We start from the raw sequence: 57,671 nt of genomic DNA, 5'->3' as shown, positions 1-57,671 counted from the left end.
GGAATAGAGCATCACCGGGTTGTCGAACTCGGCAGCCACCTCACGAATGATGTGAATGCTCTCGGCTTCAAGCTGTTTCAGATGTGTTAAGCGATGTTGCGACAGCGGCTTCATGTTAAGACTCTTTTCAAGCTGGTGATCGGGTATCGGGACGAATTGCATTCATCCTTATATAGATGATGGGATTATCCGCGATGTTGTATAAAATAAAAAAGAATAAATAGAAATTTATTATAGCATTTTAGAATATAGACCGGCAGTAGCAGCATGTGACTGTTTAGATATGATTTAGCTATATTAAAATGAGTAATTATTATTTTATGTTATATTGAAATGTCGGTATGATGCTTCGCATAAAGCTGTTAATGGGTTCTGCTCGGCTGCGATTCATCTTGTGCAAGCAGCATATGATATGATGTACGGCACAATAAAGGTAGCGGCCAAGTAGGATCGTCTGATAAAGAGTTAACGTTTAAACCTGTCGCCAAATAATTTAAAGAAGTCATTATGTATCAATACAATGAAGTCGATCAGCGCATCGTAAACGAGCGCGTTGAGCAGTTCCGGGATCAGACCCGACGCTTTCTGGCTGGCGAACTGCCGGAAGAGGAGTTCCAGGTATTGCGCCTGATGAACGGGCTCTATATTCAGCGTCAGGCACCCATGCTGAGGGTGGCCATCCCTTACGGTCTGCTGTCATCCGAGCAGTTGCGCAAGCTGGCACATATTGCCCGTGTCTACGATCATGGCTATGCCCATTTCACGACGCGTACGAATATTCAGTACAACTGGCCCAAGCTGGAGCAGGTACCGGATATTCTGGCAGAGCTGGCTGAAGTGCAGATGCATGCGATTCAGACATCAGGCAACTGTATTCGTAACACGACGACCAGTCACTTTGCCGGTATTGATGATACAGAGATCGAAGACCCGCGCCCCTGGTGTGAAATTATCCGCCAGTGGTCCACGCTGCATCCTGAATTTGCCTACCTGCCACGCAAATTCAAGATAGCCGTGACCGGTGGTCCGAATGATCGTGCAGCCAGTCAGGTGCATGATATCGGTCTGCATCTGGTGCGTAACGATCAAGGTGAAGTTGGCTTCGAAGTATTGGTTGGTGGCGGCCTCGGGCGCACTCCCTTTATTGGCAAGGTGATCCGTAACTTCCTGCCCAAGCAGGATCTGATCTCCTATCTGGAAGCGATTCTGCGTGTTTACAACCTGAAAGGGCGTCGTGACAACAAGTACAAGGCGCGTATCAAGATTCTGGTGGACGCGATGGGTGCTGAAGCCTTCGGCGAGCTGGTTGAAGCCGAGTGGGCGCATATCCGTGATTCCGAACTGCGCCTGACTGATGCTGAAGTGGAGCGCGTGAAAGGCTTCTTCGCTCCTTATTCATATGATGCGGCTGCAGCTGAAGATGGATCACTGAACCAGCGTCTGGCTGAAGATCAGGATTTCCGTGTCTGGTATGAGCGCAATACGCGTGTACACAAGGTTCCGGGCTATCGCATCGTGACCGTGTCGCTGAAGCCGCATCTTGGTGCGCCCGGCGATGCCACTGATCTGCAGATGGACGTGGTAGCTGATCTGGCCGCGCAATACAGCTTCAATGAAATACGTGTCACGCACGATCAGAACCTGGTGCTGGGTGAAGTGAAGCAGTCTGATCTGTACAGCGTGTGGCAGACACTGCTCGAGCATAATATGGCGCGCGCGAATATCGGTACCCTGACCGATATGATCTGCTGCCCCGGTTTTGATTTCTGTTCTCTGGCCAACGCCAAAACCCTGAATATTGCCGATGACATCAATGCAGCATTTGATGATCTGGATTACCTCTATGATCTGGGTGAGATCCGCCTGAACATGTCCGGCTGCATCAATGCCTGCGGGCATCACCATGTCGGTCATATCGGTATTCTGGGTGTCGATAAAAAGGGTGAGGATTGGTATCAGATCACACTGGGTGGTTCCAGTCGTGAAGATGCCTCTCTGGGTAAAGTGCTGGGTAAATCAGTGGCTGCCGATGAAGTTCCTGAAACGCTGCGCAGAATTCTGCTGACCTATGTTGAGCAGCGTATTGAGGATGAACGCTTTTTGGATACCGTTCGTCGTATCGGTATGGAACCATTCAAGGAGAAAGTCTATGCCACTGCTGCTTGATCGACAGATCGCTGACAATACCTGGCAGTTTGTAGAAGAGTCGCTGCCGGCTGACACAGGTAATACCGATCTGGTAGTGCCGTTTGCACTGCTGTCACAACTGCTGGATCAGCATCAGGGTCGCTGCGGTGTGCGCGTACCTGGCGAGCATTCACATGAAGAGTTGCTGCCTTTTCTGGATCGTCTGGCACTGATTGAGATTGAGTTCCCCATTTTCCGGGATGGGCGTGGCTTCAGTCTGGCACGCCTGTTGCGTCGTGCCGGCTTTACCGGTGAAGTGCGTGCAGTTGGCGATGTCAGCCGTGATCGTCTTGGTTATATGGAGCGCTGTGGTTTTAACGCCTGCGTGATTCCGGATGAGCGTTTCTCCGAATCGGATCTGCAGGCTTTTGCCGAGATCAGTGTGCGCTATCAGGCGGGTGCTGACGATCCGCGTCCGATCTATCGCCAACAGTAAGCTATCGTCGGTTATAAACGATTGCCAGCAGAAACTATGCAGAGGAAGAGTATGAGTATTGATCTGACTGCAGCCAATGCAGCGCTTGCCGGTAAGTCCGCTCAGGAAATTGTTGCCTGGGCCATTGCGCAGGCTGAAAATCCGCTGATCACGACCAACTTCAGGCCTTACGAGTCGGTGATTCTGCACATGGCGACTCAGGTAAAACCTGATATCCGTGTGCTCTGGGTCGATTCCGGTTACAACACTTCGGCGACTTATCGTTTTGCCGAGAAGCTGATCCAGGATCTTAACCTGAATATCGTGACCTACATCCCAGAGATGACAGCGGCGCGTCGTAACGTGCTGATGAAAGGGATCCCGGATGTTGATGAGCCTCTGCATGAGGAGTTCACGCGTCAGGTTAAACTGGAGCCTTTTCAGCGTGCGCTGGCAGAACTGAAACCTGACCTGTGGCTGAATGCAATCCGCCGTGAGCAGACAGAGTTTCGTCAGACGCTCGATGTCGTGACGGCGAGCAAGGATGGTGTCATCAAGGTGGCTCCTCTGTTCGACTGGACAACCGAGCAGCTCGAAGCCTATCTGGCTGAATATGACCTGCCGAACGAACATGATTATTTTGATCCGACCAAAGCGGCAGAAACCCGTGAGTGCGGGCTGCATACTCAACTATAATCAGTTCAGGCTGCCACGGTGGTAGCCCTTACCAGAGGTCTGGGTTGTGGATTATCTGCCACTGTTTTTCGATCTGAAGGGTCGGCAGGTACTGCTTGTCGGCGGCGGAGATGTCGCGCTGCGCAAAGCGCGACTGCTGGCACGTGCCGGCGCTCTCATATCGGTTGTTGCCCACGAGGTGGATCCTGAGCTGCGTGAGCTGCTCGAGAACCACCATGGGCAGATCATCATCGGTGGATATCACAGCGTCTTGCTGGACGATAAGGTACTGGTGATCGCAGCTACCGATGATGAGCGCGTGAATGAATCGGTTCACTATGATGCTGTGGCGCGTGCGCTACCGGTCAATGTGGTCGATAACCCCCCTCTGTGTACTTTCGTTTTTCCTGCTATCGTCGATCGCTCACCCATTGTGATAGGTATCAGCTCCGGTGGTCAGTCTCCTGTGCTGGCGCGCCTGCTTCGTGCTCGGCTCGAAACGCTTATTCCCAGTGGCTATAGCCGACTCGGCCAGTTGGTCGGTCGCTTCCGCGATCAGGTGAAGGCGCGCCTTGGCAGCGTTGGTGAGCGCCGTGTTTTCTGGGAGAAGGTATTGCAGGGGCAGGTGGCCGAACGTGTCTTTGCCGGCCAGGATGAAGCGGCCGAACGCTTGCTCGAAGAGCAGATTCAGGCAGGTAATGCCGGTCATCAGGTGGGTGAAGTCTATCTGGTGGGGGCGGGACCGGGCGATCCAGAGTTGCTGACCTTCAAAGCACTGCGACTGATGCAGCAAGCAGATATCGTCTTTTATGATCGCCTGGTATCGGCCGAAGTGCTGGACCTGTGCCGTCGTGATGCGGATCTGGTCTATGTCGGTAAGCAGCGCGACAATCATGCTGTACCCCAGGAGGGGATCAATCAGCTGTTGATTGATCATGCACGAGCCGGTAAACGGGTTGTGCGTCTCAAAGGGGGTGATCCCTTTATCTTTGGGCGTGGTGGCGAGGAGCTGGAGCAGCTCAAAGAGGCCGGTATACCTTTTCAGGTGGTACCTGGCATTACTGCTGCCAGCGCCTGTTCAACCTACAGCGGGATTCCACTGACACATCGTCAGTATGCCCAGTCAGTGCGTTTTGTCACCGGCCAACTGAAAAACCGTGGCAGTGAACTGAACTATGCCGAGCTGGTCCATCCGAATCAGACCATTGTCTTCTATATGGGGCTGCATACTCTGAGGACTCTGTGTAACGGCCTGGTGGCCCATGGTAAGTCAGATACCACACCCGTCGCGATCGTTTCCAAAGGCACCTCTGCCGAGCAGCAGATACTGATCGGCACACTGGCGGATATTGCCGATAAGCAGGATCAGGCACAGCTTCCGGCACCGGCGATGATTATTGTCGGAGAAGTGGTGGAGCTACAGTCTAAGCTGGCCTGGTTTGGTGATGGTGCTGCTGCTCCGAGAATGAACCTGGCGCAGCAGACCAGGGCTTATGACGAACAGCTGTAATAAGACACCCCTCCGAGCTCAAAGAGCTCCGGGGGTTTAAGCCTGTAATACTTTTCATCTATATCTTTTGCTTGGTCGGCGTAGGGTAGCGTCATGACATCCTGCAGTTCTCGAAGTAGAGAATAGTTACCCGTACTCGCTTGCTGATAAGCTGGAACAACCAACCATTCCCGCAAAATGTATTTTGGATTTACGCGTTTCATCTGTCTGGAAAGCGCTTCACGAGATCGGGTCGGGCTGTCTATGCTGATGAGTGCCTTCCATGTCATAAGCCATTGTGACCAGCGCCTGTCCATCTCTTCGGTGTCTGTTTCAGGCGTCCATTTCATGGACACTCCGGAAGGGCTCGATTCTGTATAAAAGCTTTTTTTCAGTGGACCAATATCATCAGGTATCGTCGAAAGCTCGCGGAAGAAAAGCGTGTAATCAACCGGCGTTTGCGTCATCAGCATCATCAACTGGTTAAACAACTCTGTATTAAAGACCTCCAGTCCAAGTTTGGTAGCCCACATTCTCTCCATTTCAGCTTGCATCACTTTTGGAAAGTCACGTTGAATCTCATCCAGCAGGGATAAAGCGTCAGGGGAGGTCGTCAGCAACGGGCGCATGGCTGAACAGAACATCTGGAAATTGCGCTCTGCAGCCACGGGTTGGTTCAGGAAGGCGAAGTGGTGCCCGCCACCCGTCCATGGCTGAAAGTGTGGGGAGAACAGATCGCAGAAGCCGTATGGGCCGTAGTCAAGTGTGAAGCCACCGGCCGCGCAGTTGTCACTGTTGAAGTTACCCTGGCAATACCCGACACGGATCCAGTTCGCAACGAGCGATACAAGGCGGCTGCGGAATTCACGGGCAAGCAACACCACCTTTTTTTCGACCTCCAGCTTAGGGGCGATCGCTTCACCGTACTCTCGATCAATTAGATGCAGTACAATTTTCTTGAGTTCCTCCATCGCTTGCGGGTGTTCTTTTTTTCTGGCACGGCGGCCAAAGAGCTCAAGTTGACCTACCCGGATGAACGAAGGTGCAACCCGTGTCGAGATGGCGACTGGCTCTGATATAAGTCTGTCTGGATCCGGAGAAGGGGTGCCATCCGAGTACCACGGGCGCTTGACCTTCTCTGTTTTCGAAACATACAAGCTCAGAGAGCGTGATGTCGGTACACCGAGCGCGTGCATATGCTCTTGTGCCAGGAATTCCCGAACACTGGAGCGCAAAACTGCTCTGCCATCTGCGCCACGGCAGTATGGCGTCCTGCCGCCACCTTTTAACTGCATTTCCCAGCGTTTACCATTGATGACGGCCTCAAGCACCGACACCGCGCGACCGTCTCCGTAGCCATTACCTGTCTGGAAAGGGCACTGCCGGGTGTATTCAGTACCGAAGATGGATAGTGCGTAGCCACATGCCCAGCCGTACTTGCGCATCGGCTCTGGAGCCTCTGTAAGATCACCGGAGAACACGCGAACGAAATCGGCCGTCTGCGCCAGGTTGTCGTCGAAGCCCAATTCACGAAAGAGGCTCTTACTATGAGCGATATACTCGGGCGCTTCGATCGGGGTGGGCTTGACGGGGACATAGTGACCTGTAAAGACCTGCCGAGGCTCATGGTCGGCTCCATCCAAAGTCGCGTCAGGATCACAGTTGAGCGATTCCATGAGCGAGTAATCTGCCAGCCTTGCAAGGTCGTCGAGGGTAGAAACGTCAGGAGAGGTTTCTCTGGGTGGTGGCTGTATCATACGGCTCCTTATGGCTTTGAAAACCGCTTTCACGTTCATGCCTCAGCCGATAGAGGTCAATCGTTTTGAGTACGGTGACGCTGTTACTGAGTGATCCCGCAACCGCGCAATACCAGTTGAGTCAGCGTGGCGGCGGCAGCTTCATAATCTTCGTCGCTCATCTCCTGTTTGCCGCTCACTGTCGAGATCTGCCAGCCGAAATCGGCATAGGTCTGGGTGGAGGCCCAGATGCTGAACAGTAGGTGCTGTGGATCGATGTCAGGTGAGATCAGGCCGCGATCTATCCAGCTTTGCAGCCGTGCAATGATATAGCGAGCCTTGTTGTGCAGCTCCTCAGCCATCTCTGGTGACAAGTGGGGCGCGCCATGCATGATTTCGCTGGCAAATACCTTGGAGGCATGGGGCAGGGTGCGGGATATCTCGAGCTTGGAGCGGATGTAGGCGCGCAATACCGGAGCGGGATGGTCATCATCCTCTTCAAAGGGTATGTAGGCTTCCATCAGAGGTTCAATGATGCTTTCGAGCACCGATTGATAGAGGTTTTTTTTGCTCTGGAAGTAATAGTAGACGTTGGCTTTGGGAAGCCCTGCCTTGTCTGCTATATCACTGGTTTTAGCGCCAGCGTAGCCTTTTTCAGCAAAGACTTCGCTGGCAGCGGTGAGAATCAGGTCCTGATTTTTTTCTCGAATCCTGCTCATGGAATCCTTCTGGTCGGTCGTTTCCTGTATTGGAAACGACTCTACATCCTGAACAGGTTTCAGACAAGTGCTTAATCCAGCTTGCTTCCAGCTGCGATCCAGGCACCCACTACATCACGCTCTTCCTGCGTCATGCCGGTCATATTACCCAATGGCATGGTTTGGGTAGCGACGCTTTGTGCATAGATTCTGGCAGCATTTGTTTTGATCTGCTCAGGTGTTTCGATAATGAAGCCAGCCGGCGGTGATGCAAACATCGGGCTGCTCGGAGAAGCTGCATGACAGCTCACACAATGCTGCTGCATGATCGTCTCAACCTGGCTGAAGCTGGGTGCAGCACTGAATTGTGCAGCGGATGCATCCGGCATTCTGTAGTTGGGTGCGGTGACATAAGCCAGGCAGATCATACCCAGCGCTGCAGCAGGCAGTGTCCATACGTATTTGTTGGACTCATGTCGGGTGTTGAAATAATGGCGAACCAGAACCGCCAGTACCGCGATGCCAGCCAGGATCAGCCAGTTGTACTCGCTACCATAGGTGCTCGGATAATGGTTGCTGATCATGATGAAGAGCACGGGCAGGGTAAAGTAGTTGTTGTGGCGCGAGCGCAGCAACGCCTTGCCGGGCAGTACTGGATCCGGTGTGCGGCCCTCTTCGATAGCGCTGACCAACGCACGCTGCCCCGGCATGATGGTGCGGAATACGTTACCGACCATGATCGTGCCGATGATGGCGCCCACGTGGATATAAGCTCCACGACCGGTGAATACCATAGTCAGGGCCCAGGCAGCCGCCACCAGCAGCAGGAAGATCACAACACCAAGTAGTGCGGGTTTCTTACCCAGCGCGGATTCGCACAGGAAGTCATACACAAACCAACCGACGATCAGTGAGCCGATACCGATGGCTACGGCAGTCAGTGGTGTCAGGTTGCTACCGGGTGCGATCAGATGTAGTGCCGGATTCAGATAATAAACGACCAGCAGCAGCGCAACACCAGACAGCCAGGTGGCATAGGCTTCCCACTTGAACCAGTGCAGGTTCTCGGGCATTTTCGGTGGGGCAAGCTTGTATTTTTCCAGGTGGTAGATACCACCGCCGTGAATCGCCCAGAGGTCACCGGAGAGTCCATCTCGTGGGTTCTTGCGCTCCAGATTGTTTTCCAGCCAGACGAAATAGAAGGATGCGCCTATCCAGGCGATACCAGTGATCATATGAATCCAGCGCAAGCCCAGGTTGAGCCAGTCAATGAGATGTGCTTCCACGTTGTTTACCTCTTTTCAGCCAACTGATTAACGCTGTATCAGTGGCCTTTTGCGTTTATAAAATTTATTGGTGCAAATCAGCGGTTGGGTTCCAGAGTGATAAGCATATCGTCCGGAAAAAAGTGTTCGTCGCAGTTGTGCAGCTCGCCAGCTCGGTCCACGATCAAAAAGTCATCCTCGGGGAAGAGGGCGATGACCGGGTGGTGCCAGACACCGCTGTGATAATTGACACCCTGACGACCATGGGTGATGAACGCACGGATATCCTCAGGGTTGATCTCATCACCTTTGGGTGCAACCACCACCAGAAAGGGGCGGCCGAGCAGGGGGATGAATGCCTGGCTGCCATGGGGGTGACGCTCCAGCATGCGGATGCGCAGTGGCATCTCCAGCCCCTGAGCTCTGAAAATGCTGATAATCGCCTGCCCATCGGATGGGCCGGTTTCCACTTCGGCAAGACGGTGGTAACGGCGTGTCGAACCGTTGTTGATCATGAAGAATTCACGATCATCGGTATCGATCACATCACCAAACTCTGCAAAGGCGGCTGGCGTCAGGGGTTCTGGTTTCAGTAGGATATTCATCGCGTCTGCCTCACTATGCCGGGAAATCGTCTATTTAACTTATGTATCAAGCTTATGTTTCAAGTGCATGCTGCAACTTATGCTTCAAAGGCATGCATCATCTATGCCTGATCCTTCAGAGCTGCTGCAGTCTGAACAGGGCGATCTTGTTGATCTCGCTTAAAGCCTGCTTGAATTCATCCTGCTCTGAGTGATGGATGCGTTTTTCAAAGGCTTCCAGTATCTGATAACGGTTGCTGCCCTTGACTGCCATGATGAAGGGAAAACCGAATTTCGCCTTGTAAGCATCGTTGAGCTCACTGAAGCGTTTGAACTCCTCTTCATTGCAGGCGTGGATACCTGCACCTGCCTGCTCGTCGGTGCTCGATTGCGTGAGCTCCCCGCGAATAGCGGCCTTACCGGCCAGATCAGGGTGGGCATTGATCAGTGCCAGTTGTGCTTCATGGCTGGCGCTCAGCAGTACGCTGGACATCTGCTGGTGCAGTGTGTCGATGTCGTCCAGATCTGATTCAGTGCTCTGGTTTGCCAGATCATGGACTTGGTCATACACGGTTTCGGCAACCCAGGGCGAGTGTTCATAGATATCAGCGAAGACACCGACAAATTCGTCGCGGCTGAGCTGAGATGGCTTGATGGTCTTAAACTGACTCACAAAGAGGGCTCCTTATAGGGGTGTTGTTCATGCCAGTGGCGGGCAATATCTATCCGACGGGTGCACCAGACCTGATCATGGCTTGTAACATAGCGAAGGAAGCGTTCCAGTGCTGCGATTCTGCCGGGGCGGCCAATCAGTCGACAGTGGAGGCCGATAGAGAGCATCTTTGGTGCTTCTGCCCCCTCCTCATACAGAACGTCGAACGCATCCTTAAGATAGTTGAAAAACTGCTCACCGGAATTGAAGCCCTGAGCCTGGGTGAAGCGCATGTCATTGGTGTCCAGCGTGTAGGGGATGACAAGATGGGGCTTCTGCTCACCCTTGACCCAGTAGGGCAGGTCATCGTCATAGCTGTCGGAATCGTACAGAAAACCACCTTCCTCCATGACCAGGCGACGGGTATTCGGGCTGTTGCGTCCGGTATACCAGCCCAGCGGGCGCTCGCCGGTGATCTCGGTCAGAATATCGATGGCCTTGTGCAGGTGCTCGCGCTCGGTGGCTTCATCACTATACTGATAGTCGATCCAGCGATAACCATGGCTGCAGATCTCATGGCCGGCATCTACCATGGCGCGGATCACATCCGGATGGCGTTGTGCCGCCATCGCAACTGCAAAGATGGTCAGTGGAATGTCATGTTTCCTGAACAGTTTCAGCAGGCGCCACACGCCACTGCGACTGCCGTATTCATAGAGTGATTCCATACTCATATTGCGCACACCCTGCAGCGGCTGCGCGGAGACCATTTCCGACAGGAAGGCTTCTGATTCCTTGTCACCATGCAGTATGGAGCGTTCGCCGCCCTCCTCATAGTTCAGCACAAAGGAGAGGGCGACGCGTGCATTGCCGGGCCAGTGAGGATGAGGGGGCTGGTTGCCGTAACCTATCAGGTCTCTGGGATAATCTGCACTCACAGGATGTTCCTTTATCAGTTTTCGTTCAGCGTTGTTACAGATTGTTGTTACAAGCCGTTGTTACAAGCTGTTATAGGCTGCCGTTGCATGCTGCTGTTATGTGCTGCTGCATGCATGACACTCCGAATTTGTAATATGTATACAATACATGATTTAAATTGTAAAACATAAATTCAATAAATTGTTCTTTTTTTTGCTCCTGTTCCAGCGATGAATGGTACTTAAAGTGTAGATCATCCGGGCTGGAAGCCTTTAGTTGCAAGGTGAAAGGCTGATATTTATAGATTGTGTACAATTTTTAACTAAAATATAGTACAAAAAAAGAAATGATGGTATGTTTGTTTCTGCACCCTTCAATAACTGACTCAGAGGAGGCGAGGTGTCTGCCGCAGGTGGATCTCGAAAAAGAATGGGAAGACTGACAACGCATGTACTTGATTCTGCTCATGGATGCCCAGGGCACGGGATCAAGATTGAACTGTTTCGTGTGGGTGAGCAGAACGAATTGATCCCCCTGACAACGACGATAACCAATGATGATGGTCGTTGCGACAACCCGGTGCTTGAAGGTGAAGCGCTGACCAGCGGCGTTTATCAGCTGGTATTTCATGCCGGTGATTACTACAGACAGCGCGGAACCGACCTGCCGACACCGGCGTTTCTGGATCAGGTCGTATTGCGCTTCGGTGTTGCCAATGCGGATGAACACTATCATGTACCACTGCTGATCTCACCTTACAGCTACTCAACCTACCGTGGTAGCTGACAGGGTTTGAGTCCCGGCGGCCCTGTTGTATTGTATGCAGGAATGATACTATTTGTTTTTTTGCAATTGGCTTATATGAAAGAGCTTATATGAAAAATAAGTCTTCACTGCAGGGCAGTTTATCCAGCAAAGACAAAGAGAGTGTCTCCAGCACACAAGATGACAGAGTGTATGCGCATATCTTCGAAGCGATTCTGGAGCAACGTCTGGCCCCGGGTGTTCGCTTGAGTGAAGAGACTCTGGGCGAGATTTTTGATGTCAGCCGCACCACGATCAGGCGTGCTTTGACACGCTTATCGCATGAACAGGTAGTGTTGTTACGTCCTAATCGAGGTGCAGTTGTGTCCAGTCCGAGTCTGGATGAGGCGCAGCAGATCTTTTTTGCACGCCGCATGGTGGAGAAAGCGATAACCGAACTGGCGGTTGAAAAAGCCACCAGTGCCGAAATCGCAGATCTGCGCGCGATGGTCGCAGAGGAGCGGGCCTGCTTTGCCCGTAACGACGTCGGGGCGGGGATACGCCTTTCTGGAGAGTTTCACCTGCGTCTGGCAGATATTGCCGGTAACGCACCGCTGAGCGTTTTTCAGCGCAGTCTGGTGTCACAAAGCTCACTGGTGATTGCGCTATATGATGTCGGCAGCAAATCTCATTGCTCATTTGATGAGCATAAAGAGATCATTGATGCGATTGAGCAGAAGGACACGGCGCGAGCGGTGGATCTGATGATGCATCATATGGATCATATCGATGCGAAGCTCAATTTGAGTACGAAAAACACCTCAGATAATCTGCATGAAGTGTTTTCACACCTGGCTGTATCTGGCAAGAAAACACCCCGTAAGCGCGCCTGAGTTGATTGCCTGCACCAGTCACTCAGTCACTACACACCTGCTTAACACCCCAAACCGCTTTCCTGAAATCCTGAAAACGCTGGTAAACCCAGCGTCTCTCAGGCGTGTTCGAGCACTTCAGATTTGTGTCGGGTTTTCTGCTTGTGCAGATCGGATTCGGCGTTGTAGGTGGCGATGATTTCACCGGCAATCGAGATGGCTATCTCTGCCGGTAACTTGCCTTTCACCTGCTCAATACCCATCGGGCAGCGCATTTTTTGTGTGACCTCCCGACTGATCCCAGCCTTGTGCAGGCGATGTTCAAAGCGATTGCGCTTGGTTTGCGAACCGATCAAGCCGAAATAGGCGAAATCATCACGTCGCAGTATCTGTTCGGTGATCTCCATATCAAGCTGATGATTGTGGGTCATCACGATATAGTAACTACCCGGAGGCATTTTACTGACTTCTGCCACAGGGTCTTCTGTCAGGATGCAGTTGATCCCTTCAGCCGTCTGCTCGGGAAACTCCTGTTCACGCGAATCTATCCAGTGGATCTGGCAGGGCAGGGTAGCCAGCAGGGGTGTCAGGGCGCGGCCGACATGGCCGGCCCCGAATACTGCGACCTGAACCATCGTATGGCCCAGAGGCTCGAACAGCAGTACAGCAGCACCGCCACAACACTGCCCCAGACTGGCGCCCAGCACAAACCGTTCCATACGGGTTTCAGTCGCTTTGCTCTGCAGCATCTCACGTGCAATCTTCATCGCTTTGTATTCAAGGTGCCCGCCACCGATGGTGTCATGAATAGTATCCAGCGTGACCACCATCTTGGAACCGCTATTGCGAGGTGTTGAGTCGTGATGCTCAATAATAGTCACCAGAATGCAGGGTTGCCCGGTGTCATTCAGTGTCTTGATGGCATCTATCCAGTTATTGTTTTTCATATGAGTCTTTATCTGATCGCTGTTGTGTGTCGGGCCTTGATCAATTCGAACTATTTCACAGTCATTGTCTGAATTTAGACCAAACCTGACCGTAAAGTCAATTAATCTGTTCTGAAGCGCCCCAGTCTTGCTTTGAGCTCTTCAGCCAGATCACGCATCTGTTCACAGGCCTGACTGCATCGGTTCAGGTCTTCAGCGGCCTGGCGTGCAACATCGGCAATACCTTGCACATTCTGATTCACATCATCGGTCACAGCGCTTTGCTCCTCAGTTGCGGTGGCAATCAGGTGATTCATATCCACGATGCGTGTCAGCTGTTCCGATATGGACTTCAGGCTGTCCCGTGTTTCATGTGCAGACTCAACAGCAGTGACTGTCGCTGTCAGGGTTTCCTGCATGGAGGATACGGCTTGTGATGTACCACTCTGTAACTGATCCATGCGTGCCTGTATCTCTTCGGTCGAGCTGAGAGTTCTGCTGGCCAGCGTGCGCACTTCATCTGCAACTACGGCGAAACCGCGTCCACTTTCACCGGCACGAGCCGCCTCGATGGCAGCATTCAGGGCCAGCAGGTTGGTCTGATCCGATATGTCACGGATAACGCTGATTACTTTAACGATGTTGTCGACATCAGTCGCCAGTGAGGTTAACGAAGTGGAGGCAGCATCAATCTGGTTGCGCATCCCCTCAGTATTTTTCAGGCTGGAAGCGACGATCTTGTCAGCGGCTTCAGCCGAATGAGCCGCCTGCTGCGAATAGTTAGCCGTATCAGTGGCGTTGTGAGTGATTTCGCCAACGGTTGTACTCATTTCGTGCATGGCGGTGGCAACGGAATCAGTCATGCGGTTCTGCTCCAATGCACAGTTCTGAGTATCCTTTACTGTCCCCACCACCTGAGTGATCATGCCATGCAACTGCTCATTACTGCTGCGTACATCCCGGATCAATACCGACAGCGTGCTGACAAAACTGTTGAAGTTGCGTGCCAGATCACCTATCTCATCACCACGGCTTTCATCCAGTCGGCGCGTAAGGTCACCTTCACCGCTGCTGATATCCTTCAGTGCCAGGCTGATCACCTGAACCGGCTGCATCAGCCGCTTGGCAATATAGCCGGTAACGAGCAGTGCGATCAGTAATATTACCACTCCGAAAATACTGGCCATGAGCAGTGCCTGACGCGATTCTGCATACACCTCAGAGGCTGGGATCTCAACAATCAGACGCCAGTTCAGGCTTTCGATAGGCAGTGAAGCGGTCAGCCACTCTTCACCCTTACGGGTGAGTGAGCGCAGAGTCAGACTGCTGTCGTTCAGCATCTGCTCACTCAAAGCGCCGCTGGTATGCTGCGCCAGTGTAGTGTTCTGACTGACCAGGCTGATATCTTCATGTATTCGTAGCAGGCCAGAAGGGTCAACCAGATAGGCGCGACCCTTTTCGCCGATCCGATAGCTCTGGATCAGACGTGAAGCCTCTTCCATGCTGATACCCAAGCCTGCGATACCAATGTTCTGACCGCTGCTGTTCTTAACCTTATAGTTGAAGAACAGCGTCAATGTACCGGTCGAGACATCCACGTCGGCACTGAGTTCGGGATTGGTGGGGTTGGCAAGACTGTTCCAGAACCAGCCATCGCGCTCCTGTGAACGGTTCAGCGTCCGATTCATGCCCTCATGGGTCCAGTAGGCGCCACTGCTGGCTGATACTGCAAAAGTGGTGAAAGCGTTCGCAGACTGGCGTTTACGTTGCAGCATGTCTGTTATCTGTTGGCCCTCTGTCTCCGCTTCACCCTGTTCCAGCCACTGGAGGAGAAACTGGTCCTCTGCGATGGCGCGCGCATGAGTAGATGGGCCGATAATGGCACTTTCCAGCGCATTGCGGATCGATTCGGTCTGGGCAGGAATGGCTGTACCGAGAAGGAGCCGGTTAGCCTGGTTGGAGATCATTCGGGTGTAAAACAGACTACTGGTACCCAGAGCAATGATCAGTGCTGCTCCCATGGCCAGAACCAGTTTGCGTCTGATGCTGAGTCGTTTGAACATACCAGTATCCTCGGATTGGTCAGCCTCATGCTTGAGAGGTCAGACATCCTTGTCCTGGTGATAATGTCCTGATAAGCAAGGCTGAAAAGTTATCTATTAAGACAGTCTAGCCTGTATGCCTGAAATTCATAATTTAGTTACTCCGTGCAACCACCCGAATGCACGAGTGTATCCAGATGGTTGCAGAGGGAGCCTTACAGGAAGATGTACTTGGCAATAAACAGGGCGCTCAGTACATAAAGAGCTACTGAAACCTGCTTGTGTTGTCCGGTCAGCACTTTCAGCAGGGTGTAGCTCAGGAAGCCCATCGCGATCCCTTCTGCAATTGAGAAGGTCAGCGGCATCATCACGACTGTGACGATCGCCGGGATACTATCGGTCAGCTCTTCCCAATCGATACCGGCAATACCGGTCATCATCAGCATGGCAACATAGATCAGTGCACCAGCGGTGGCATAGGCAGGGATCATGCCCGCCAGCGGTGCAAAGAAGAGTGCCAGCAGGAACAGAGCACCGATAGTAACGGCAGTCAGGCCGGTACGACCTCCGGCAGCAACGCCTGACGCGCTTTCAACATAGCTGGTGACAGGAGGACAGCCGATCAGTGAACCGGCAACGGCAGAGGTGCTATCTGCTTTCAGAGCGCGTGACAGGTTCTCGATCCTGCCATCTTCCTTGATCAAATTGGCGCGATGCGCAACACCCATCAGGGTGCCAGCGGTATCGAACAGGTTCACAAACAGGAAGGCGAGAATGACGCTGATCATCGCAACATCGAATGCGCCACGAATATCCAGAGCAAACAGTGTTGGGGCAAGGCTGGGTGGCATTGACATCATACCGCTGTAGTTGACCAGGCCCAGCATCATGCCAGCCCCTGTAACCACGAAAATACTGATCAGAATCGCACCAAATACGCGATAGTAAGAGAGCACGGCGATCATGATAAAGCAGATGGCGGCAAGCAGAGCGGAAGGATCACGGAAAGAACCAAACGTAACCATGGTGGCTGGGCTGGGTACGACAATGCCGGCTGTTTTCAGGCCGATGATACCAAGGAATAATCCGACCCCGGCACCCATGGCGAACCTGAGACTGTTGGGAATGCTGTTCAGTATCCATTCGCGGATCTGTGTGAAGCTGAGAATCATGAAGAGCACGCCAGACAGGAAAACCGCGCCGAGTGCGACCTCCCAGCTGTAGCCCATATCACCGACAACCGTGTAGGTGAAGAAGGCGTTGAGGCCCATTCCGGGTGCAAGCCCCACCGGCCAGTTGGCCAGCAGCCCCATCAGGAAGCAGGCCAGTGCAGCACCCAGGCAGGTAGCGACAAATGCCGCACCATGGTCAAGTCCTGCGGCTGCCATGATCTGCGGATTGACGAAGATGATGTAAGCCATGGTGAAGAAGGTGGTTATGCCAGCCATCAGCTCAGTGCGGATGCTGGTATTGTGTTCGCTCAGCTTGAAAAACCGATCGAGAAAACCTGGGCCTGAAGCGGTCCCTGGCATGGGAGTGGCGGTTTGTTCTTGGTTGGCGTTCGTCACAGCGGGTAACTCCTCATTATTATTTTAGTGTTCCTGAACTCTGGCTGAGGACCCTGAGTATCGGGAGTAACGGGCATATCGTAATTTGCTGACTCACAAGTCAATAAATTACGATAAACCCGATTATCCACTTGTTTACAAAAAAATCAAACAATGTATTCAATATTTATGCTGAATAATATTCACTCAGAAGTTGAAAACGGATGCATGGGCTGCAACGACTCAATCCAGACAGCTTCCTTAATCAGGAAGTGATTGAACTGCTCAATGATATCGGGGTGATGTATGGAAGACAGCGCATAGTGGCTGCTTGTATGAGGGAGGCTGGGGTCAAAGATCAGGCTGCGTGGCTGTTGGATTCTCTCTTCAAGAAACCAGGTGGCAACAGCTATATTAAAATAGGTGCCATCAACACGGTTATAAAGTGCTTGTAAAACAACGCTATCAAGACTGGATGTTTCCTCTATCTGGATTAATCCCTGCTCTTCCATTTGTGCAAAAACTGGCGGGCTGAAGCCACGTACGGTACCCAGTGTTTTGAACTGATCAACGCTACGCTCAAGGTGTTCGGGTAGTACCATGACGCCATCTGTGTAGTGGAAAATCGGTGAGCTGTAGTGAATCTCAAGGTTGGTTTTAGCGGTCTGGGCCCAGTCGGGATGGTCGGGGAATTTGAAATCGACGTTGCCGTCAACGAACATCTGAGTCAGGCGCGCAACAGGAACCGGCGTGTATACAAACTCATACTGATGTTGTGCGGCAAATCTATCCAGTACCTGCCGGGAGGGGCTCTGTACAAACTCGCCCTGATCACTGCTGTAGTAGGGGAGGTAGTCAAGATCCTCTACGCCAACGACATATGTCTGAGCCAGCACTGGGGCTGTCAGCAGCAAAAAAAGCATGCAAAACCCGAACTGCCTTGGTTTCATCATCACCTCGATTATGGAGCAGGGCAGTCCATTTGCCGATAAGACGCTGATCTGATCTGAAGAGGGCGGATCAGCGTCTTTGTTGCTATTCAGCGTAGCAGTGATCAGGAAACAACCGGTGTGGAGTCGCGCAGATGGACTGACTGTCCTGCTGCCCAGGTTTCCCGGATAGTGCGATCATCGCCCAGTGTCATGAGCACAAAGAGGGTCTCTTCCAGGCTGCGAGACTGCTGCAAGCGCCAGGAGAGCAGTGGTGTGGCGTGGTAATCCAGCACGACAAAATCGGCTTCGTTACCCTTGGCAAAGCTGCCGACTCTGTCTCCAAGACGCAGTGCACGGGCGCCGCCTAAAGTTGCCAGATACAGCGATTTGAAGGGGTGCAGCTTGGTTCCCTGCATCTGCATCACTTTGTAGGCTTCATTCAGGGTCTGCAGGATGGAGAAGCTGGTGCCGGCACCGACATCGGTACCCAGGCCGACATTCACCTTGTGCTCCTCAGCCTTGGCCAGGTTGAAGAAGCCACTGCCGAGGAAAAGGTTGGAGGTTGGGCAGAAAGCGATGGCAGAACCAGTCTCGGCCAGGCGTTGATACTCCTGATCACACAGGTGGATACCGTGCGCAAACACTGAGCGCTCGCTCAGCAGTTGGTGCTGGTCGTACACATCCAGATAGTTCTTGCACTCAGGGAAGAGCTCAAGCACCCATTCGCACTCCTTTTTATTCTCCGACAGGTGTGTATGCATATAGAGGCCGGGATACTCCTTGAGCAGGCGTGCGGCTGCGTGCAGCTGCTCGGAGGTGCTGGTCGGTGCAAAGCGTGGCGTCACGGCATAATCCAGACGCCCCTTGCCGTGCCAGCGCTCGATCAGCTCCTTGCTGTCGGTATAAGCCGACTCGGCGGTATCGGTGAGGAAGTCCGGCGCGTTACGATCCATCAGCACCTTGCCGCAGATCATGCGCAGGTTGCGCTGCTCGGCTGCACTGAAGAAGGCATCCACCGACTCCTTATGCACCGTGCCAAACACCAGCGCGGTGGTGGTGCCGTTACGCAGCAGCTCACGGATGAAAATATCCGCCACCTTGTCGGCATGCGCTTTGTCGGCAAAGCGCTTCTCGGCCGGGAAGGTGTAGTTGTTCAGCCAGTCCAGCAACTGCTCGCCATAGGAGGCGATCATATCGGTCTGCGGGAAATGGATATGGGTATCGATATAACCCGGTGTGATCAGGCTGTCCTTATAGATGGTCAGCTCGGCATCTGCCGGCAGAGTGGGCAGCAGATCGTCGGCGTTGCCGAGGGCTACGACACGGTCGCATTCCACCACCAGTAACCCATCTTCGAAATACTCGTAGGATGACTCAATGCCGACCTCGGCAGGATCAGCCACGCTGTGCAATATGGCTGAACGCCAGGCTTTAATTGTTTTACTCATCTGTCAGTGACTCTTGGAATTTTGATCTTGAGTACTCAGGTACGTTTCTATCCAGGCACGTTTCAATCTGAGGCACGCGCTGTCTCAGGCACTCGTCTGGCTCAGGCATGCGATTGCTTCAGGGCCGCGCGGATCTGTTGCGCACCTTTCAATACACGCTCCGGGGTTGCCGGTGCGTCTATTTGCGGTTGAATGCGGTAGTCGCCAAGGCTTGCCACGGCATCCTTGATTGCGCACCAGGCACCGATGCCGAGCATGAAGGGCGGTTCACCCACTGCTTTGGAGTGGAATACCGTGTCTTCGGGGTTCTTGCGGTTCTCCACCAGCTTGACCCTGAAATCGATCGGCATGTCCGCCACGGCCGGGATCTTGTAACTGGCCGGGCCGCTTGTCATCAGGCGCCCCTTGTCGTTCCAGACCAGCTCCTCGGTGGTGAGCCAGCCCATACCCTGCACAAACGCTCCCTCAACCTGGCCGATATCCACGGCTGGGTTCAGTGATGCGCCAACATCGTGCAGGATATCGGTGCGCAGGAACTTGTATTCACCGGTCAGCGTGTCGACCAGCACTTCGCAGCAGGCCAGACCAAACGCGTAATAGTAGAAGGGGCGTCCGGCTGCTTTGTCACGATCATAGAAGATCTTGGGTGTACGATAGAAACCGGCACAGGAGAGCGACACCTGGTTGAAGTAAGCCAGTTCGATCAGCGCTTCAAACGCCAGGTATTGATCCCGCACACGCACCTGACCGTTATGGAACTCGACATCCTCCTCGGTCACATTGAAGTGGCGCGCAGCAAATTCCACCAGACGCTGCTTGATCGTCATTGCGGCATTGAAGGCCGCCTTACCATTCAAATCGGCACCGGAGGAAGCGGCCGTCGGCGAGGTGTTAGGCACCTTGTCGGTATTGGTCGCTGTGATCTGGATGCGGTCGGTTTCCACCTGGAACACTTCTGCCACTACCTGCTGTACCTTGGTATTGAGCCCCTGGCCCATCTCGGTACCGCCATGGTTGAGATGGATACTGCCATCGGTGTAGACATGGATCAGCGCACCGGCCTGGTTCAGAAAGGTCGCAGTGAAGGAGATACCGAACTTGACCGGCGTCAGGGCCAGACCCTTTTTCAGTACCGGACTGTTGCGGTTGAACTCAATCACCTCGGCACGGCGGCGGGCATACTCACAACTGCCCTCCAGCTCCTCGGTCATCTCCTGCATCAGGTTATGTTCAACGGTCTGATAGTAGTGGGTGACGTTGCGCTCATCCTTACCATAGTAGTTGAGCTTACGTACCTCCAGCGGGTCCTTGCCCAGCGTGCGTGCGATATGATCCATGATCTCCTCGATCGCCATCATCCCCTGCGGGCCACCAAAGCCGCGGTAAGCGGTGTTGGAAGCGGTGTGCGTCTTGCAGCGGTAGCCGGTGATCAGAGCATCACCCAGATAGTAGGCGTTGTCGGCATGGAACATTGCACGATCGACAATGGAGCCGGACAGGTCGGGTGAGTAACCACAGTTACCGGCCAGATCGATCTTGACCCCCTGCAAACGCCCGGCATCATCAAAACCGATATCATAGCGGGCAAAGAAAGGGTGTCGCTTGCCGGTCACCAGCATATCTTCCATGCGCGGCAGGCGCATCTTCGTCGGGCGTCCGGTCAGGCGGGCAATCACGGCACACAGGCAGGCAGGTCCTGCCGCCTGAGTCTCCTTGCCACCGAAACCACCGCCCATGCGGCGCATATCGATCACTATCTTGTGCATCGGTACGTCCAGTACACTGGCGACCAGCTTCTGCACTTCGGTCGGGTTCTGACTGGAGGTGAACACCAGCATGCCACCATCTTCGGTCGGCATCACCGAGGAGATCTGAGTCTCCAGATAGAAATGCTCCTGACCACCGATATGCAGCTTGCCCTGAATACGATTGGGGGCCTTGGCCAATGCCGCTTCGGCATCGCCGCGCTTGTGCTGATGAGGATCCAGCACATAAAACTCTTTCTCCAGCGCTTCTTCCACATCCAGAATCGGTTCCAGATCCTCATACTCGATGATCGCCGCCATCGCAGCCTTGCGTGCTGTCTCCAGGCTGTCGGCAGCCACGGCAATCACCGGCTGGCCGTAATACTCAACCAGACCCTCTGCCAGCAGCGGATCACCGGCCACGACAGGGCCGATATCCAGCTCACCCGGTACATCTTTGCTGGTGATCGCAATCGCCACCCCATCGAATGCATAGCAGGGTGAGGTATCAATGCTGATAATGCGGGCGTGGGCCCGGTCACTCATGCGTGCATACACATGCAACTGATTGGGAAACTCCAGACGGTCATCAATATAGATCGCTTCGCCCGTGGTGTGCTTATCACCGCTTTCGTGTTTGATGGGGCGACCAACACCGGTTTTGAGATCCTGGCGGAACAGTGCCTCCAGCTCAGCCTGAGTTCTGGTTTCAACGTAGTGGTTAGACATATGCAGTTACCCGGGTTTCAGTGGTTGGCGATTGCAGCTCCAGAAAATATTTGCGCAGCAGGTTCTGTGCAGTACTCATGCGGTACTCCTTGCTGGCGCGAAAATCCGTCAGAGGGGAGAAGTCCTGAGCCAGCGCAGCGCAGGCGCTTTCAATAGCGGCATCATTCCAGTCTGCGCCGATCAGTACTTGCTCGCAGGCACTCGCACGCTTGGGAATTGCCGCCATACCGCCAAATGCGATGCGCGCATCTTTCACAATACCGCCATCGATATGCAGATTGATCGCCGCACAGACCGCTGAAATATCATCATCCAGGCGTTTCGAGATCTTGTAGGCGCGGAACTGATATTTGCCTGCACGTGGAACGATCACCTTCTCGATGAACTCACTTGGCTGACGATCGGTTTTCTTATAGTCGAGGAAAAAATCTTCCAGTGGCAGAGTGCGAGTCTGATCACCCTTGCGCAGAACGATGCTGGCATTCAGTGCAATCAAAAGAGGTGGGGAGTCGCCGATAGGAGAGGCGTTACCGATATTGCCACCGAGTGTGCCCTGATTGCGGATCTGCAAGGAGGCAAAGCGGTGCAGCAGCTCACCGAAGTCGGGGAATTCGCGGGCCAGTGCGTCGTAGCAATCGGTCAGGGAGGTGGCCGAGCCGATCTCAATCCGATCATCAAACTCTTCGATGCGCTGCATCTCTTTGACATGACCGACATAGATCATCACCGGCAATTCACGGTGGAACTGGGTGACTTCGAGCGCCAGATCGGTACCACCGGCCAGCAGATGGGCGTCGGGACTGGCTGAGTAGGCTTCGGCCAGCTCGCCGATGGTCTGTGGAATCATACAGCGTTTATTGCCATCGCTAAGCTCAGCTACTTTACTGGGTGCGATAGCCTGCAGGCGCTCGATGGTCTGGGCTTCAGCGGCATCAAACTGATCGGGTGTCCGGTTTTCGCATACCTGAACGGCGGCATCGATGATCGGGCGGTAGCCGGTGCAGCGGCAGAGATTGCCAGCCAGTGCTTCCAGCGTCTCTTCCTTATCATAGCCGCTGCTGTTTTTCTGCAACGCAAACAGAGACATCACGAAGCCGGGGGTACAGAAACCGCATTGTGAGCCATGGCAGTCGGCCAGTGCCTGTTGTACTGAGTGCAACTGATCACCGCTCTTCAGATCATCCACGGCGATAAGCTGTTTTCCATGCAGAGCAGAGACAAAAGTCAGGCAGGAATTGAGTGTACGGTAACGGAGTTGTCCATCTTCAAGCTCGCCGACCACAACGGTACAAGCACCACAGTCACCCGAGGCGCATCCCTCTTTGGTGCCGGTTTTATGAACAACCGTGCGCAGATAGTTCAGCACGGTCATATTGGGATCGAGATGCTGTTCAGTGCGCAGCGACTCATTCAGTAAGAACTGTATCAAGATGGTCCTCCCGGCGCTTTTTTTATAGATCACACAGCGCTCATTCAAGTTGGTAGACTAACTTTAGAGCAAAGTTGACTTTTTAGTCAATAAAAAATTAACCGCTAAGTCAGAAAATACCAGCATCACCTGACATTAATATAGTAAGGGCTGAAGAGTTTGGCCGCCTCGGGGGTGTGAAAAGGGTGCGGGTTATAGAGCGTGAAATATGATTCGGATGCAGGTTGCTGCTTCTGTGGCTGCTTATATGACTGGTTTTTTGTCAGTTGCAGCAACTGCCTGTGCGGCTGATCGGAAGGGCTATTGCGCACCCAGAGCCTGTATGTCGGGTGAAGGTCGTGAGCCGTTGCTGCTTCTGCCATCTGCTGGGCTTCGGGCACGGGGAGCAGAAACCAGGCGGATCCATCTTGCTGTAAAAGACGACTCGTTGCCTGCAGCAGATCGGTCAGGGGCAGAGCACTGTTATGTCGTGCGGTGGCAAGGCGTTGGCAGGGGTTGTGAGTCGAATCACTGAAGAAGGGCGGGTTGCACAGGATCAGATCATAACCCGCAACGTTCAGGTCGGCGTGGTCACGAATATCAACCTGAATAACACACAGCCGATCCGGCCAGGGGCTGGCCGCAAAATTATCTGTTGCCTGCTGCGCGGCTTCCGGCTCAATCTCGACAGCATCAATCATGGCCTGGCTGCGCTGCGCGGCAAACAGTGCCAGCAGGCCGCTGCCGGTACCGATATCTAGGATCTGCTTTGCTTGCTCCACCGGCACCCAGGCACCGAGCAGGCAGGCATCGGTGGTGACCTTCATCGCACAGCGATTCTGCTCGATGCGAAATTCACGACACTGAAAGTAAGTGTTGCGGATACGACGGGTCATCAGACAGCTACCGGTGGTTGAGTGTTGTATTGAGTGTTGTGCGGATCTTAACCTGAATTGCATTTCAGCTGGATTTTTTTCATTATCCCTGCATGAAAAACTGGTATGTCTATATGCTGCGCTGTGCGGATGGTTCTCTGTATACGGGAGTCACGACCGATCTGACGCGTCGCGAGCAGGAACACAACACAAACGACAAGCTCGGTGCCCGCTACACGCGATGCCGTCGTCCTGTGGTGATGGTCTGGCATGAGCCGCATCCCGACCGGGCATCGGCCACGCGTCGTGAGGTGGCACTCAAACGGCTGAAGCGCCTGCAGAAGGAGCACCTGATCACGGCCGCAACGCTCAGCGGGTAAAGCGCATTCATAATGGGTCGGCTTCGCGAATCGGTTTCAGTGCCAGCATCCAGGCCAGACAGGTCAGCAGCAACATGCCGAAGAGTATCGGCTTGAAACCCGTGCCAAAATCGATTAAAAATCCCAGCACGACAGGGGCGATAGCGGTTGAGAACACCATAAATGAGGAGCGCACTGAACGTACCCGGCCCAGATGCTCGGTGCCCCAGAGTGCAATCAGCAGGCTGTCGGTGGTCGGCCCCTGCATCCCCATCGTGATACCGGCCCCGACCAGAATCAGCCAGATTCCGATATCGCCACCGATCAGAGTCCCCAACAGCATCATCAGCACAAAGGGTAGCAGGTTCCAGCGCGCAAGCGTGGCGACACCGAACTGATCCACCCATTTACCACCGATCAGACTCCCGGGTAGCCGGGCCAGCCCCATCGCAGCCAGTCCCAGTGCATAAGCGGTGATGCTGGCATTCAGGTCGCGGGTCATCTGGGCCTGATAGATAAACATACCCGTCATGGTGACCGGCAGCGCCATCAGCATCGGCAGCAACAGCCAGAAGCGCCGCTCGCGCATGGGATTAGGGCCGCGCTTGCGAATCGCCTTTTTCTCTGCCCGGGTGCTGGCCTTGTGCGGGCTGTCGGGCCAGTCAAGCGTTACAAACAGCACCAGCCAGAGCAGCACCAGCACTGTGGCAATCAACCAGATCACCTGATGCCAGGCTAGAGCCAGCAACAGCAGCGCGACCAGAGGCGGCAGCAACATCTCACCCGCCGGCATGCCCAGCCCGACCAGGCCAAGGGCACGCCCGCGCAATTGTGTGAACTCCCGACCCGTCAGTGTATTGCCCAGATGCGTGAACAGCCCCTGTCCACACAGACGGATCAGCAATAGCCCGATGGCGGCACCCAACCACCAGGGCGACAGCGTCAGCAGGGCGATGCCAAACAGCAGGCCAGTCAGCACCTGCAGAGCGTAACGACGGGGTGAGGTCCAGTCCACCGAAGGGCCAAATCGCAGCACCAGAAAACCAGAGATCAGCGTCACGGTCGCATACAGGGAGCCGAACTCACCGGCTGAGATATCGAGTTGTGTGGCAATCGGTTCCTGAAACAGTCCGATGAAAAAACTCTGCCCGAGATTGCCCGAAAATATTGCCAGAAAAGCGATCGCCAGCAGCCCGGGTCTGTGGCGAATCAGGCTAAGGTAGCCGGTGGGTGTTGCCTGGGTGGACAAGATAAACTCCATGGGTGGAAAAAACAGGACAGCTATAATAGCTGAAACAGCCCAATAAAGCCTGCCGATGAAACACAGATATCTATGTCTGATTTTGTTATGCTGCAATGCAGCATGATCTCGGTTGATGGATTACACAGAGGTAAAGGATATGACAAGAAAGCGTAAAACCATTGAGCTGGCCCTGCAGGGTGGTGGTTCACACGGAGCCCTGACCTGGGGAGTACTGGAGCGGTTGATGGAAGAGCCTGATCTGCATATCGAAGGTGTCAGCGGAACCAGTGCCGGTGCGATGAACGCCGTTGTTCTGGCTGATGGGCTCGAAGCAGGAGGTACTGACGGTGCCATCGCGGCGTTGGAACGATTCTGGAAAGCGGTCAGTGATGGCGCCAGAAACAGTCCGTTTCAACGTGATATCTGGTCCCGCATCAACGGTACCTGGAGTCTGGACAGCTCACCCTCTTATCTGTTTTTCGATCATCTGTCGCGGGTATTCTCACCCTACGAGATGAATCCAATGAACCTCAATCCCTTGCGCGATCTGGTGGCCGATCTGGTCGATTTCGATCGCGTCAATCGCTGCACGGCGATCAAGGTGTTCGTCACGGCAACCAATGTGCGCAGCGGTCGCCCGAAAATTTTTCGCCAGCCAGAGCTGACGGTGGATTCTCTGATGGCCTCGGCGGCTCTGCCCCTGATGTTTCAGGCGGTGGAGATAGACGGCGAAGCCTATTGGGATGGCGGCTATCTGGGCAACCCGGCCCTCTATCCATTGGTTGATGAATGTGATGCCCGGGATCTGATGCTGGTACAGATCAACCCCTTCTATCGGCCCGACATTCCGCGCACCGCCCGTGAGATCATCAATCGCCTGAATGAGATCACCTTCAACACCAGTCTGGTCAAGGAGCTGCGCTCGATCATTTTGCTGCGGGATCTGATCCAGTCAGAAGAGCTGGAGCATGAGCGCTATCGGGATATGCGTCTGCACTGTATTCATGGCGAAGATGATCTGGTGCCGCTTGAGGCATCAAGCAAAATGAATGCCGAGTGGGAGTATCTATGCCATTTGCGTGATCTGGGGCGCTCAAGAACAGATAACTGGCTGAAAGCCAACTGGGCTGATCTGGGTGAGAAATCGACATTCGAACCCGACTGGCTGCTGGAGGATACAGTCAAACCCATCAAGCGTGCAAAGGAGTGTGAATGATGGTTAGAGTTGAACGTCGTCGAGATTCCTTACGTACTATTACCAGGCCAGTTATACATCGCCATCTCGGCAATGCTGGCCACCTCTTCACGGGTGGCGCCATCGCGTGCCTGTACCGACATTCCTTGAATCACCGCGCTGTAAAAGCGTGCCAGATTGCGCACATTGATATCAGATGACAGTTCACCCTCAGCCTGTGCCTGAAGCAGGCGTTTTTCAAAAGATTCAACAGCGCTTGTGCGGATAGCGGCGAGCCGATCTGCCACCGCCTGATGTTCGGGCGCACAGGCCAGCACGCCCATGGAGATCATGCAGCCCGGAGGATTATCTGGCTCGGTATAACTGATAGCGGCTTCTGTCAGCACTCGCGCGATGGCTGATCGGGCGGTTTTCTCCTCCTCAAGTGCTTTCTGCAGATCCTGCCTTCTCTCATCCAGATAACGCTCGACAGCTTCCAGATAGAGTGACTCTTTGGAGCCGAAAGCCGAATAAAGGCTGGGCGGAGTAATACCCATCGCCGCGACCAGGTCTGCCACCGACGTGCCTTCATAACCGCGACACCAGAAAAGTGCCAGTGCTTTTTGCAGGGCTGCATCACGCTCAAATGCGCGAGGGCGGCCACGGGTTGTTGATGATGTCTTTTTCATAGCGATCATTATATAAAGTTATTGACACGAGAGCCAGCCTGGTATTTCATAGTGATCACTAGTTAAATGGGCCCGAAGATTTTTCAGATAAATCCAAAGACGTAGGAATCACAATGGAACAGCAGATGAGCAACACTCAGAGCAATCTACAGAGCAATCTACAGAGCAATCTACAAAACAATCTACAAAAGAATACAGAACTGCAAGGCTATCAACTGGTGCGTCAGGATATCGGCTATCAGCTTAAGAGCACCTCAGCAGTGCGTCAGGAGCTGGGGCCGCAGGATGTGCGTGTACAGGTTAAGGCTGTGAGCCTCAATGCCCGTGATCTTATGGTGCTCCGTGGCAACTATGGTGACATTCCAGAAGGGCGCACACCTTTATCCGATGCAGCAGGTGTTATCGAGGCGGTGGGTAGCGAAGTGACAGATCTCAAGGTAGGTGATCGCGTCATCACAACCTTCTTCGCAGACTGGATCAAAGGACCGTTTCAGCGGGCATATGGCCCATCAGCACGAGGTGCCGAAAGTGAGGGGGTGTTAGTCAAAGAGTTGGTAGCTCCCCAGCACTCGCTTGTCAGGCTCCCTGACTACCTCACATTTGAAGAGGGCGCGACCTTGCCCTGTGCAGCGGTCACCGCCTGGCAGGCACTCTTTGAACGAGGCAAGCCACTGACCTCAGCCGACACACTGATGGTGCAGGGCACGGGGGGCGTCGCGCTGTTTGGTCTGCAACTGGCAACGGCAATCGGGGCGAAGGTGATCATCACCTCATCATCTGATGAAAAGCTGGAAAAAGCTTTATCGATGGGAGCCTGGAAGGGGGTGAATTATCGCACTCATCCAGACTGGGAGCAGGAAGTGCTTCGCCTGACGGATGCTCGAGGTGTCGATCAGATACTGGAGCTGGGTGGCCCGGATACCTTCGAGCGCTCGATCAGCTGTGCTGCCCCAGGTGGCAAGATTGCACAGATAGGCGTACTGACCGGTTTCGGGACTCAGCCTAATCTGATCAGAGTATTACAGGGGAATCTTGATCTGGTCGGTATCGCGGTTGGATCAAGGGAGCATCAGACAAACCTGCTCAGCTTTATGACAGAGCATAAGATACATCCGATCCTGGACAGGGTTTTCAGCTTGGCTGAAGCTGATGACGCGTTCAATTATCTGGAGAGTGGGCAGCATTTGGGTAAGGTGGTGATTGCGTTGTGACCAATACAGAAAATCGAATTCAGTCCGGTTAATGAAGCCGAATATCAGTTGTTCATAAGGCAACATCTGTCTATAGTCCATAAGGAACACATGGATTACAGGGAGCGTGTTGTGAGCAACGAACAAAATGCTGAAGCGCGTGCCTGGCTGATCGAGCTGCTCGCCTGGTGGGAGGGGCGGGTCAATACCTCCCCTCTGCAGCGCTATTTCAACATCAGTCGGCAAAGTGCCAGCAAACATCTGAACCAGTATCTGGAGCAGTATCCCCGGACGCTGGAATATCGAAACGACATCAAGGCTTATATACCAACAGCAGCCTTCCGGCTTCACCATATCAGTGGTGATGTCGCAGAATACCTCAACTGGGTGACCGGTATTGCGCCCGCACCGCCCGACAACAAACTGCACCACCATGTCATCCAGCATCCACCCCGCCACATCTCTCCCGATATCATACGTCCACTGGTCATTGCTCTGAGAGAACGTCGTCGTGTCGACGTGGAGTATCAGTCTGTCTCCAGTGCCGACTCGGAAGAACGTCTCATCTCGCCCCACACCTTTGTTAACACCGGCCTGCGCTGGCATGTCCGCGCCTGGTGCGGAAAAAATAAGGATTACCGTGACTTCGTGCTCAGCCGATTCCGTGGTCAGCCTGATCTTCAGGATGGATTATCGGAGTACACCGCCGAGCAGGATGTCGCCTGGAACACTCAGGTAACGCTCATTATTCAGCCGGACCCAAGACTCAGCGACAGACAGAAGTTGGTGATCGAACGGGATTACCTCATGCAAAACGGTGAGCTGCGCATCCAGACCCGCGCTGCACTGGCCCAGTACACGCTACAGGATTTACAGGTGAACACCAAAATGCTCGATGGCAATCCGGCTGCTCAGCAGTTGGTGTTGGCGAATTATGAGGAGGTTAGGGGCTGGTTGTTCTGAAAACCCCTTCCACCCTGAGCAAGAGGTGTGTCAACAAACTTTACGTGTATGAATTGACAGTGTGTTTTTTGGTGGGGGAGGGGCGTAGGGTAAAGAGCATGATTGAAGGGATCACCTCAACGGAGAAGTAATGGATGGATAGCACAAAAATAAAGGCCGCCGCTAACAAAGCCCTGATTGCCGCCCATCCGCAATACCATGCCTGGTCATCACAACGACAGGAAACTTTTCGTGCAACCATGGACCAAACCGCGGAAAACAGGATTGATGCCGTACTCCTGAATGATTTGCTCGGCATTCAATGCACGGCTGAAAACGCCGAGGATATCTGGGACGATCTCCCCCTTTCAGAACTCAACAAACTCAACTGGGCCAAACTACTTACCACTGGCATTGGCGATGATCTGATCATGCTTAATGAATCCATGGCAGAAAGTACCAGCCTGCTCGATTTTGAAACGCTCTATGATTATGACTATGACGACCATCTGTTTCAGGAGAGAGCCAACAAGGAACAATCTCCGGATTACCATCCGTGCGACTACTACGCATTGAGATTTTCCCGTTGGGCGAGACTGATTATTGGCGATCAGTTCTATTACGCTACCTTGTATTCCCTGGCCGGATATTTGACCGATGAGCTGGAAGAAAAAGGGAGTGACTTTATTCAAACCCTGATACCTCATGAGTATGTTGATGGCAAAAACCACGGCAAGCCGGCCAAGGGCGGGTTTCTGTGGGACATCGAAGTCAAAGCCAACGGTCTGGAAAAGCATCTTGATGAACTGAAACACCGCTGGTACCACTATCAGCACCAGCGCTGGCTGGAACTCAGTCAGGCCCATTGCCAGCAACCGCCCGCAATGTATTTCCAGGACGTGGATCAGCACGGCGAACAACACCTGAACATCATTTTCAGCAACGAAAATGCCCTAAAACAAGTGCGCTGGCGGTATTTTCTGGCTGACTGCAACGCCCTGCAGGGCAATCTCGCTCAGGTTGCCGAGCTGGAAGCGCAGGAGCTGGCAAAAGCCGAACAATGGCTACAGCAAACCCACCAGGACATTTTGGCCAACTTTGATCCCAAGGTGGTCAAGCTCAGGAAGAAGCGCAAAATCGTGATGGCGCCTGGGGCGTTGGATGGGCTGTTGAAGGAGGGGGAGGATGACTAAAAACTCATGCAAAGTATGGGCAAAAACTAGCGAAAATGCCGACAGGCAATGGCATCCACTCATTTTGCATCTGTTGGATGTTGCTGCGAGTGCGGATGCTATTTTGAGCAGGGAACCGGAATCCACTCGAAATAGGCTTGCTGAGGTTTTGGGCACTACATGGGAAGTGGCTCGGCCTTGGCTATTATTATTGATTGCGTGCCATGATTTGGGGAAAGCTTGTCCAGGGTTTCAGTGCAAATGGAAAAACCTGACAGAGCTAGATGTTGGGAAAAGTCCAGATACTGATATAAACCATGCTTTTGTTAGCCAAATTGTTCTAGCAGACATTCTTTGTGAAAAAGGCTGGCCAGAGAATCTGGCGGATTTGGTTGCAGATGCGGTAGGGTGCCATCATGGTAGTAGAGCTGCACCAAGCACAATTAATAAGCTATCAGGGAACCGCAGGGCGCTTGGTAATGTAGATTGGAGCGACGTACGTAGCGAAGTGTTTGAATCCCTATTTGAAGTTCTAAAACCGACGTTTTCTCCAACAAAAAAAACGCTCTCTGGATCTGATTTTATGCTTTTAGCTGGACTAACCAGCTTTTCCGACTGGATAGGGTCAAATGAAAACTGGTTCCCTTTTGGTACGCCAGAGGATTGCAATGATCCGAGGGCTTGGTTTGTTAAGCGTCGGGAGAAAAATGCTGAATGCGCTCTGAATCAAATTGGATGGGAACAACGTGCACCACTTGCTTCAGTGGCCAAAACATTTGAACAGGTATTTCCATTTGCACCACGTCCGCTACAGCAGGCTATTGCCAAAACAGTATTGAATATTCAAGCACCAAGTATATTGTTAGTGGAAGCCCCTATGGGTGAAGGCAAGACTGAAGGCGCTTTTTTTGCCCATCTTAGGTTACAGCAGCAAATGCAGCATCGGGGTTTATATATCGCTTTGCCTACTAAAGCGACAGGCAACGCTATGTTTAAACGAACTCTCGAATTTTTACAAGGCCAAGGTATTGACCGGCAGCTAGATTTGCAGTTGCTGCACGGTGGTACATTACTAAACGATGACTTTCAGAAAATTAAAGTTACAAGCATATATGATGAGATTTCTGGTGGGAATGTTCGTGCTAGCGAATGGTTCACCAGTAAAAAACGCGCACTATTATCTGAGTATGGGGTCGGTACGATTGATCAGGCTCTTCTGCCTATCCTTCCGGTACGACACCAGTTTGTACGTTTGTGGGGGCTTGCTAACCGGGTTGTCATATTTGATGAGATTCATGCTTACGACGCCTATACTGGCACGCTGTTGGTACACCTATTGCGCTGGTTGTTGTCGCTGGGGTCCTCCATTGTACTGTTGTCAGCCACCTTACCCCCTGCTTTCAGACGAGAGCTGGCAAGGGTAGTTGGTGGTAGGCTACCTGAACAGGAGGTTGACTACCCACGTCTTTCTGTCTTTCAGCAAGGGCGTATTCCTTCGCAAACTCACTTCTCAGCTGATTTATCACGCAAAATCACTGTTCAGATAAAGGGCATATCTGCTGAGCTTGCTGACATACGTGACTCCTTGCTTACACAGTTGCAGAGTGGAGGGATGGCTCTGGCTTTGGTAAATACAGTTCAGCGTGCCCAAGAGTTGTACAGTCTTTTTGGAGATGGAAAAACCATTAAAGGTAGCAATGCCAGTCTCGGTAAACGATTGGGTAATGGCATGGAAATATATCTTTTTCATGCTCGATACCCGGCTGGGTTAAGACAAGAGCGTGAAGATAATGCATTGGCTATATTCGGCAAAAAAGGTGAGCGTATTGGAGTAAAAATCCTTATAGCGACGCAGGTTGCCGAACAAAGTCTTGATCTGGATTTTGATGTGATGATTTCGGATCTCGCTCCGATTGACTTGATTCTACAACGTGCTGGTCGTTTGTGGCGGCACCACCGCGAACAGCGTTCAGTTACTCATCCAGTATTATCTATCGCTGGATTGCAGGATGGCAAACCGGCTGATTTTGGGAAGCCACTATGGTGGTCTTCGGTATACCGTGAAGATATTCTGCTACGAAGTTGGGCTCTTTTAAAGAGTCATACTGTTATTACACTACCTGACCAGATTGACTCCTTGGTACAGGATGTGTACGAAGATCGTGTACCGATCCCATCTCACCTTGATTGCAGAATGAATCATGCTATCCAGGGAGAAGGCGAAATTTTTGCTCATCGTCAACAGGCACATGCTGCCATTATTGGTTTGCCAGATGATGCTTCATGGAACGACCCGGCCAGATTTACCCTTTTTGATGAAGATGAACCGGGTGTTCACAAAACACTAATGGCAAAAACGCGCCTTGGAGAAGACTCGGTTGTTGCCATTCCTATATGGCCGCAAGATGCGTTTGATGTGGGTGTCGTTCCAGATTTTCAGCAGGCCAAAACATGGTTTATGTGTGCAATCAGCATCTCACGCAAAGCAATTGTAGGACGATTACAGAAACAGGGCCGACCTGAGGGTTGGCAGCAATCCCCATTATTATGTAATTGTTTTCCGTTGTTACTCAACACTTATGGGGAATGGATAGAGGATATCAAGGTGAGACTGGACGGTGAGTTAGGCTTGGTTTACGAAACAAAGGAGAATGTATGAGTCGCTTTAATCTTATTGATGAGAAGTGGATACCTGTCAGGTTTCCCGATGGAACCCGGGATGAGCTTGGTATTCGAGACACCTTATTGAGGGCGGAAGAAATACAATCCATTGAAGACCCCTCACCGTTGGTTGTAGCAGCGCTGTATAGATTTCTGTTGGCTGTGCTGTATCGAGCACTGGAAGGGCCAACGGACATTGACCAAGCCAAAGAATTATTCAGAAATGGATTCCCGGCAAATAAGATAACGGGCTACTTGGATAAATGGAGAGACAGGTTTTGGTTGTTTGATGAAGAGTACCCGTTTGGACAGAATCCGAACGTTCCGAAAAAAGCAGTTGAGCCATGGACAAAGCTTACGGCTGAATATAATGCAACATCTAACAAAGTTCTATTCGATCATGTAGATACGGGTAATCCAGGTAGCAGGACGCCTAGTGAGTGCACTAGGTGGTTACTTGCAACACTAAATTTTTCATTAAGTGGAGGCAGAGGATATTATCCGTCACCATGAGGGTGTAAATAATTCTGTGTAACCGCCGGGGTTATACGTAGTCGCTAATGCGATCCTCGAACTCGATCATAAACCGGTTCAGTGCGGCCTTCCAGTTTCTGATTGGCATCGTCCACTTTTTCGACGCATCCATGATCGCGAGATAGACCACTTTTCGCGCGGAGTCGTCTGTCGGGAATAGCTTCCGCTTCTTGATTGCCTTGCGGATAACACTGTTCAGGGACTCGATGGCGTTGGTCGTGTAGATAGCCTTCCGGATGTCCTGCGGGTAGCGGAACAGCGTGTTCAGATTGGGCCAGTGGTTGCGCCAGGAGCGGCTGATATGAGGGTATTTTTCGTCCCAGCGCTCCGCGAACTCGTCCAACGCCTGCAGCGCCTCTTCTTCCGTGGCCGACTGGTAAATGCGCTTCAGGTCGGCGGTCACTGCCTTGTAGTCTTTCCAGGGCACGTACTTCATTGAATTGCGAACCATGTGAACAATGCAGAGCTGAACCTGGGCCTGCGGGTACGCCGCATTGATGGCGTCAGGGAAGCCCTTGAGTCCATCCACGCAGGCGATGAGAATGTCCTTCACGCCGCGATTCTGGAGCTCTGTGAGGACGCCGAGCCAGAACTTGGCACCCTCGTTCTCCGAGAGCCACATGCCCAGCAGCTCCTTGTGGCCTTCGAGATTCACGCCCAGGGCCAAGTAGATGGCTTTGTTGATTACCTGCTTGTCTTGTCGGATTTTGACAACGATGCAGTCCAGGTAGACGATAGGATATACGGGGTCCAGTGGCCGCGACTGCCATTCGACTACGCGCTCAATGACGGCCTCGGTTACCTTGGAAATCAGGGTGGGTGAGATGTCGGCATCGTACATCTCCTTGAACGTGGCGACGATCTCCCGGGTGGTCATACCCTTCGCGTAAAGGCTGAGGATCTTGTCGTCCATCGAGGTGAAGCGGGTCTGGCCCTTCTTCACTAGCTGCGGCTCGAAGCTACCATCGCGATCACGAGGCGTGTTCAGCTCAAACTGGCCGTCTTCGGTCTTCAGGGTCTTGCTGGTGTGACCGTTGCGGCTGTTCGTATTGTCAGAGGGCTGATGGCGCTCGTAGCCCAGATGCTCATTGAGTTCGGCATTCAGCGCCGCCTCAACGGTGATCTTGGTCAGCATCTGGCTGAACTCGTTCAGATCCTTCTCAGTTTTGAGGCCCTTCGCAGCCTCGCGTGCGAAGGCTTCCAGCTCTTTCCTGTTCATCTTGTCTATCCTTACCCTGTCAGGGTTCTATGATAGACGGTTTACACAGTTTTATTTACAGGCTCGTCACCATCAGTTAATGGAATAATGTGTATCCCTCTTGGAAATTCATTACATCAAACGCTCAGTTACAATCTTGTACCTGAAAGCTCCGATTTAAATAGAGGAGATTCAGCGCTTTGGGAGCATGAGCCAGCGTCACTGCCTATTACCACTCCCAAGCAGCCTATCTCCGGTTATGCAAACCTTTATACATGGCCTTCGCGTATGATTTGCCTTGAAAGTGAATCGCCCGGTAACGTTGTCTTTATGCGATTCGTGGCAGGGTATGGCTTTGATACAACTTCAAATATTACTGACCCAATGCAACCATATAAAACGAACAAGGAAAAGGGACGGCTACCTGTCCAGTTTCGAGAAGATAGAGGTACTTGGAGAGATTTTGATTCCTTGATACCAGATAGCTCCGAACTAGCCCCACTGACTATTCAAAATGCACTTCGGTTGGCAGGAAAGGTCTTCAGTCTCATGCCAGATTCTGTTCTAGTTCTTGGCTTAAGATATACCCCACCGAATGCCAATGTCGATTTCTGGCGCATGGAACGATTTGTTCTGCCAGAAGTGTTGGCAACGGATAGATTTAGCAGAGAAGATATTAGACAGCTTCTCGATATAGCTGAGGAAACTCAAAAGTCTCTGTGGCAGGCCTGCAGCGCTTATGCACGGGATATTATAAGCCACGGTAATCGCGATCCAGATAAGAAAGACATCAGTAAGGCCGTTAAACAAATGACGGCTAACTCCCTCTACTGGTCAATGATCGAATCCCGATTTCATGAAACCCTCCGTTCTTACACCCTCGAAGCCGACCCTGATGACATCCGTTGCCAATGGCTGAAGTATGTGCACGACGCTTTGCGTGAAGCATGGGACCAACATGTCGCTGCTGTTTCTACCAATGACGCTTGGACATTGAGATCACTGATGAAAAGTGAGGGGCTGGTACGGAGAAAAATGAAAGAACTGAAAGATGAAATTCAAAAATATGAACCACGGGAGGTTGGAGCATGAGTGGGTTAATTGAGTGGTTGGAGAAATTAAACCAGAGTGACAGCAAGGTACGTGCAGTGTTACGCCGAAGTCTCGCGTTTGAACCGGGGCAGCATGTACCAGCCTTCCCTTACGTAGAGCCATTTTTGAGAGGAGATGTCAGTCGCTGGCGACGAGATACGCATTATCTGGTAGCGGGTCTGTGGGGTATGCATTGGCGTGAGGGGCGTGAAGAAGATGCACTGTCTGTTGGAAAAGCGTGCGCCATGTTTGATAGGGAAAAACGTGACAGCATGGGCATGGATGACAAGCACAAATTGACCAGCACCGAAAAGCGCTTTATCGCATTACTGGATGCCGATGAAGATCAACTGCCATACCGTTTGCGACAGGTGGTGGCATTACTTAAAGAATACACAATAGATTTTGAATACATGTTTACAGACTTGCTTAATTGGCAGGATCAGCAAAAACGCACTCAAAACAAATGGGCGCGCGATTTTTACCAACACCTGAACCATGAACCTGAATCGGACAAATCTTCTCAAAAGGAAAATGCAGCATGAAAGCTTTTATTGAAATCCACGCTCTGCAGAACTTTGCGCCATCCAATCTAAACCGTGACGATACCGGTGCGCCTAAGGATGCCTTGTTTGGTGGAGTTCGCCGGGCACGAGTCTCCAGTCAATGTAATAAGCGCGCAGTACGTACTTTTTTTGCCGAGAAGCAAAAAGATGGTTTTTTTGATGAAGGTGATTTAGCCGTGAGAACCAAGCGTGTATATGGGGCAATCGCGAACTTATTAGAAGGCAGACGTGATGCGGAAGAGGCCATAGCAAAAGCAGAACTAGCTTTGTCCTATGTAAAGCTGAAATCAGCCGAGAGCGGAAAAAGTCAATACCTACTCTATCTTGGCCAAAAAGAAATCAAGGCCTTAGCTGATGTAATTGACCAATATTGGGATCAAATTGTTTCCGCCCCTGTTGAAGTGGAAGAAGACGGTAAGAAGAAAGGAAAAAGTAAGAAAGATGTAGCGAAAGCTGCCCCAAAAGAAGTTAAAGAGTGTCTAGAAGCCGTTTTCAATGGCGGAAAGGCTGTGGACCTAGCACTTTTTGGACGAATGCTTGCAGACATGCCTGAAAAAAATCAGCATGCCGCCTGCCAAGTCGCCCATGCTATTTCGACTCATTCGGTTGAGCGCGAGTTCGATTACTACACCGCCGTGGACGACCTGAAGCCTGAAGACACCGCTGGTGCCGACATGATGGGTACTGTTGAATTTAATTCTGCTTGCTTTTACAGGTACGCGGTGGTGGATTGGGAGAAACTTGTTGCGAGTTTGCAAGGCGATACCGAATTGGCTGCAAAGGGGCTGCGTGCGTTTTTGGAGGGGTTTGTGGTTGCTGAGCCTACCGGAAAACAAAACACCTTTGCAGCGCATAACCCGCCCGAGTTTGTAGCTATTTCAGTGCGCCAAAATGGTGCGCCAAGGAACATGGCCAATGCTTTTGAGACACCAATCTTTGTTAGAAAAGGGGAGTCACTTACCAGAAAATCAGCAGAGGCTCTAGTTAATAAAGCGCTGATTCTGAGGGCTGCATTTGGAAGTGATGACCAAACGAATGTATTGAATCTTGTTGGTGTTAACTTGGGCGATTTCGGAACTGCCACCACCTCCCTGGGTACGCTGCTTGATAGAACAGTCGCTACAGTGATGGAGTAAACAATGCCAACATTATTGCTTCAGTTGATTGGCCCAATGCAGTCATGGGGAACTACCAGCCGCTTTGATCAGCGAGATACGGGTAATGAGCCTAGCAAATCTGGTGTGTTAGGCCTGATTGCTGCTGCATTGGGGATTGATCGTGACAATTGGATAGATCTGGAACCACTCACAAAATTATCAATGGGGGTTCGACATGACAGGCCGGGCATTCCGAAATGCGACTATCAGACTGCCCAGAACATTATTCGTGCAAACGGGAAAGAAATCCAACCTACCGCCGTTACTACACGGGATTATATTGCTGACGCAGCCTTTCTTGTTGGCCTTGAGTCAGCAGATATGAGATTGCTCGAAAATGTGCATGCTGCATTGAAAAATCCGGTTTGGCCACTTTCTTTGGGCCGTAAATCTTATGTGCCCTCTGAACCTATCTGGATAGAAAATGGCTTGCTAGATTTGCCTCTGCGAGATGCTCTGCAGAACTGGCCATGGATTGCCACAAGGCGCAGGGGCGAAAAAATACCGAACCGTTTACGTATTTCTTTTGAGGCAGACGGCGGCTCTGGCTTACAAAAAATGGACCAACCTTTGTCATCTTTTGCTGAGCGTCGTTTTGGCGCACGTTTTGTACGTTCAGATTGGATTGAACTGCCAAGTGAGGTGCAAAATGCTCCTGCATAGAATTCATCTTGACCCGCGATGTAAGGAAGTACGTCGTGATTTAGCTGATTACTATCAACTGCACTCGACTCTATGCCGTGCTTTTAGTAAGGCTGATAAAAAATGCCCTCCTGGAGAATTTTTGTGGCGACATGAACCAGAAACAAACGCAAAAGGCTTGTCGCAAATATTGATACAGAGCAGAAATCTACCTGATTGGGGTGGTATCGGGATCAAGGGATGGTTGCACTCTGTGGATGCATCTATCGACTTGAAAAATAAGTTGCAGTTACAACAGCTCTCACCAGGGCAACGTTTCCGTTTTCGGCTGCGGGCTAACCCTTGTGTTACCCGTAAAGGAAAGCGATTTGGCTTGATGCAGGCATCAGAGCAGGAGTCGTGGCTCGAAAAGAAGAGTCACCTGCATGGATTTCAGTTACAGCAGCTTCCTTCTTTTGCACTGACTGAGCCAGAAAATTATCGGATAGATGTGCGCATAGCTGAAGAAAAATTACTGAAAGGCAAGCAGCATTCAGGTAATAGCATCACTGTTTTTTCGGTTTTGTTCGAAGGGATATTGAATGTGACTGAACCAGAAAAGTTCATACAGACGCTAGAAAGCGGAATTGGGCATGCTAAAGCAATGGGGCAGGGGATGCTTTCAATTATCCCCGTTTAGATGATCTTCAAGGAGGAATTATGACGAAGCCCAAGTTACAAGTCATGGACCACACCATATCCACCACGACCAAGGAGGGGATCGAGTACATCAATATCACCGATATTGCCAAGTACAAAAACTCAAGTCGCTCTGATGATCTTATCAGGAATTGGCTGCGGAATCGTAACACCATTGAATTCCTGGGGATCTGGGAGCAGCTCAACAACCCGGATTTTAAACCCGTCGAATTCGACGGGTTTAAAAAACAGGCAGGCCTGAACAGCTTCACTCTCACGCCCAAGCAATGGATCGAGCAAACCGACGCCATCGGCCTGATTTCCAAAGCCGGGCGTTACGGTGGCACCTATGCCCAGAAGGACATCGCATTTGAGTTTGCCAGTTGGATTTCAGTGGAGTTCAAACTGTATCTGATCAAGGAGTTTCAACGACTGAAGGAACAGGAGTTCCAGCAGTTGGGCTGGGATATCAGGCGCAACCTGGCCAAGGTGAACTATGCCATCCATACCGATGCTGTGAAGGAAAACCTGATCCCAGACACTCTGACTTCGGCCCAAATCAGTCATGTGTACGCCGACGAAGCAGACTTGCTGAATATGGCTCTGTTCGGTGTTACGGCCCGGGCGTGGCGGGACGCCAATCCGGATTTGCAGGGCAATATGCGTGATCATGCCAATGTCCATCAGTTGGTCTGTCTGGCCAATCTGGAGAGCATGAATGCACACTTTATACAGGAGGGTATGCCTCAGCCGGGGCGCCTGCAGAAGCTGAATGAACTGGCGATCCGGCAGATGCGCATTTTGACCAAAAATGATATGGGATTAAAAGCGCTACCTAGCGGCAATATCGAGAGTGGAGCCTTGGAATGACCTTCATACCCCTTAAGCCGATTCCTATTAAAGATCGTGTTTCCATGGTGTTTGTTTACTATGGCCGAATCGATGTGCGTGATGGGGCCTTTGTCGTGGTGGATGAGGTCAACGGCGAGCGCAAGCATATTCCGGTTGGCTCGGTCACCTGTATTATGCTGGAGCCGGGCACGCGGGTTTCCCACGCGGCCGTCAAACTGGCTGCTCAGGTAGGCACGCTGCTGGTCTGGGTAGGTGAGGCGGGTGTGCGACTCTACGCCGCAGGGCAGCCAGGAGGAGCACGTAGCGATAGACTACTCTATCAAGCCAAACTTGCCTTGGACGAAGACTTACGCTTAAAAGTTGTTCGCAAAATGTTTGAGCTTCGTTTTGGGGAACCAGCACCCGCCAAACGCTCGGTAGATCAATTGCGTGGTATAGAGGGGGCTAGAGTCAGAGCAACATACAGCTTACTGGCTAAACAATATGGAGTAACCTGGAATGGCCGCCGTTATGATCCCAAAGATTGGAATAAAGGCGATGTGGTTAATCAATGCATCAGTGCTGCAACTTCATGCCTGTACGGGGTTACAGAAGCCGCCATCCTGGCAGCAGGCTATGCCCCGGCCATTGGCTTTATTCATACCGGCAAGCCCTTATCTTTTGTTTATGATATCGCCGACATCATTAAGTTTGACACAGTTGTGCCCAAAGCCTTTGAAATCGCAAAGGGTAAACCGAAACAACCTGATCGGGAAGTGCGCATCGCCTGCCGAGACGTGTTTCGCGGAGATAAGGTTTTAGGAAGATTGATCCCCTTGATTGAAGATGTACTGGCTGCTGGTGAAATTGTTCCTCCTAAACCACCGGCGGATGCCCAACCACCAGCTATTCCTGAGCCTGAATCATTAGGCGACACCGGTCATAGGAGTAAATAATGGCCATGCTCACAGTTGTGACAGAAAGCGTACCTCCAAGGCTTCGGGGCCGTTTGGCTGTATGGTTACTGGAAGTCAGAGCTGGCGTATATGTAGGTGATGTATCCAGGAAGATTCGTGAGATGATCTGGTATCAGGTTACCGAGTTAGCAGAAGATGGAAACGCGGTAATGATCTGGGCAACCAACACAGAATCAGGTTTTGATTTTCAGACATATGGTGAAAACCGTCGAATACCGGTGGACTACGACGGGTTACGACTAGTCTCTTTTTTACCTTCTAAACAAGAGGATTGACCTGCTCTTTAACAATCAAGAAAAACAGGCAAAAATCTGGTAGATTTCTAAAGCAGAAAAAATTGCTTTAAAATCAATTATCTCCATTTGGAGTGTTCCCCGCACCTGCGGGGATGAACCGGGGACTTTTTCGGATTACCATTCTTGAAACGAGTGTTCCCCGCACCTGCGGGGATGAACCGTAGCGAGGCGTCAGACGCGATGGCTTCCATGAGTGTTCCCCGCACCTGCGGGGATGAACCGGCGGATGAGCAGGCTATCATGGAGCTGAAAGAGTGTTCCCCGCACCTGCGGGGATGAACCGGAACTTGGCGGGGAATGATTATGTCGTTGGCGGTGTTCCCCGCACCTGCGGGGATGAACCGCTGGCGATTGAGCGGATCAGCGGCCAGCTACTGTGTTCCCCGCACCTGCGGGGATGAACCGTGGTCATATTGGCCAGCTAAAGACAGCATCCAGTGTTCCCCGCACCTGCGGGGATGAACCGACTGTCCACCGGCGTCGTTTCAATCACGTACTGTGTTCCCCGCACCTGCGGGGATGAACCGTCAACACCGGGAAATGCAATCTTTCCGCTATAGTGTTCCCCGCACCTGCGGGGATGAACCGATATGGTCAGGAGGCTTCCGGTAGCAGCATTGGTGTTCCCCGCACCTGCGGGGATGAACCGGCTGACAGCAACTGCGCTTGATATCTCATCACGTGTTCCCCGCACCTGCGGGGATGAACCGAGCAGGGTAAAATTAAAATCCACTACCCGCCAGTGTTCCCCGCACCTGCGGGGATGAACCGGATGTAGCGCGCCTTGTCGGGGTGAGCTACAGGTGTTCCCCGCACCTGCGGGGATGAACCGGCTGCCGAATTTTGTATGCTCGCACGTCCAATGTGTTCCCCGCACCTGCGGGGATGAACCGTTTTTGAGGATGCTGGACTCATCGAGCATGACGTGTTCCCCGCACCTGCGGGGATGAACCGCCCTTTGGATGCGTGACCGGTACCGCGTTTTCGTGTTCCCCGCACCTGCGGGGATGAACCGCCCTGTCCGAAAGCCGAGCCCACGGGTCTACAGTGTTCCCCGCACCTGCGGGGATGAACCGGTGGAGCTACTAATGAATGCTATATCGCAATAGTGTTCCCCGCACCTGCGGGGATGAACCGTTTTTGAGGATGCTGGACTCATCGAGCATGACGTGTTCCCCGCACCTGCGGGGATGAACCGTGCCTGCTGGAGGAGGGGTGATGGAAAAGACAGTGTTCCCCGCACCTGCGGGGATGAACCGAGCATATCAAATACGAGTGGATCGCGCTTGGCGTGTTCCCCGCACCTGCGGGGATGAACCGTAGACTACGCCGACGGCGCAGAGGGGTTTGAGGTGTTCCCCGCACCTGCGGGGATGAACCGGCTTCTGCGCTGAGAGACGAGCTTGATGGCGCGTGTTCCCCGCACCTGCGGGGATGAACCGGAAATACTGTCGCGCATCTTTGCGGTTTGTTTGTGTTCCCCGCACCTGCGGGGATGAACCGTCGTGATGCAGGATGGTACGCATTTTTATTTCGTGTTCCCCGCACCTGCGGGGATGAACCGAGTCTATTAAGCGGGTTGACGGCGCTTTTATCGTGTTCCCCGCACCTGCGGGGATGAACCGCCCTGGAAGCTACGCGCTTGCGTCCGGCTGCTGTGTTCCCCGCACCTGCGGGGATGAACCGACACCACATGAGCTGGGGATGTCATGACAAAAGTGTTCCCCGCACCTGCGGGGATGAACCGTCCGTAATCCTAATCACAATCCTGGCCGCTGCGTGTTCCCCGCACCTGCGGGGATGAACCGGCTTGACCAGCTCATCTGGCGTGTCGATTGCGGTGTTCCCCGCACCTGCGGGGATGAACCGGACGCCGGAGAAATCTGTGTCGATGACAGGCTGTGTTCCCCGCACCTGCGGGGATGAACCGCTGATCCAAATCTCCGAGCCCTCCTTCCTGATGTGTTCCCCGCACCTGCGGGGATGAACCGCTCACGACGTTGGTGATTGATTTTATTCTGTCGTGTTCCCCGCACCTGCGGGGATGAACCGCTGGCCAGGTGAATGTGCTGGTTGATGATCCAGTGTTCCCCGCACCTGCGGGGATGAACCGCCCCATTCTGAATTCAAATCTCTCATACCAGCGTGTTCCCCGCACCTGCGGGGATGAACCGATGTTGGCGATGACCACGTTATACCGCCATCAGTGTTCCCCGCACCTGCGGGGATGAACCGGTTTCTAGTAGCTGATTTGCCGGGCAGGAGCCGTGTTCCCCGCACCTGCGGGGATGAACCGCAAGCGACGGTGACTATCCAGCTCAAGATCTCGTGTTCCCCGCACCTGCGGGGATGAACCGAATCTCTTAGCGATATCGCCCCAGACATACATGTGTTCCCCGCACCTGCGGGGATGAACCGCTCAAAATACCAGTTACTATCGAATATACAGCGTGTTCCCCGCACCTGCGGGGATGAACCGGCTTGGCGACACTACCGGCGCGAAGCAAATAAGTGTTCCCCGCACCTGCGGGGATGAACCGGACCCTGTCGCAGTTATCAAAATGCTGGCTGCGTGTTCCCCGCACCTGCGGGGATGAACCGTGGTTCATATTAACATGGCTCTTTAGGGTTGCTGTGTTCCCCGCACCTGATGACGAACAAGGGGAAGGGTTTTGAAGGAGTGGGTTGTGATTCATAAAATCAAAGCACTGTACGATAACGGCCAGGGTCTTTCGATTCGAGCCATCAGCAAACTCTTGGTACGGCTGGACTGCGGTGCTTGAATAACCTCTTCGGATAAGCGCAGATACTTACGCATGGTATTGTGAGAGATAGACTGCATCTGATTAGTCTTTTCGACGTACGTGGGGAGGGGAGTGGGGGCCTCGTCTCGCCGTTGCCCCCCTTCGGCAAGTCAGTAGGACAGAACACGAGATCCTTGCTTGCCTGAAGAAACAAATTATAGGATCAAAAAATGGCCGGATCAACCAGCACCATCAGCGTTGCGATGGTGCTGGTTGATCCGGCCATAATTGGCTATTAAACTGATAGCGCTGCAGGCCTAGTACTCCGAGGTACGACCAAAGAGCCTGCGCTGGGTGGAACGGCGGGGCGAGCCACCCTCATAGCAGATAGTGGCAGTTTTCTGTCGCCTATCCATGTAGAATATGCGCATTATTCAGCGCGTTCAGCTTTGCTCCTGAGTGCACACCAGTAGGAATTTTATGAAAAAGACATTTGCTTTAACACACTCTAAGCTGAACACGGCTCGTTTGGTCGACTCTATTAAGCATGATATTAAAAAGTACCTTGCCAGAGAGCGCCGTAAGTCTGTACCTGAGGGCATGGATTACTGGACTTTCGATTGCCGCTTTGGTGCGTCAGCAGAGGTCGCAGAAAAGATCTTTACCTCTGAAATCAACAAACATATTGATGCTGCCGTGGCGCAGGAGTTGCCGGAGTTCTACATGGAAATTCTGGCCAGAGCTTGCCAGCACAAGCCTCGTGACAGTGATGCAACCGCAGACTGATTCTGCCCAAATTTATAGCTGTAGCGATGCTACAGAGGAACTCTGATGCAATTTTCATCTTTAGATTTAGCTCCAGATTTACAACGCGCTCTGGTCGAGTATGGCTACAGTGAAATGACACCGGTTCAGGCCCAGGCCATTGTGCCTGCCCGCCGTGGTAAGGATTTACAGGTTACTGCGCAAACCGGTACCGGTAAAACCGCTGCTTTCGCTGTTCCGGTATTACAACGGATGCTGGATAAACCCAAAGCCACCAAAGAGCGCCGGCCGCGGGCGTTGATCCTGACGCCAACCCGCGAATTGGCAGAGCAGTTAGCCAACGCGATAAGTGCCTATGCGCAGTTTTTGCCTATTAGTGTGACGGCATTATACGGTGGCGTGAAAATGGGTGGCCAGGCCAATAAATTAACCGCAGGTGTTGATATTGTGATCAGCACCCCCGGCCGTTTGTTAGAGCATATGGCGCTGGGTAATGTCATATTGAGTGACGTGGAATTTGTGGTGCTGGATGAAGCGGACCGCATGCTGGATATGGGCTTCAGCACCGATGTGCTGAAGCTGATGCAGATGACGGCAACTAAGCGCCAGACCCTGCTGTTTTCTGCCACAACCTCACCTGCAGTCAATGAGTTGTCGCATAAGATTCTGCATAATCATCAGCAGATCCGTGCAGCTAAAACCAATAGTACGGCCGATACGGTTAACCATGTGGTGTATCCGGTGGAAGAAGGCCGTAAAGTTGAACTGTTTAAGCAACTATTGGCGGAGCATAACTGGTTTCAGGTGTTGGTGTTTACCAGCACTAAAGAGCAAGCCGACCGGTTGCTGGCTGAGCTGAAAAAATCGAAGGTTAACGCTGCGGTTTGCCATGGTGATAAAAACCAGGGAAGCCGTCGCCGTGCTATCGCCGATTTTAAATCGGCTAAATTACAGGTGTTGATTGCTACCGAAGTGGCTGCCCGTGGTTTGGATATTCAGGGCCTGGATTTTGTTGTTAACTTTAACCTGCCTTACTTACCGGAAGATTACGTGCATCGTATCGGTCGTACCGGACGGGCAGGGGCGGCAGGTAGTGCTATTTCATTTGTCAGCCGCGAAGAAGAGCAAACCCTGGAGCGGATTCAAAAGCTGATTGGCAGCAAGATCAAACGCATTAACAAGCGAGGCTTTGAGGTGAGTGATCGTGGAGCACTATTAAAAAGTATCTCGCGTAAGGTCTTGTCAGGCCGTTCCAATAAAACGAGTGAAACCGATATTGAGCTGTAAAGCTCAGAAGGAATAGCCCAGACCATCGCTGGCAATTGCTCCTGCATTGCCAGCATACCGTCCATCCATGGACATAAAAAAACCCGCTAATCAGCGGGTTTTTTGACTTTCAAGAGCTGTCAGATATCAGTTCAATTCCATCGAGAAGCTCATTTCGACGCCTTCGTCATCGACTCTGAACCAGTACTCCATGTTCTTGTAGATCTCGCCATACTGCTTGAGCAGATCGATATCGAACTCGGTCATGTCGTCGTCGGGACCCATCTGTTCCATGAAATCAGCCAGAGATTTATAAAACTCACCATTCACATGACCATGCAGCAGCAGATCACGCTCGGTTGATGGAGCCTGCAGTTGATCTTTCAGCAGTGAGGAGTCGCTGATGCCAACGCCCAGTACAATGGCATTGTCGGACATGGCCGCATACATTTCTGGTGCGTCTGGTGGCAGCATCATGCTCTCGACCTTTTTGACATCTCCACCAGGCTCGAGCCCAAGAGATACCAGATCAGGTACGAAGGAGCTTGCAGCAGACAGCAGCGCCAGTGGGTTTTGCGACGCCAGGGTCAGAATACCGGTGCCGTCAGGCTCACCATCTGTCATGGTCAGGCTGTCGATGCGAGCTCTGAAGCCAGACAGGGTAGGTCCGATCATCATGGTAACCGGGTTATTGATCGCCATGTTGATCTCATTCCAGCTGCTGTTCAGATCCTGCAGTTCATCACAGCTGAAGGGGTTGTCGCGTACTTCCTGAGCATATTTCTGCGCGGTCTGAACCAGAACAGGCAGATTCAGACCCAGTCCGAAGCTGGCCATACCATCTGTGCTGCCGAGGCCCGGTACATAAGCGGTTACTGCACGCAGGTCGCTGACGATATCCTTATCGGTTGCTAGGATGATGTTCATCTCCATGCGATTGAGGTTGTATTCGCGCGCGCCTATCACCAGGCCGGGGAAGCGGTTGGTGATACGGTCGATATCAGCCTGGCAGGCGGACAAGTCCAGCAGTTCTGCATCAACGGCTTCCATCAGAGCATGAGTACCGGCATGTGTCGGTGTGCTCAGTTCATTCAGCAGGCGTGAAGAGTAAATCTGCCCGGCACCGTAAGGTGTGAAGCCATGGCGTTTCTCGATCTCTAACAGTTCACCGGTATCAGCGATGTTACTGTCGGGCAGTGTTTTACCCAGCACATGCGACAGCAGGGCATCGTTGGCACCCTGGGGTACGACAGACATGACCAGTTGCTGATCGATAATGGCCATGATCGCCATGACTGGACCTTCTGGTGTCAGAACCCAGTAATCAGTGCCGTCGGTTGAGGCAGAAACCAGAGTGGTATCAGACTTGGCCAGGATACGCAGCAGCATTTCGCGGAAGGCGTCTTCATCCTGCAACTCCATTCGCAGAACCGGCAATATACCCAGGCCATAGAACGCGATCTGAGGGCCCATTTTCAGGCCCAGTGCATGAAAATCTTCGAGTGTTTCTACACCGACCATCTCTTCACCCATGGCGATGAAGACTTCCATCAGCGAATACAGCACTTCATCATCGATTTCGTGCAGTATCTCGCGCAGATCTTCCAGATCTGTCTCCAGGCTTCCTGGGGGCTGCATGCGTTGATAAAGGGCGAAGGCATCTTCTTCGGGAAGTGTTTCGCGTGATGCCATGAAGTAAGGAGAGTCAGACGGGATATACTTCAGCATGGGGGCTGCGATATCTTTCTGGGCTTCCTGTTGTGCGGTAGATGCTGTTGGCTCTTTATCATCGCTGCAGCCGCTGAGCATGCCAGCGCTGAACAAGGCGAGAGTAATAGCCAGGGAAAGTTTAGTTTTCATCTGGTGTCAGTCCTGTGACGAGAGTTGGTTTTAAATTGATCATTTTGAGCAGAGAGCCCAGGAACTGATAATCATACACCAGTGATGGTAAATGAGCTTCCCCCTGAGTGAAAAAACAGATGTTTAATACGTGCCTGATTCATTTTCGGCATCTGCTGCTAAAGAATGCTATAACAACATAAATACTGAAGGAGGGAGTATATGAAAGAGGCGTTACTGGATCTTGTTGCTCGTATGCCCAAGGCGGAGCTGCATCTGCATATCGAGGGTAGTCTGGAGCCAGAGTTGCTGTTCAAATTGGCAGAACGTAATGGCGTGAAACTGAGCTATCCCGATGTTGAAAGCCTGCATAAGGCTTATCAGTTCAATAATCTGCAGGAGTTTCTGGATCTTTACTATCAGGGGATGTCGGTGTTGATCACCGAGCAGGATTTCTATGATCTGACGATGGCGTATCTGCAGCGGGTGCATCGGGATAATGTGGTGCACGTCGAAATTTTCTTTGATCCTCAGGGGCATCTGGAGCGGGGTGTCTCCTTCGAGACTCAGTTCAATGGTATTCACAAGGCGCTGTTGGATGGCGAGCGCGATCTTGGGATCAGCTTCCGTTTGATCATGTCGTTTCTGCGCCACCTGTCGGAAGAGAGTGCCTTTGAAACACTGGCACAGGCGGAGCCATATCTGGAATACATTGAGGGTGTGGGGCTGGACTCTTCCGAAAAGGGCCATCCGCCTGAAAAGTTTGCGCGAGTCTTTGCACGCTGCCGTGAGCTGGGGTTGAAGATCACCGCACATGCGGGTGAGGAGGGGCCGCCGGAGTATGTGTGGCAGGCGCTGGATCTGATCGGGGTGGATCGCATCGACCATGGCAACCGCTCGCTGGAGGATGAGTCACTGGTGGATGAGATCCGCACGCGTGGTCTGACGCTGACGGTATGCCCACTGTCGAATCTTAAGCTCTGTGTGGTTCAGGATATGTCACAGCATCCTATTCTGACCATGCTGGAAAAAGGTCTGCAGGCCACGGTGAACTCAGACGATCCCGCGTATTTTGGCGGTTATATCGGTGATAACTATCGTGTCCTGGTCGAGCATCTGCCCATTACCCGTGAGCATCTGCAGGATCTGGCGCGCAATGCGTTTACTGGCAGTTGGTTAACGACAGCGGAAAAGCAGCGCCATCTGGTGGAGCTGAATAGAGCTTTCAGGCAGCGGTGATGATATTCTTTTGCATCATAAGCTAATAACTTAAACTGCAAATTCAAAAGGGTGTTGTAGAGCGATGCGCGACTGGGTCAATAATGCGATACGAGAGATAGATGCTGATTTTCAACGTTCGGCAGATACCCATCTGATTAAACTGGTCTTGCCGGAGCTGAAGGGGATCGATATCTATCTCAAGGATGAGAGCACGCATCCGACCGGCAGCCTCAAGCATCGTCTGGCCCGCTCGCTGTTTCTATATGGTTTGTGTAACGGCAAGATCCGTGAGGGTGCACCGGTTATTGAAGCATCATCTGGCTCAACGGCTGTATCGGAAGCCTATTTCGCCCGCCTGCTGGGGCTGCCGTTTATTGCCGTGATGCCTGCCTCGACCGCCTGCAAAAAGATCGAGCAGGTGGAGTTTTATGGTGGTCGCTGTCACTTTGTGGATCAGAGCAGTCAGATTTACGGAGAATCTGAGCGGTTGGCGAGTGAGCTCGATGGCCATTACATGGATCAGTTCACCTATGCCGAGCGTGCCACTGACTGGCGTGGCAACAATAATATTGCCGACAGTATCTTCTCGCAGATGGCGCAGGAGCGTTTTCCGATCCCGCGTTATCTGGTGATGAGTGCCGGCACCGGAGGCACTTCGGCCACGCTGGGGCGCTATATCCGCTATCGTCGTTTTGAGACTGAGTTGGTGGTGGTTGATCCTGAAAACTCAGTGTTCTTTGATGCCTATCAGCAGAAGGATCTGACCCTGACTTCCAGCAACGGTAGCCGTATCGAGGGGATAGGGCGGCCACGAGTTGAACCCTCCTTTGTACCCTCGGTGATTGATCGCATGATCAAAGTGCCAGATGCCGCATCACTGGCGACCATGCGCTGGTTGGAGCTGGGGATTGGGCGTCAGGCCGGTGCCTCCACGGGGACGAATCTCTGGGGAGCTTTGCAACTGGCGCAGGAGATGCTTGAGCGAGGCGAGCAGGGTTCTATCGTCACGGTATTGTGCGACAAGGGCGAGCGCTATCTGGATACCTATTACAATGATGAGTGGGTCAGCCGCCAGATTGGCGATCTGACCCCCTGGATGTCGGAGCTGCCGGGTTTTTAACCCAGCAGCGGCCACGCAGATAGTTTTCTGGATCAGCTATTGGGCTGATCCAGATAGGTGGTATCCCCCAGGCCGCTGCGCAGCCATTCCATGAACGAGTCATGCTCTTCAAGCGTGACATCGGCACAGGCCACTTGGCGCTCCAACTGCATCATCAGCGTTTGCGGATCGAAATTGACGTACTGCAGCACTTTGCTGACGGTATCACCACGCTGCGAGTAACTGACCTCGGCTTTGCCCTCCACATTGAAGATGATATTAGCCGAATCGGTATCACCGAACAGGTTATGCAGATCGCCCAGTATCTCCTGGTAGGCACCTACCAGGAAGAAGCCCAGAAGCGAGTTATCGACCTCCATCGGTGGGTAAGGCAGTGTGGTCTCTATCCCTTCGCCATCTACGTAATGGTCGATACGGCCGTCGGAATCGCAGGTGATATCACGGATCACGCCACGACGAGTGGGCTCCTGATCCAGATCGTGCAGCGGGATGATCGGGAAAATCTGCTTGATCCCCCAGATATCCGGCAGCGACTGGAAGAGAGAGAAGTTGGCGAACAGCTTGTCGGCCATCTGCTCGTTCAGCTCGTCGATAATCACACGCTGCGGGCGCTTGGCCGGATTCAGGCTGTGCAGCAGATGGAAGGCGGTGGCACGCATCACCTGTTCACACTGGGCACGTTCCGACAGGCTCAGACTGCCATGGGTGAAGCCCTGATTGATATCCTGAGTGAACGCGACCAGGTCGTGATACACCTCATACAGGCTGCGCTCACGTATCAGTGCATCCTGATAGTTCTGCCAGATGTTCTGCATCAGCACTGAGCTGTTATCATCCGGTGGATCCAGATGATGAACCTTCTGGCTTTCGATCCCGATCACATTGGTCATCAGCACCGCATGGTGCGCGGTGACGGCGCGACCCGATTCGCTGAATACATCGGGATGCGGCAGATCATATTCCAGCGCAATATCGTGAAAGGCATGCACCACGCGCTTCGCGTACTCGTCAATGGAGTAGTTCATTGAGCAAATGTTGCGCGACGCCGTACCTTCGTAATCAACCCCCAGACCGCCACCAACATCGACCACTTTGATTGGAATACCCAGCATCGACAGTTCCGCATAAAAGCGCGCGGCTTCACGCAGGCCAACCTGAATATCCTGAATATTGGCGATCTGGCTGCCCAGATGAAAGTGCAGCAGTTGGAAAGCCTTGATCTGGTCGCGTGACTTGAGTATTTCGATGGTGTGCAGTATCTCGCTGGCCGACAGACCAAACTTGGATTTGTAGCCGCCCGTATCCTGCCAGTTGCCCTTGCCGACCGTGGACAGACGTGCCCGCACACCGATACGTGGCTCAACACCCAGCTCATCGGCAATTTTCAGCACGTCGTGCAGTTCGCTGGATTTTTCCAGCACGATATAAACCTTATGGCCGAGGCGCTCGCCGATCAAAGCCAGGCGGATATAGTCTCGATCCTTGTAACCGTTGCAGACGATGGTGGATTTGCCGGGCTCGGCTACTGCGAGTACAGCCAACAGTTCCGGTTTGCTGCCAGCTTCCAGACCGACATGACCATCCAGAACTTTTTTCTGCCCCTCGACGATGCCTTCCACCACATGACGCTGCTGGTTGACTTTGATCGGGTAGATCGGGGTAAACCGCCCGTTATAGCTCTGCTGCTCGATCGCACGCTGAAAGCTGCCTACCAGGCTGGCTACCCGATGATGAAGTATATGCGGGAAGCGAATCAGAACCGGTAGTTCCAGTTCTTTATCCTGAATCAGTTGCAGGATTTCAGGAAAGCTCACCTGAGCGGTGCTTTCCGAATCTCTGACCACTACATCGCCGTCCTCGGCAATACTGAAATAGCCTGCTCCCCAGCGGTCGACGTTGTAAAGGGTGATGCTGTCTTTTGCTGTCCAGTCGGCCACGTACCCTTCTCCTGACATTCAGTTGATCTGATGGTTATTCTGATGATGGTTGTCAGCACAGCCACATCCTGTCTTACAGTATGACATATTGCAGTGACAGTATTGCAGACTGGCGAAAGAGTGCAGTGTATAGCGATGATTTCTGTGCGCAAGCGATACAGCAGGCTGCAAACTGATTTGTGATAAAATATCCCTTTTTTTTCAACAGAGGCCCTTTCTCGACATGGCATTAACCGCGCAGGATATCCCTCAGGCAACCGGGCTGGTACAGCAGTGGCTGGAGCAGGTGGTGATAGGCCTTAATCTGTGTCCATTTGCACACAAACCCTGGCGGGATGGGCAGGTTCGTATTCTGGTCAGCCTGGTGGATACGCAAGAGGAGGCGCTGGCCCTGATGGTTAGTGAGCTGAAAGGGCTGGATGACAGCCAGCCTGAAGCGCTGGAAACGACGATTCTGGCTTTTCCGAACCTTTGGCCAGACTTTCTTGATTACAATGATTTTCTGGATCTGGCCGATGCGTGCCTGGTGTCGATTGATCGTGTGGATCGGTATCAGATTGCCAGTTTTCACCCGCACTATCAGTTTGGCGGCACCCTGCCTGAGGATGCCGAAAATCTGACAAACCGTGCGCCTTACCCACTACTTCATCTGTTGCGTGAGGCAAGTGTCGCCGCAGCAATAGAGCGCCATCCTGATGCTGACGGCATACCTGATCGCAATATCCGGCGTGTCTGTGAGTTGAGTGAGAGGGAGCGACGAGCGCTCTTTCCCTGGATCTCTTAATAGGAAGCTCATTGAAGAGAAGTCAGGCCTGCTTTTCTTTTGTCACGACCACATCCGATGCCGACAGGCCATGTTTCTTCAGCAGTTTGTAGAGGTCGGTTCGGTTACGACCGGCCAGCTCAGCAGCGCGGGTGACCTGTCCATCGGTCATCTGCAAAACGCGGATCAGATAGCGCCGTTCGAACTGATCGCGGGCATCGCTGAGTGTCGGCCAGATGCTGCGATCTTCCAGCAGCGCCTGCTCAACCAAGGCTGAGTGGATCACGGGTGACTGAGTCAGAGCCGCGCACTGTTCGACAACGTTGACCAGTTGTCGAACGTTACCGGGCCAGGCTGCGGTGACCAGCAGTTGCATCGCATCATCCGAGAAGCGGGTCACATCTATCTGATAGCGCTCGGCACTTTGCTGCAATACATAGCGCACCAGCAGCGGGATATCTTCGGCTCGCTCGCGCAGACTCGGCAGGTTCAGATTGACGACATTGAGGCGGTAGTAGAGATCCTCGCGGAAACTGCCGTCAGCCATGGCATCTGGCAGATGGCGATGGGTGGCAGACAGTACCCGCACATCCACCGCAACACTGCGGCTGCTGCCCACAGAGCGTACCTGACGCTCCTGTAATACACGCAGCAGTTTAACCTGCAGTGATTGCGGCATATCGCCTATCTCATCCAGAAACAGCGTGCCGCCATCGGCCGCGCGGAACAACCCCTGATATTCGCTGACGGCGCCGGTGAATGCTCCCTTAGCGTGCCCGAACAGTTCTGACTCCAGCAGATGCTCCGGCAGGGCCCCGCAGTTGATCGCAACAAAAGGCTTGTCTGCACGAGGGCTGGCATTATGTATGGCACGAGCCAGCAGCTCCTTACCGGTACCGCTGGCTCCACTGATCAGTACGCTGACATCGCGTTGGGCGATGCGATAAGTCTGCTCAAGTAGATCCTCCATGATCCGGCTGCGTGAGATGATCTCTTTGCGCCACTCACCCTGTTGCGGCACATGGGCCTGCTGAATCGCATCATGCAGGGTTCGGCGCAGATCATCATGATTCAGTGGTTTGGTCAAAAAACCCACCACGCCGCGCTGAGTGGCCATCACTGCTTCAGGAATGGAGCCGTGGGCGGTCATGATGATGACCGGCAATCCCGGATGTCGGCGTGAGATCTCATCAAACAGGCTCAGACCATCCTGGCCCGGCATCCTCAGATCGCTCAGAACGGCTGAAAAAGAGTCTGTACTCAGCAGGTTCAGAGCCGCCTGGGCGCCGTCTGCAGTACGTACCTGGTAGCCTTCGCTTTCCAGTCGTAAGGTCAACAGGCGTAACAGGCTGGGATCATCATCTACCAGCAGTATTGGGTGAATCTCACTACTGGCCATCACGGGACTCCTCTGCTGATGAGGCATTGAGTTTGGACTCTATTTCAGTCAGGGCCTCTATCTGGGTTTTCTTTTCTGAGATCTCTTTCTCCAGCTGGCTGATCGTCTGCTGATGTTGGGTATTCATACGAGTCAGAGTGTGGACCGCTTGTTCAGTTTCCAGCAATTGCTGTTGATGTCTGAGTAGCCACCTGAAGTACTCGGCCAGCTCCGGCGGTAATGTGCTGGCCATCTCCATCAATACCCACTGATTCTGTTGCCTGATCTGGTGAGGGCTGTCCGGGTGGCTTTGCAACAGCGCAGTCTGGGCTCTGCCAAGCTCGGTATCCGGCAGTTCGCTCAACAGTTTCTGACGTGCGTCATCACTCATCTGCAGGCTCATATGTGCGAAGTTCTGCCATGCCAGAAGGTTGCAGGGGGAGTTGCTCAGCGATAGACCTTCCTCCGGCATGGCACAGAAAACCCGGCCACTCCAGGGCAGGGTGATTGAATTTGAGTCGCTGCCATGTTCGGTTGTCTGCAGTGTTGATGCACAGCCATTGAGCAGCAGTGTTAACAGTGCCAACGGGAAAAACTTGTGTTGAGTGATCATCTTTTATCCATATCAGTCAGTTGCGGCAGTTTTATCTGCACGCAGACATCGGCGTTATCATGTTTGACGATGGCGGCCTGCCCTTGAAGCAAGCGGGCACAATCCGCCACGATCGACAAGCCCAAACCAGAGCCTTGCACCCTATCCGCACGGAGCAACTCGCCACGCTGGAAAGGCTCAAACATCAGCGCTTCCTGCCCTTCCGGTATAGATGGACCGGTATTGGCAACCTCCAGCACTATGTAAGATTTGCTTTTATGTAGGCGGACCCAGATCTGTCCGTTTTCGGCGCCATAGGCCTGAGCATTATTAAGCAGATTATCCAGTATGCGACAGAAGAGTCGAGTATCGGTATGTAGCTTCGCGACGGAGCAGTCCAGATGTACCTTTAGCCCGCGCTGTTGCAGTGCCAGGCTATGTTCTGCCAGCGCCTGCTCCAACAAGGGTTTCGCTTCTACAGTACTGAGCTCAGGGCTGGCCTGTTGCAATAGACGATTATAGTCGAGTAATTGCTCTGTCAACTGATGTAGCCGTTCAGCGCTGCCGTTGAGCAGGTGAACTATCTCCATCTGACGGTCATTCATTGGGCCGGCAAGCTGTTCAGCCAGCAAAGAGCAGCCTTCGCGAATACTGGCCAGTGGTGTTTTCAACTCATGCGAGGCATGTCTCAGCAACACGACACGCAGGGATTCAAGCTGCTGCAGGCGCCCGGATAACCAATGCAGGCGATGACCCAGATCATTCAGCTCTCGGGGACCACCTATCTGCTCAGGCGAAAGGGTGTCCTTTTGTTGGCCGATGGCACGAATCATTCTGTCCAGACGCTTAACAGGAGCGGCTACCTGGCCGCTGGCCCAGATCAACAGTACCAGGGTCAACAGCACCAGCAGGACTGTCTGAATTGCCAGATGTTGCTCTTGGAGGGACGCACGGGCCTGCTGCTGTTCCAGGCGCTTATCCAGCTCAAGTCCAATGGTGGTTGACAGACGAGACTGGTGTTCCCATATTTCGCTGAAAAGCGTGTCCAGACGCTCGCTGGATGCTTCATGAAAGGTTTCAGACAGCGAGTCAATAAGTGAGGATTGGGTGTCGCATAACTCAGTCGTGTCCTGTTCTGGAAGGTCGGCGCAAGCGCGGCCAAGTGATTCGAGATAATTGACGATATGTCCCTGAGCCAATGACTTGAGCGAATCTGTTTTGAGGATCTCGTATTGCCTGACCGCTCGTTCAATATCGGTAATGCGGTTTTTCAGATTTTCGGCGCGGCGTACAGTTGCTACAGCATTCTGTGCCTCTGTTAATGCCAACTGATTGAGTTCATTCAATGACTTGCTGCCCTGCCAAAGCAGAACCGCCAGTGGTACGAGGGCGAGGGCAAAACCAAACAACATTAATTGTCGAAGGGAAGCGGGTTTAAACAGTTCTTTAACAGGTACCAAACCAGACACTAATGATTACTCATTTCAGGTTTTGAATCAGGCTACTCACTGGCTATTGCACCTGAGGGGATGAATACGATGTGAGTAGCCTGGTGAGCTCAGCGTGCCAGGTAAATTGTAAACTCTTCCAGGGTGATGGCGCCATCACCGTCTGCATCGATTTCGTCGAAACGAGTCATGAGTTCATCATCAGCCTGAGCTTCATCCAGTGAGATCACACTATCTTCATTAGCGTCCAGTGCCGAAAAGGCACCCTGTACATCAGCATCAACGCCTGCTCCATGTTCGCTTGCAAAGGCAGTCATGGACAACAGCAAAAGTGATGCGGCAATCAGTGATTTATTCATATCAATTTATTCCTTTTGTTTGATAAGCATTAAGGCGTGTTCTGAGTGGTAGTGAATGTGTCGCCTTGATATGGATAGAGCAGGATGCGTGCCATAATATTAAAACTTCATTAAAAACAGATGGTTATTTTAAAAGTGGGTGTGGGAGCAGGACGGTTCTGTCACTTGAGTGTCGCGAAGAAGCGACATCGCTGTGATTGTTTTAAAAAAGTCATTTAAAAACAGCATCTTATAATGTCTCTTTTTGGAGACATATATTGATTGGAAGAGGGTGTGTAGTAACGCTGCTGTGTGAGGGTGGATGAGCAGAAAAGGTCGTTGAAAGAATAAAAAAAGGGCTGGAATTGATGTACTGAGAACATCGCTTCCAGCCCAAAAGCTTGAGAACAAGAGAAGAACGAGGCAAAACTCAAGCGACACGGCGACGCACCATGTTAGGTTGGAGAGTTCAGCCCGCGTGCCATTCGAGCTGAACTCTCCATAAAGAGTTACATAAAGAGTCTGGGTTTCTCACTCGGAGCTGACGGTATGGTACCGTCGGAATTAACCTCTATCAGATAGTCGGTAAGTTCCTGCTGAAGAGGCTCATCCTGATCTTTTGCATTTGCCTGACTGCTCAGTTCCATTTTTGCATAGGCAATATGGCAGTCGGTCTCATGATCACTCGCCAGGATGCCGGTGCTTGCACTGAACGCTGCGATTGATGTCAGCAGCAGAGTAGTGTTAAGCAGAGACTTCTTCATGACTCATACTCCGTTTTGTTTATGGGTTGTTGCTATCCGGCAATCTATAAACTGCCGATGTCTGCAGTCATGCCTGTAGCATTGCATATGTCGTGCCAAATTATTAAAAATCATTTTAAAACAGTTGCTTATGTTGTTTTACGAGGAGCGTGTCCTACCCGATCTGTTTTTATGTGTCGCCATTAAGAGACATCAATAGAGTGTTTTA

Annotated in this window: 51 protein-coding genes and 1 CRISPR repeat array (1 of these 52 running past the window's edge); of the genes, 26 read left to right on the top strand and 25 right to left on the bottom strand. The window is 52.5% G+C overall.

What is annotated here, in order from left to right; translation table 11 throughout:
* Positions 1–114: the 5' portion of a sulfate adenylyltransferase subunit CysD gene (gene cysD / locus ACK3CJ_RS13495; RefSeq protein ID WP_409522739.1), read on the bottom strand. The gene continues 804 nt to the left of window position 1, outside the view; the window shows 114 of its 918 coding nt (coding positions 1–114); its start codon is at positions 112–114; its stop codon lies beyond the left edge, outside the window.
* A gap of 393 nt (positions 115–507) precedes the next feature.
* Here cysD and ACK3CJ_RS13490 point away from each other — a divergent pair, with 393 nt between their 5' ends.
* Genes ACK3CJ_RS13490 through cysG form a run of 4 tightly spaced genes read left to right on the top strand, consistent with a single transcriptional unit; the run spans position 508 to position 4,787 of the window.
* On the top strand, positions 508–2,166 hold the full coding sequence (locus ACK3CJ_RS13490) for a nitrite/sulfite reductase (protein WP_409522738.1): 1,659 nt from the start codon (positions 508–510) through the stop codon (positions 2,164–2,166).
* Positions 2,150–2,623, top strand: coding sequence for a DUF934 domain-containing protein (locus tag ACK3CJ_RS13485; RefSeq protein ID WP_409522737.1), 474 nt, complete (start codon positions 2,150–2,152; stop codon positions 2,621–2,623). The genes ACK3CJ_RS13490 and ACK3CJ_RS13485 overlap by 17 nt, the downstream gene beginning before the upstream one ends.
* Positions 2,624–2,674: 51 nt before the next feature.
* Positions 2,675–3,298 carry a phosphoadenosine phosphosulfate reductase family protein gene (locus ACK3CJ_RS13480; RefSeq protein ID WP_409522736.1) on the top strand — a complete coding sequence of 208 codons (624 nt, stop codon included), beginning with the start codon at positions 2,675–2,677 and terminating at the stop codon, positions 3,296–3,298.
* Positions 3,299–3,344: 46 nt separating this feature from the next.
* Complete coding sequence (gene cysG, locus ACK3CJ_RS13475; RefSeq protein ID WP_409522735.1) at positions 3,345–4,787, top strand: siroheme synthase CysG; 1,443 nt, start codon at positions 3,345–3,347, stop codon at positions 4,785–4,787.
* Here cysG and ACK3CJ_RS13470 read toward each other — a convergent pair.
* The 6 genes from ACK3CJ_RS13470 to puuE form a co-directional block, all read right to left on the bottom strand.
* Positions 4,769–6,523 carry a protein adenylyltransferase SelO gene (locus tag ACK3CJ_RS13470; RefSeq protein ID WP_409522734.1) on the bottom strand — a complete coding sequence of 585 codons (1,755 nt, stop codon included), beginning with the start codon at positions 6,521–6,523 and terminating at the stop codon, positions 4,769–4,771. The genes cysG and ACK3CJ_RS13470 overlap by 19 nt on opposite strands.
* 83 nt (positions 6,524–6,606) lie before the next feature.
* Positions 6,607–7,221: a TetR/AcrR family transcriptional regulator gene (locus ACK3CJ_RS13465; protein ID WP_409522733.1), complete on the bottom strand. Its 615-nt coding sequence runs from the start codon at positions 7,219–7,221 to the stop codon at positions 6,607–6,609.
* Between the two features lie 71 nt (positions 7,222–7,292).
* Complete coding sequence (locus tag ACK3CJ_RS13460; RefSeq protein ID WP_409522732.1) at positions 7,293–8,486, bottom strand: urate hydroxylase PuuD; 1,194 nt, start codon at positions 8,484–8,486, stop codon at positions 7,293–7,295.
* A gap of 77 nt (positions 8,487–8,563) precedes the next feature.
* Positions 8,564–9,070 carry an ureidoglycolate lyase gene (locus ACK3CJ_RS13455; RefSeq protein WP_409522731.1) on the bottom strand — a complete coding sequence of 169 codons (507 nt, stop codon included), beginning with the start codon at positions 9,068–9,070 and terminating at the stop codon, positions 8,564–8,566.
* 115 nt (positions 9,071–9,185) lie between these two features.
* On the bottom strand, positions 9,186–9,722 hold the full coding sequence (uraD, locus tag ACK3CJ_RS13450; RefSeq protein WP_409522730.1) for a 2-oxo-4-hydroxy-4-carboxy-5-ureidoimidazoline decarboxylase: 537 nt from the start codon (positions 9,720–9,722) through the stop codon (positions 9,186–9,188).
* On the bottom strand, positions 9,719–10,639 hold the full coding sequence (gene puuE / locus ACK3CJ_RS13445; RefSeq protein WP_409522729.1) for an allantoinase PuuE: 921 nt from the start codon (positions 10,637–10,639) through the stop codon (positions 9,719–9,721). Before puuE ends, uraD begins: the two co-directional genes overlap by 4 nt.
* Before the next feature lie 409 nt (positions 10,640–11,048).
* Here puuE and uraH point away from each other — a divergent pair, with 409 nt between their 5' ends.
* Positions 11,049–11,405 (top strand): hydroxyisourate hydrolase, encoded by a 357-nt coding sequence (gene uraH / locus ACK3CJ_RS13440; protein ID WP_409522728.1) that lies wholly within the window; start codon positions 11,049–11,051, stop codon positions 11,403–11,405.
* 89 nt (positions 11,406–11,494) lie between these two features.
* A complete protein-coding gene (locus ACK3CJ_RS13435; protein WP_409522727.1) occupies positions 11,495–12,256 on the top strand; it encodes a GntR family transcriptional regulator in 762 nt (253 codons plus the stop codon).
* Between the two features lie 98 nt (positions 12,257–12,354).
* Here the strand turns inward: ACK3CJ_RS13435 and xdhC are convergent, their stop codons facing one another.
* From xdhC to ACK3CJ_RS13395, 8 genes are all read right to left on the bottom strand, one after another.
* Positions 12,355–13,182, bottom strand: a complete 828-nt coding sequence (gene xdhC / locus ACK3CJ_RS13430; RefSeq protein WP_409522726.1) for a xanthine dehydrogenase accessory protein XdhC — start codon at positions 13,180–13,182, stop codon at positions 12,355–12,357.
* A gap of 101 nt (positions 13,183–13,283) precedes the next feature.
* Positions 13,284–15,224 (bottom strand): methyl-accepting chemotaxis protein, encoded by a 1,941-nt coding sequence (locus ACK3CJ_RS13425; protein WP_409522725.1) that lies wholly within the window; start codon positions 15,222–15,224, stop codon positions 13,284–13,286.
* A 194-nt stretch (positions 15,225–15,418) separates the two neighbouring features.
* Complete coding sequence (locus ACK3CJ_RS13420) at positions 15,419–16,735, bottom strand: NCS2 family permease (protein WP_409526591.1); 1,317 nt, start codon at positions 16,733–16,735, stop codon at positions 15,419–15,421.
* Between the two features lie 218 nt (positions 16,736–16,953).
* The gene (locus tag ACK3CJ_RS13415) at positions 16,954–17,673 is read right to left on the bottom strand and encodes a hypothetical protein (RefSeq protein WP_409522724.1); all 720 of its coding nucleotides are present in this window, start codon (positions 17,671–17,673) and stop codon (positions 16,954–16,956) included.
* A gap of 131 nt (positions 17,674–17,804) precedes the next feature.
* On the bottom strand, positions 17,805–19,130 hold the full coding sequence (gene guaD, locus ACK3CJ_RS13410; protein ID WP_409522723.1) for a guanine deaminase: 1,326 nt from the start codon (positions 19,128–19,130) through the stop codon (positions 17,805–17,807).
* Between the two features lie 101 nt (positions 19,131–19,231).
* Positions 19,232–21,604 carry a xanthine dehydrogenase molybdopterin binding subunit gene (gene xdhB / locus ACK3CJ_RS13405; protein WP_409522722.1) on the bottom strand — a complete coding sequence of 791 codons (2,373 nt, stop codon included), beginning with the start codon at positions 21,602–21,604 and terminating at the stop codon, positions 19,232–19,234.
* A complete protein-coding gene (gene xdhA / locus ACK3CJ_RS13400) occupies positions 21,597–23,033 on the bottom strand; it encodes a xanthine dehydrogenase small subunit (protein ID WP_409522721.1) in 1,437 nt (478 codons plus the stop codon). Before xdhA ends, xdhB begins: the two co-directional genes overlap by 8 nt.
* Before the next feature lie 125 nt (positions 23,034–23,158).
* Complete coding sequence (locus ACK3CJ_RS13395; RefSeq protein WP_409522720.1) at positions 23,159–23,908, bottom strand: tRNA1(Val) (adenine(37)-N6)-methyltransferase; 750 nt, start codon at positions 23,906–23,908, stop codon at positions 23,159–23,161.
* Between the two features lie 92 nt (positions 23,909–24,000).
* Between ACK3CJ_RS13395 and ACK3CJ_RS13390 the strand changes: the two genes are divergently transcribed.
* Positions 24,001–24,267 (top strand): GIY-YIG nuclease family protein, encoded by a 267-nt coding sequence (locus tag ACK3CJ_RS13390; RefSeq protein WP_409522719.1) that lies wholly within the window; start codon positions 24,001–24,003, stop codon positions 24,265–24,267.
* Positions 24,268–24,274: 7 nt separating this feature from the next.
* On the opposite strand, the gene ACK3CJ_RS13385 is transcribed toward ACK3CJ_RS13390, so the two are convergent.
* On the bottom strand, positions 24,275–25,495 hold the full coding sequence (locus ACK3CJ_RS13385; protein WP_409522718.1) for an MFS transporter: 1,221 nt from the start codon (positions 25,493–25,495) through the stop codon (positions 24,275–24,277).
* Positions 25,496–25,646: 151 nt separating this feature from the next.
* Between ACK3CJ_RS13385 and ACK3CJ_RS13380 the strand changes: the two genes are divergently transcribed.
* Positions 25,647–26,705, top strand: coding sequence for a patatin-like phospholipase family protein (locus ACK3CJ_RS13380; protein WP_409522717.1), 1,059 nt, complete (start codon positions 25,647–25,649; stop codon positions 26,703–26,705).
* A 29-nt stretch (positions 26,706–26,734) separates the two neighbouring features.
* On the opposite strand, the gene ACK3CJ_RS13375 is transcribed toward ACK3CJ_RS13380, so the two are convergent.
* The gene (locus tag ACK3CJ_RS13375; RefSeq protein WP_409522716.1) at positions 26,735–27,352 is read right to left on the bottom strand and encodes a TetR/AcrR family transcriptional regulator; all 618 of its coding nucleotides are present in this window, start codon (positions 27,350–27,352) and stop codon (positions 26,735–26,737) included.
* A gap of 113 nt (positions 27,353–27,465) precedes the next feature.
* Here ACK3CJ_RS13375 and ACK3CJ_RS13370 point away from each other — a divergent pair, with 113 nt between their 5' ends.
* The 5 genes from ACK3CJ_RS13370 (at position 27,466) to casA (ACK3CJ_RS13350) (ending at position 33,830) form a co-directional block, all read left to right on the top strand.
* Entirely contained in the window at positions 27,466–28,563 is a 1,098-nt protein-coding gene (locus ACK3CJ_RS13370; RefSeq protein WP_409522715.1) for a zinc-dependent alcohol dehydrogenase family protein, read from the top strand.
* Between the two features lie 111 nt (positions 28,564–28,674).
* Entirely contained in the window at positions 28,675–29,505 is an 831-nt protein-coding gene (locus ACK3CJ_RS13365; protein ID WP_409522714.1) for a WYL domain-containing protein, read from the top strand.
* 134 nt (positions 29,506–29,639) lie between these two features.
* The gene (locus ACK3CJ_RS13360; protein ID WP_409522713.1) at positions 29,640–30,677 is read left to right on the top strand and encodes a hypothetical protein; all 1,038 of its coding nucleotides are present in this window, start codon (positions 29,640–29,642) and stop codon (positions 30,675–30,677) included.
* Positions 30,670–33,315 carry a CRISPR-associated helicase Cas3' gene (gene cas3 / locus ACK3CJ_RS13355; protein ID WP_409522712.1) on the top strand — a complete coding sequence of 882 codons (2,646 nt, stop codon included), beginning with the start codon at positions 30,670–30,672 and terminating at the stop codon, positions 33,313–33,315. The genes ACK3CJ_RS13360 and cas3 overlap by 8 nt, the downstream gene beginning before the upstream one ends.
* Positions 33,312–33,830, top strand: coding sequence for a type I-E CRISPR-associated protein Cse1/CasA (gene casA / locus ACK3CJ_RS13350; RefSeq protein ID WP_409522711.1), 519 nt, complete (start codon positions 33,312–33,314; stop codon positions 33,828–33,830). Before cas3 ends, casA (ACK3CJ_RS13350) begins: the two co-directional genes overlap by 4 nt.
* A gap of 31 nt (positions 33,831–33,861) precedes the next feature.
* Here the strand turns inward: casA (ACK3CJ_RS13350) and ACK3CJ_RS13345 are convergent, their stop codons facing one another.
* Positions 33,862–35,070 carry an IS256 family transposase gene (locus ACK3CJ_RS13345; protein WP_409522710.1) on the bottom strand — a complete coding sequence of 403 codons (1,209 nt, stop codon included), beginning with the start codon at positions 35,068–35,070 and terminating at the stop codon, positions 33,862–33,864.
* An 87-nt stretch (positions 35,071–35,157) separates the two neighbouring features.
* Between ACK3CJ_RS13345 and casA (ACK3CJ_RS13340) the strand changes: the two genes are divergently transcribed.
* From casA (ACK3CJ_RS13340) to ACK3CJ_RS13295, 10 genes are all read left to right on the top strand, one after another.
* Entirely contained in the window at positions 35,158–36,141 is a 984-nt protein-coding gene (gene casA / locus ACK3CJ_RS13340; protein ID WP_409522709.1) for a type I-E CRISPR-associated protein Cse1/CasA, read from the top strand.
* On the top strand, positions 36,138–36,686 hold the full coding sequence (casB, locus tag ACK3CJ_RS13335; protein WP_409522708.1) for a type I-E CRISPR-associated protein Cse2/CasB: 549 nt from the start codon (positions 36,138–36,140) through the stop codon (positions 36,684–36,686). Before casA (ACK3CJ_RS13340) ends, casB begins: the two co-directional genes overlap by 4 nt.
* On the top strand, positions 36,683–37,843 hold the full coding sequence (gene cas7e, locus ACK3CJ_RS13330; RefSeq protein WP_409522707.1) for a type I-E CRISPR-associated protein Cas7/Cse4/CasC: 1,161 nt from the start codon (positions 36,683–36,685) through the stop codon (positions 37,841–37,843). Before casB ends, cas7e begins: the two co-directional genes overlap by 4 nt.
* Before the next feature lie 3 nt (positions 37,844–37,846).
* Positions 37,847–38,527: a type I-E CRISPR-associated protein Cas5/CasD gene (cas5e, locus tag ACK3CJ_RS13325; protein ID WP_409522706.1), complete on the top strand. Its 681-nt coding sequence runs from the start codon at positions 37,847–37,849 to the stop codon at positions 38,525–38,527.
* Positions 38,514–39,185 carry a type I-E CRISPR-associated protein Cas6/Cse3/CasE gene (gene cas6e, locus ACK3CJ_RS13320; RefSeq protein ID WP_409522705.1) on the top strand — a complete coding sequence of 224 codons (672 nt, stop codon included), beginning with the start codon at positions 38,514–38,516 and terminating at the stop codon, positions 39,183–39,185. The genes cas5e and cas6e overlap by 14 nt, the downstream gene beginning before the upstream one ends.
* A 20-nt stretch (positions 39,186–39,205) precedes the next feature.
* Positions 39,206–40,054, top strand: a complete 849-nt coding sequence (locus ACK3CJ_RS13315; protein ID WP_409522704.1) for a KilA-N domain-containing protein — start codon at positions 39,206–39,208, stop codon at positions 40,052–40,054.
* Positions 40,051–40,971 carry a type I-E CRISPR-associated endonuclease Cas1e gene (gene cas1e, locus ACK3CJ_RS13310; RefSeq protein ID WP_409522703.1) on the top strand — a complete coding sequence of 307 codons (921 nt, stop codon included), beginning with the start codon at positions 40,051–40,053 and terminating at the stop codon, positions 40,969–40,971. The genes ACK3CJ_RS13315 and cas1e overlap by 4 nt, the downstream gene beginning before the upstream one ends.
* Positions 40,971–41,267 (top strand): type I-E CRISPR-associated endoribonuclease Cas2e, encoded by a 297-nt coding sequence (cas2e, locus tag ACK3CJ_RS13305; RefSeq protein WP_409522702.1) that lies wholly within the window; start codon positions 40,971–40,973, stop codon positions 41,265–41,267. Before cas1e ends, cas2e begins: the two co-directional genes overlap by 1 nt.
* Positions 41,268–41,359: 92 nt before the next feature.
* Positions 41,360–43,889: a CRISPR direct-repeat array (repeat unit 29 nt; unit sequence GTGTTCCCCGCACCTGCGGGGATGAACCG).
* Between the two features lie 623 nt (positions 43,890–44,512).
* Complete coding sequence (locus ACK3CJ_RS13300; RefSeq protein ID WP_409522701.1) at positions 44,513–44,818, top strand: DUF6172 family protein; 306 nt, start codon at positions 44,513–44,515, stop codon at positions 44,816–44,818.
* Between the two features lie 45 nt (positions 44,819–44,863).
* A complete protein-coding gene (locus ACK3CJ_RS13295) occupies positions 44,864–46,084 on the top strand; it encodes a DEAD/DEAH box helicase (protein WP_409522700.1) in 1,221 nt (406 codons plus the stop codon).
* A gap of 126 nt (positions 46,085–46,210) precedes the next feature.
* Here the strand turns inward: ACK3CJ_RS13295 and ACK3CJ_RS13290 are convergent, their stop codons facing one another.
* On the bottom strand, positions 46,211–47,923 hold the full coding sequence (locus ACK3CJ_RS13290; RefSeq protein WP_409522699.1) for a hypothetical protein: 1,713 nt from the start codon (positions 47,921–47,923) through the stop codon (positions 46,211–46,213).
* Positions 47,924–48,124: 201 nt separating this feature from the next.
* On the opposite strand from ACK3CJ_RS13290, the gene ACK3CJ_RS13285 reads away from it, so the two are divergent.
* Together ACK3CJ_RS13285 and ACK3CJ_RS13280 are read left to right on the top strand one after the other, a co-directional pair.
* Positions 48,125–49,141, top strand: a complete 1,017-nt coding sequence (locus ACK3CJ_RS13285) for an adenosine deaminase (RefSeq protein ID WP_409522698.1) — start codon at positions 48,125–48,127, stop codon at positions 49,139–49,141.
* A 64-nt stretch (positions 49,142–49,205) separates the two neighbouring features.
* Entirely contained in the window at positions 49,206–50,243 is a 1,038-nt protein-coding gene (locus tag ACK3CJ_RS13280) for a PLP-dependent cysteine synthase family protein (protein ID WP_409522697.1), read from the top strand.
* Positions 50,244–50,275: 32 nt separating this feature from the next.
* Here the strand turns inward: ACK3CJ_RS13280 and speA are convergent, their stop codons facing one another.
* On the bottom strand, positions 50,276–52,180 hold the full coding sequence (gene speA / locus ACK3CJ_RS13275; protein WP_409522696.1) for a biosynthetic arginine decarboxylase: 1,905 nt from the start codon (positions 52,178–52,180) through the stop codon (positions 50,276–50,278).
* Between the two features lie 223 nt (positions 52,181–52,403).
* Here speA and ACK3CJ_RS13270 point away from each other — a divergent pair, with 223 nt between their 5' ends.
* Positions 52,404–52,964, top strand: a complete 561-nt coding sequence (locus tag ACK3CJ_RS13270) for a DUF1415 domain-containing protein (protein ID WP_409522695.1) — start codon at positions 52,404–52,406, stop codon at positions 52,962–52,964.
* A 22-nt stretch (positions 52,965–52,986) separates the two neighbouring features.
* Here ACK3CJ_RS13270 and ACK3CJ_RS13265 read toward each other — a convergent pair whose 3' ends face one another.
* The 5 genes from ACK3CJ_RS13265 to ACK3CJ_RS13245 form a co-directional block, all read right to left on the bottom strand.
* Entirely contained in the window at positions 52,987–54,342 is a 1,356-nt protein-coding gene (locus ACK3CJ_RS13265) for a sigma 54-interacting transcriptional regulator (RefSeq protein WP_409522694.1), read from the bottom strand.
* Positions 54,332–54,934 carry a hypothetical protein gene (locus tag ACK3CJ_RS13260; RefSeq protein WP_409522693.1) on the bottom strand — a complete coding sequence of 201 codons (603 nt, stop codon included), beginning with the start codon at positions 54,932–54,934 and terminating at the stop codon, positions 54,332–54,334. The genes ACK3CJ_RS13265 and ACK3CJ_RS13260 overlap by 11 nt, the downstream gene beginning before the upstream one ends.
* A complete protein-coding gene (locus tag ACK3CJ_RS13255; protein ID WP_409522692.1) occupies positions 54,931–56,382 on the bottom strand; it encodes a sensor histidine kinase in 1,452 nt (483 codons plus the stop codon). Before ACK3CJ_RS13255 ends, ACK3CJ_RS13260 begins: the two co-directional genes overlap by 4 nt.
* An 89-nt stretch (positions 56,383–56,471) precedes the next feature.
* Entirely contained in the window at positions 56,472–56,720 is a 249-nt protein-coding gene (locus ACK3CJ_RS13250) for a hypothetical protein (RefSeq protein WP_409522691.1), read from the bottom strand.
* 488 nt (positions 56,721–57,208) lie between these two features.
* Positions 57,209–57,463, bottom strand: a complete 255-nt coding sequence (locus ACK3CJ_RS13245; RefSeq protein WP_409522690.1) for a hypothetical protein — start codon at positions 57,461–57,463, stop codon at positions 57,209–57,211.
* Between the last annotated feature and the right edge of the window lie 208 nt (positions 57,464–57,671).

It is taken from the genome of Nitrincola salilacus (assembly GCF_046271865.1).
Classification (GTDB): Bacteria; Pseudomonadota; Gammaproteobacteria; order Pseudomonadales; family Balneatricaceae; genus Nitrincola; species Nitrincola salilacus.
Note: the sequence above shows the minus strand (reverse complement) of the source record. Positions and strands in the feature narration are given on the sequence as shown.

Coding starts and splice junctions, on each gene's coding strand:
- ACK3CJ_RS13490 (WP_409522738.1), top strand. CDS start 508: ATGTATCAATACAATGAAGTCGATCAGCGCATCGTAAACGAGCGCGTT.
- ACK3CJ_RS13485 (WP_409522737.1), top strand. CDS start 2,150: ATGCCACTGCTGCTTGATCGACAGATCGCTGACAATACCTGGCAGTTT.
- ACK3CJ_RS13480 (WP_409522736.1), top strand. CDS start 2,675: ATGAGTATTGATCTGACTGCAGCCAATGCAGCGCTTGCCGGTAAGTCC.
- ACK3CJ_RS13470 (WP_409522734.1), bottom strand. CDS start 6,523: ATGATACAGCCACCACCCAGAGAAACCTCTCCTGACGTTTCTACCCTC.
- ACK3CJ_RS13465 (WP_409522733.1), bottom strand. CDS start 7,221: ATGAGCAGGATTCGAGAAAAAAATCAGGACCTGATTCTCACCGCTGCC.
- ACK3CJ_RS13455 (WP_409522731.1), bottom strand. CDS start 9,070: ATGAATATCCTACTGAAACCAGAACCCCTGACGCCAGCCGCCTTTGCA.
- uraH (WP_409522728.1), top strand. CDS start 11,049: ATGGGAAGACTGACAACGCATGTACTTGATTCTGCTCATGGATGCCCA.
- ACK3CJ_RS13435 (WP_409522727.1), top strand. CDS start 11,495: ATGAAAAATAAGTCTTCACTGCAGGGCAGTTTATCCAGCAAAGACAAA.
- xdhC (WP_409522726.1), bottom strand. CDS start 13,182: ATGAAAAACAATAACTGGATAGATGCCATCAAGACACTGAATGACACC.
- ACK3CJ_RS13425 (WP_409522725.1), bottom strand. CDS start 15,224: ATGTTCAAACGACTCAGCATCAGACGCAAACTGGTTCTGGCCATGGGA.
- ACK3CJ_RS13420 (WP_409526591.1), bottom strand. CDS start 16,735: ATGCCAGGGACCGCTTCAGGCCCAGGTTTTCTCGATCGGTTTTTCAAG.
- ACK3CJ_RS13415 (WP_409522724.1), bottom strand. CDS start 17,673: ATGCTTTTTTTGCTGCTGACAGCCCCAGTGCTGGCTCAGACATATGTC.
- guaD (WP_409522723.1), bottom strand. CDS start 19,130: ATGAGTAAAACAATTAAAGCCTGGCGTTCAGCCATATTGCACAGCGTG.
- xdhB (WP_409522722.1), bottom strand. CDS start 21,604: ATGTCTAACCACTACGTTGAAACCAGAACTCAGGCTGAGCTGGAGGCA.
- ACK3CJ_RS13395 (WP_409522720.1), bottom strand. CDS start 23,908: ATGACCCGTCGTATCCGCAACACTTACTTTCAGTGTCGTGAATTTCGC.
- ACK3CJ_RS13390 (WP_409522719.1), top strand. CDS start 24,001: ATGAAAAACTGGTATGTCTATATGCTGCGCTGTGCGGATGGTTCTCTG.
- ACK3CJ_RS13380 (WP_409522717.1), top strand. CDS start 25,647: ATGACAAGAAAGCGTAAAACCATTGAGCTGGCCCTGCAGGGTGGTGGT.
- ACK3CJ_RS13375 (WP_409522716.1), bottom strand. CDS start 27,352: ATGAAAAAGACATCATCAACAACCCGTGGCCGCCCTCGCGCATTTGAG.
- ACK3CJ_RS13370 (WP_409522715.1), top strand. CDS start 27,466: ATGGAACAGCAGATGAGCAACACTCAGAGCAATCTACAGAGCAATCTA.
- ACK3CJ_RS13360 (WP_409522713.1), top strand. CDS start 29,640: ATGGATAGCACAAAAATAAAGGCCGCCGCTAACAAAGCCCTGATTGCC.
- cas3 (WP_409522712.1), top strand. CDS start 30,670: ATGACTAAAAACTCATGCAAAGTATGGGCAAAAACTAGCGAAAATGCC.
- casA (WP_409522711.1), top strand. CDS start 33,312: ATGAGTCGCTTTAATCTTATTGATGAGAAGTGGATACCTGTCAGGTTT.
- ACK3CJ_RS13345 (WP_409522710.1), bottom strand. CDS start 35,070: ATGAACAGGAAAGAGCTGGAAGCCTTCGCACGCGAGGCTGCGAAGGGC.
- casA (WP_409522709.1), top strand. CDS start 35,158: ATGTGTATCCCTCTTGGAAATTCATTACATCAAACGCTCAGTTACAAT.
- casB (WP_409522708.1), top strand. CDS start 36,138: ATGAGTGGGTTAATTGAGTGGTTGGAGAAATTAAACCAGAGTGACAGC.
- cas7e (WP_409522707.1), top strand. CDS start 36,683: ATGAAAGCTTTTATTGAAATCCACGCTCTGCAGAACTTTGCGCCATCC.
- cas5e (WP_409522706.1), top strand. CDS start 37,847: ATGCCAACATTATTGCTTCAGTTGATTGGCCCAATGCAGTCATGGGGA.
- cas6e (WP_409522705.1), top strand. CDS start 38,514: ATGCTCCTGCATAGAATTCATCTTGACCCGCGATGTAAGGAAGTACGT.
- ACK3CJ_RS13315 (WP_409522704.1), top strand. CDS start 39,206: ATGACGAAGCCCAAGTTACAAGTCATGGACCACACCATATCCACCACG.
- cas1e (WP_409522703.1), top strand. CDS start 40,051: ATGACCTTCATACCCCTTAAGCCGATTCCTATTAAAGATCGTGTTTCC.
- cas2e (WP_409522702.1), top strand. CDS start 40,971: ATGGCCATGCTCACAGTTGTGACAGAAAGCGTACCTCCAAGGCTTCGG.
- ACK3CJ_RS13300 (WP_409522701.1), top strand. CDS start 44,513: ATGAAAAAGACATTTGCTTTAACACACTCTAAGCTGAACACGGCTCGT.
- ACK3CJ_RS13295 (WP_409522700.1), top strand. CDS start 44,864: ATGCAATTTTCATCTTTAGATTTAGCTCCAGATTTACAACGCGCTCTG.
- ACK3CJ_RS13290 (WP_409522699.1), bottom strand. CDS start 47,923: ATGAAAACTAAACTTTCCCTGGCTATTACTCTCGCCTTGTTCAGCGCT.
- ACK3CJ_RS13285 (WP_409522698.1), top strand. CDS start 48,125: ATGAAAGAGGCGTTACTGGATCTTGTTGCTCGTATGCCCAAGGCGGAG.
- ACK3CJ_RS13280 (WP_409522697.1), top strand. CDS start 49,206: ATGCGCGACTGGGTCAATAATGCGATACGAGAGATAGATGCTGATTTT.
- ACK3CJ_RS13270 (WP_409522695.1), top strand. CDS start 52,404: ATGGCATTAACCGCGCAGGATATCCCTCAGGCAACCGGGCTGGTACAG.
- ACK3CJ_RS13265 (WP_409522694.1), bottom strand. CDS start 54,342: ATGGCCAGTAGTGAGATTCACCCAATACTGCTGGTAGATGATGATCCC.
- ACK3CJ_RS13260 (WP_409522693.1), bottom strand. CDS start 54,934: ATGATCACTCAACACAAGTTTTTCCCGTTGGCACTGTTAACACTGCTG.
- ACK3CJ_RS13250 (WP_409522691.1), bottom strand. CDS start 56,720: ATGAATAAATCACTGATTGCCGCATCACTTTTGCTGTTGTCCATGACT.
- ACK3CJ_RS13245 (WP_409522690.1), bottom strand. CDS start 57,463: ATGAAGAAGTCTCTGCTTAACACTACTCTGCTGCTGACATCAATCGCA.